Genomic DNA, 57,671 nt, shown 5'->3' with positions numbered 1-57,671 from the left:
GGGGAGTAAAATGAAAAGGATTCAAAGTAACATAAAGCACGGTTAATAAATAGATAAAGAAAATATTTATTAAAATTTCTCTTTTAGCATAAACTATATTTTTCTTTCTACTTCGATCTATTCGATAATATATCCATAAAGGAATAAGGATAATAAGGATAATGGGGAAATTAAGATATAGTTCAATGTCGGTTATCTTCCAAAGTATAAAGACAAATAGAAGTGGAAGTGGATAAATCAATACTTTTTTGAGTACATTCACTTTATCGAAAATCCTTTCTTTAGATATCTTTATTATATAGTATATGAGTGCTTGTTTTAAAGTAGTAATACTTCTTCTTTGAGCGTTTTTCTTTACTCTCCCTTTCTTCCTATTCATACTAAAGGGGAAGTCCTAAACATTACTAAAGGGAGTTTTCGTATTACTAAGCCTTTTTGCTTAATGAGAGAGTGGACATACTCTTGTAGCTAAGCAATAAGTACATAGGAGAAATAACCTTACCTAAAGGAGATGAAGCTTTTTGAGTAGTAAAGTTCAAATTGGTCAAACAGCAATGAAGGTTACGAAATTAGGATATGGAGCTAATTCTGTAGGCGGACATAATTTATTTCCAAATTTAAGTGATGAAACTGGCAAAGAAGTAGTTAAAAGTGCTTTAGATGCAGGTGTAGATTTCTTAGATACTGCATACGTATATGGCCTCGGTAGATCCGAAGAATTGATTGGAGAAGTGTTAAAAGAACGAGGGAATCGTCATGAAATTGCAATTGCTAGTAAAGCTGCACATAAATTAGTAGATGGAAAAATAGTGCTGGATAATAGTAGAGATTTTATGCGATCTTCTGTAGAACAAAGCTTAAAGAGGTTGCAAACAGATTATATTGACTTATTTTATGTACACTTTCCAGATGGTGTAACTCCCCCTGAAGAAGTAGCAGGTACTTTAAAGGAGTTAAAAGACGAAGGAAAGATCAAAGCAATTGGGGCTTCAAACTTAGATATAGAACAATTAAAAGCATTTAACCAGGATGGCTACTTAGAAGTATTCCAAGCAGAGTATTCTCTATTAAAAAGAGGGGCAGAAGATTTCTATTTACCGTATTGTGTAGAAAATAACATTAGCTTTGTTCCCTATTTTCCATTAGCATCTGGATTGCTTACGGGAAAATATTCTAAAGACTCTAACCTTGAAGGGAAAGAAGGAAACCCACTATTTCAAGGAGAAACATATATAAAAAATATCGAGAAAATTGCTCAATTGAAACAGTTAGCAACGGAAAAAGGATTTGATGCTACTCATTTGGCATTAGCTTGGCTACTAAAACAGCCAGCTATTGATGTTATCATTCCTGGTGCCAAAACAATTGCTCAATTACAAAATAATCTAAAGACATTAGATGTACATTTAACAGATGACGAAGTACAAAAGATAAGTGTTATCTTTTCATAAGAGATAAATAGTTAAACATTTCAGTTCATGGGAGACTCAAGCTATCAGTTTGGGTCTTTATTGGTGTTTTCCATACAATTAATCAAGCATTGGAAGGTAGAATAACTTTAAGATGATCTATTGTAATATCTCAACATTTTATATTTAAATAAAGTATTCTAGTATATTATTTAAAGTATTCTTCTAACAAAAAATCAGCTTTAAATAATCAGGGATAATTGTAGATGTTGTCAGAAGTTCTTACAAGTTTTACAGGTTAAAGGTTGATAGAATAATCTTTTTTATAAGAATAGTAAATGTAAAGAAAATTCTCTTTTTTCAAATTTCGTCAAGAAGAAATTATATCATTTTTCTAATCATAGTGTTACAATAGGTAAAAGTTAAATATACAGAAATTTCGTTTTAATCGGACAATTGGAGGGGTAGAAAGTGGCAGAGTTAAGAAGCAACATGATCAAGAAAGGATTTGATCGAGCACCGCATAGAAGTTTGCTACGTGCAGCAGGGGTAAAGGAAGAAGATTTTAATAAACCATTTATTGCTGTTGTCAATTCATATATTGATATTGTTCCAGGACATGTACACTTACAGGAGTTCGGTAAAATTGTAAAAGATGCAATTAGAGAGGCAGGCGGAGTGCCTTTTGAAATGAACACAATTGGTGTAGATGATGGGATTGCTATGGGCCATATTGGAATGCGTTATTCTTTACCAAGTCGTGAAATAATTGCAGACTCTATTGAAACAGTTGTAGCGGCACACTGGTTTGATGGAATGGTATGTATCCCAAACTGCGATAAAATCACACCAGGTATGATGATGGCCGCTATGCGCTTAAACATTCCAACTATCTTCGTGAGTGGTGGACCAATGAAAGCTGGAGTAACAAGCGATGGAAGAAAGATTTCTCTCTCCTCTGTATTTGAAGGAGTTGGAGCTTTCCAATCAGGTAAAATAGATGAAAGTGGATTACTAGAATTAGAACAATTCGGTTGCCCAACATGTGGTTCATGTTCGGGAATGTTTACAGCTAACTCCATGAATTGTCTTGCTGAAGCTTTAGGGCTAGCACTTCCTGGTAATGGAACAATACTTGCAGTTGCACCTGAGCGTAAGGAATTCGTCAAAAAATCGGCTAAACAACTAATGAACTTAATAAAAGATGATATTAAACCGAGAGATATAGTTACAGAGAAGGCAATTGATAATGCCTTTGCTTTGGATATGGCACTTGGTGGTTCGACTAATACAGTGCTTCATACAATAGCAATTGCACATGAAGCGGGGATTGATTATCCACTTCAAAGAATTAATGAAGTAGCTAGTAGGGTACCGCATTTATCTAAATTAGCTCCATCCTCAGATGTACATATTGAGGATCTTCACGAAGCGGGAGGAGTTTCAGCTGCACTTTATGAGCTTTCTAAGAAAGAAGGAGCACTTCACCTTGATACATTGACTGTTAGTGGAAAAACATTAGGAGAAAATATTGAAGGTTGTGAAGTAAAAGATCGACATGTTATTCGCGCAATTGATGACCCTCATACAGAGACAGGTGGGCTTGCTGTATTATTCGGAAATCTTGCTCCTCAAGGTGCCATCATTAAAACAGGTGGCGTTCAAAATGGAATAACAAGACATGAAGGTCCAGCAATTGTTTTTGAATCTCAAGATGAAGTTTTAGAAGGATTAGTAAAAGGACTAGTGAAACCTGGACATGTCGTTATTATTCGCTATGAAGGTCCAAAAGGTGGTCCAGGTATGCCAGAAATGTTAGCACCAACCTCTCAAATCGTAGGTATGGGGCTTGGTCCTAAGGTTGCACTTGTAACAGACGGCAGATTTTCAGGAGCTTCTCGTGGAATTTCTATTGGTCATGCTTCTCCTGAAGCTGCAGAAGGCGGCCCGCTTGCCTTCGTAAAAGATGGAGACAACATTGTTATTGATATTGAAAAAAGAACAATGGATGTAGAAGTACCTGAAGAAGAATGGGAGCAAAGAAAATCCGAATGGAAAGGCTTTGAGACAAAAGTAAAAAGCGGATATCTAGCTCGTTATTCTAAACTAGTTACATCAGCAAGTACTGGAGCTGTTTTAAAATACTAGTTTATCCTGTTTAATTGTCCAAAGGTAATAAAAAAAAGACAATGGAAACTTATCCATTGTCTTTTTTTGCTAATTCATGATCTGGTTCCATGCTTTGAACCTGTAGAATATCTAACAGGAATACAAATACAGGGATTCCTATAATTAGTCCCCATACTCCAAAAAAGTGCTCGGAGAATATTAGGACAATGAAAGTAAAGAAAACAGGTAAGTCTGTTTTAGAAGACATTAATTTAGGATTAAGAATATAAGCTTCAATTGCATGAATAACGCAAATGAAGATGATTAATATAATAATATATGGATATCCACCAATGGTATAACCTATAGTTAATAAAGGAATTAGGGAAATAATGACACCAGCTACAGGAATTAACCCGAACACAAATACCATTAATGATAATCCTAGTAATTGAGGGAAATCAAGAATCCATAATCCAATGGTTGTTAGAATACAGTTTACTAGAGCAATAATCACTTGAGCTTCTAACACTTTCCCAAATGTTAATACAAATTTCTTACCGAAAAATTCGATTTCATTGTAAATAGGTGCAATCTTACTTTTCTTAAACTTATCCTTATACTTAATAAGCCTTGGCTTTTCCAATAAGAAGAAAAAGCTTAAGATGATAGCTAGTAAAAATTGAATACTAAGGGAACTAATGCTAGAAAAATACTTCACTACAAATCCAAGACCTTGTTCTACATAACTATATATATTTCTTTCTTGAATAACAGAGACAATATAATTTAGTACAACGTTATCATGTGGTCTTGTATAAAATTCATATAATTGTCTGACAAGAGTACTAATTTCTTCGACTAACATAGGTAAATATTTTATAGAGCTATAGGAAAGGATTCCAATAGTTATTAAATAAAGAATACTTACTATGAGATTTCGTTTTACATGAATGACTTTAGAAATTAATCTTTCCATCCTATCCATTAAAAAAGAAAGGATAAAGGTAAAAAGCATTAAATTGACCATACTTCTTAATAGATAGATACCCGATAAAATTAATACAAAAATAAGAAATCTTTTTATACTTTTATTAGTAAGTATTTTATTAACTGTTTCCACTCCGTTTCCCCTTTTTCAGTTTTTCTATATGTCTTATTCTATTTTAACCTAAAAGTGAGTGTAATAATATCAGTATATGTAACAAAATGAAGAACCTTTTCAAATTTAATGATATAAAGTCAGTTTCTTTTGAATTTTAGAAGAAAATAACCATGATATCTGATTATAGGGTTTAATTTCTTGTATAAAAGCTCTGTAAACTTATATAATGAAGTATAAAACTAAAACGTTATGGTTAGGAGGAGAAAATATGGGGATGTGAAATTACTAAAGCAAGAACTTTTAGAAATGCTAAATAGAGCAAAAGAAAGAATAGTTATTACATATTCCTCAGCCTTCTTCCAGCTAAAATAGGATAAAGTTGAAAGTTCTTTTGGATTTGATTATAGAGCGGGATAATTTTATTGTTGTTTTATAACTAAGTCTATTTGTAGGAAGCTTTAGATAGTATTTAAACAACATAATATAAGGCGAGTAAGAAATACTATTCATAATGGTACATTTTAAATTAACTGTATAAGATAATCAGTCATTCTATAGCCATATCACCTGTTCTAATAAAGGAACAAAAGGGTGAATGCTTTTATTTATCAGGAGGTGTAAGTCCTTAAGGGGCTACATATTGGAAATTTTTAATTTGGTTTTATTTGTTATATTAATTGCTTTAACTGCTTTTTTCGTATCAACAGAATTTGCTATTGTAAAGGTAAGAACATCCAGAATCGATCAGCTGGTTGCAGAAAATATTAAAGGTGCCGTTGCTGCTAAAAGAGTAACAAGCCACTTAGATGAATATTTATCTGCATGCCAACTGGGTATTACAGTAACTGCATTAGGTCTAGGTTGGATTGGAGAGTCAACTTTTGCAGAAATACTAGAACCTTTATTTATCACATTTTCGATTGGCGAAGCATTATCACATGCAATAGCATTTATTGTTTCCTTCTTGCTGGTTACCTTCCTTCATGTGGTTGTAGGGGAATTAGCTCCAAAAACAGTTGCAATCCAAAAGGCTGAAAAAATCACCTTGCTTTTTTCACCTCCAATTATTTGGTTTTATCGTTTGTTGTATCCTTTTATTTGGGTGTTAAATGGATCTGCACGCTTACTTACTAGTATTTTTGGATTAAAACCTGCATCAGAGCATGATTTGGCTCATTCAGAAGAAGAATTAAGAATTTTAATGTCTGAAAGCTATAAAAGCGGAGAAATTAATAAAAATGAATTGGCCTATGTAAATAATATTTTTGAATTTGACGAGAGAATTGCGAAAGAAATTATGGTTCCACGTACAGAAATGATCACAATTAGTGTAGATAACACCTTTGATGAAATTATGACGATTTTAAAAGAAGAGAACTATACTCGCTATCCTTTAGTAAATGGTGACAAAGATAATGTGATCGGATTAATTAACATTAGAGAGTTCCTGACAGCAACAATAGAGAATAAAGAATATATACAATTAGAGCAATTTATGAAGCCAATTATTCGAGTGATTGAAAGTATACCAATCCGTGAATTATTAATAAAAATGCAGAAAGAACGTACACATATGGCAGTTTTATTAGATGAATATGGAGGTACCTCTGGGATTGTTACTGTTGAAGATATACTGGAGGAAATTGTTGGAGATATTAGAGATGAATTCGACGAAGATGAAATATCAGATATAAGAAAAGTAAAAGAAGATCACTATATTTTAAGCGGAAGAGTTTTAATTAGTGAAGTAAATGACCTTTTAGGTATACACTTAGCAGATGACGAAGTAGATACGATTGGTGGCTGGTTCTTAACAAATAACTTTGAAGCTATAGAAGGTGATGTTTTAGAAGAAGAAGGCTGTATCTTCAAGATTAAGAATATAGAAGAACATCATATACATTATATCGAAGTGATGAAGAATAAAGATTGGAATAAAGATGAAGTAGTACAGGATATAGTATAAGCATAATAAAAGGAAGCAGACTAGTTTTAAAAGTCTGCTTCCTTTTTTATTTGAATAAATACTGCTTCAAAGAATGCTCATTTATATAAGGTTAGATCTACACTTTTATCCGTCTTATCATTCTATTGATTCGACATTTTATCTTATATCTCGAATAATTTCGACTTTCATGCGAAAAATAAAATGGATTATTCGACAAAGATATAATTGTTAGCTTATTTAATTGTGTCAACTTTGTGTATGTCAAAAGTGCTCTTAGTTAGGATTGTTTTGACACTGTAAACGCTTTATCATAAGGATATGAAAGACAAAGGAGGAAAAACACATGGCAAACGAAAACAAAAATGATTTTCGTGTTAAAATACAACGTTTTGGTAGTCACTTAAGTGGAATGATTATGCCGAATATTGGTGCATTCATTGCTTGGGGATTGATTACTGCATTATTCATTCCAACGGGTTGGTTCCCAAATGAGGAACTAAACAAATTAGTTTCACCAATGATCACTTACTTGTTACCATTATTAATTGGTTACACAGGTGGTAAAATGGTATACGCTGAGCGTGGTGGGGTAGTCGGTGCAATTGCTACTATCGGGGTAATCGTTGGTACTGACATTCCAATGTTCCTTGGAGCAATGGTAATGGGACCAGTTGGTGGATATTTAATTAAATTAGTTGATGGACTATTCAAAGGTAAAGTTAAAGCTGGATTTGAAATGCTAGTAAATAACTTCTCAGCTGGTATTCTTGGAGCTATTATTGCAATCATCGGATTTAAATATATAGGACCAGTTGTAGAAGGATTAAGTAGCTTTTTATCAGGTGGAGTAGAGTGGATTGTTGAACATAACCTACTTCCATTAGCAAGTATCTTTATTGAACCAGGTAAGGTTTTATTCCTAAATAACGCAATTAACCAAGGAATCTTAGGACCTATTGGGGTTGAACAAGCAAAAGAAGTTGGAAAATCAATTCTATTCTTATTAGAAGCTAACCCTGGACCAGGTTTAGGTATTCTACTTGCTTACTGTATATTTGGAAGAGGAACGTCAAAACAAACAGCACCTGGTGCCGTTATTATCCAATTCTTAGGTGGAATTCATGAGATCTACTTCCCGTACATCTTAATGAAACCTATGATGTTATTAGCTGTAATCGCTGGTGGTATGGGTGGAGTGTTCACTTTCACACTATTTGATACAGGTTTAGTAGCAACACCATCACCGGGAAGTATCTTTGCTCTTATGGCAATGGCTCCAAAAGGTGAACATTTAGGAGTACTTGCAGGTGTATTCGTTGCAGCAATTATCTCATTCGTAATCGGTGCAATTATTCTAAAAACAAGCAAAGAAGAGGAAGATATTAACTCTGCAACAGAAAAAATGGAAGCTTTAAAAGGGAAAAAGAGCTCAGTAGCAAGTGCTATTACAGAAACAACAACTACTTCTAATGAAGTTACTGATTTTGATTACGGTAATGTAAAGAAAATCATCTTTGCATGTGATGCAGGTATGGGTTCAAGTGCAATGGGTGCGTCTATTATGCGTAATAAAGTGAAGAAAGCAGATATCGAAGGGGTAGATGTATCTAATACATCGATTGCTAACCTTCCAAGTGATGCTGACTTAGTAATTACACATAAAGACTTAACAGATCGCGCTGTAGCTAAATTACCAGGAGCACAACATGTTTCGGTTGAAAACTTCTTAAATAGCCCGAAATATGATGAGATTATTAATAAATTAAAATAATGTAAAGAAGAAACATTGCTTATATGAGTGATGTTTCTTTTTTCCGATTCACGGGAAATATAAGGTTAATGGTGAAGCTAGGATAAGGTGGTTTTTGGTGCTTTTTGATAGGCTGTATAGTGAAGATGATTGCTTACGGAATATATTATTAAAAGTAATAGTTTGGAATACACTATTGTCTTACTGCTTGATAATAATAAAATAACGAGAATTAAAGACTATATCTTAGATGAGATAAATGTCATCTTTAGAGTAGTGTTATTAAAATTTGGCAACAATAGGTTTGAAAAAAGTGAGTTTTTGACTGTTTGTGAGAGAATTTACACAGTTCTATAATTAAACTATGGCAGGTAGATAAGGAGATAAGCTATGATTATTTCCGCTCGAGAAAGAATAATCTTACAGTTTTTAGTAAGTAACATCGATAAAGATGTAACAATTAAGGAATTGGCAGATACTATTCATGTTAGTGAACGAACCGTTCATCGTGACCTGAAAAACGTGGAAGAAATTTTAGATAGCTTTCATATTAAGTTAAATAAAAAGATTGGTGTCGGCGTTAGAATTTTAGGAAGTCTTAATGATATTCATTTATTAAAGATTTCTTTGTTGAAACAGGACTATACAGAATATACACCTGAAGAAAGAATATTGGTGGCTTTATGTACATTACTAGACAATAAGGAGCCAATTAAGTTATTCTCATTAGCAAAGGAGTTAGGAGTTACAACAGCTACTGTAAGCAACGACTTAGATAAATTAGAACCTATTATAGATAAGTATAACCTGACCTTATTAAGAAAAAGAGGGTATGGTGTAGAACTGGTAGGATCTGAAGAAGATAAGAGAAAAGCTATACGTAGTTTACTATCAGATCGATTTGATGTACCTGAGTTTTTACAAATGGTAAAAGAAAACATTCAGAAGAAATCAACCAATAAGATAGATTCTATCTCTGAACGACTTTTAGGCCTTGTGCAAAAAGAAAAGCTTATAAAAATAGAGAATATTATAGAAGATATTAATGAACAGCTACCATATCCACTTGCAGATAGCTCTTATGTTGGGTTAGTCGTACATATCGCATTAGCTCTAGAGCGTATTCAACGAGGGGAGAATATTATCCTTCAAAAAGATTATATGGAAGAGCTATCTCAAACAAGAGAATTTGAGTTTGCAAAAACGATAGCGTGGAGATTGGAAAGGACTTTTTCTATACCGATTCCTGAACAGGAAATTGGCTATATTACGATGCATCTTAGAGGAGCTAAAATTCGTTTTGACAATAGTGTAGGAATCAAAGATGAGAATTTAGAAATTGCCCTACTCGTTAAACAACTTATTGATAGAGTAGAAATACTGCTAAATACAAAATTCCTAGATGATAGTTTGTTTAAAGGATTACTCGCACATCTTCAGCCAACTTTATATAGGCTAGAGAAAAAAATGCGTATATCCAATCCTTTATTGCCAGAAATTAAAAAGGACTATCCTGAGTTGTTTGAAATTGTGAAAAAGGCTGCTGAGCAAACCCTTACGAATATAGATATTCCTGATGAAGAAGTCGGATATTTGGTACTTCATTTTGGATCTTCTATTAATAACACAGAGATTTCGAAAGATTTAAGTGTGTTAATCATTTGTTCAAGTGGCATTGGTACATCCAAAATGCTTGCCGCCAAAATAGTTAGCCAAATACCTAGCTTAAAAGAGGTAAAAACAGCTTCTGTTTTTGAATTGAAAAATATTTCTATAGAGGGTTATGATGTCATATTTTCGACCATACCACTCGAGGACATCAAGCAAGAATACTTATTGGTGAATCCTATTTTATCTGACCAAGATTTAGAAGAAGTTAAGTCTTATTTAAAAAAGAAAAGTGGTAAAAAACCTAAAAATGTTCAACCTGAATATTTCCAGGAAAATAGCAATGTTGTAAGAGACTTTAGAGACTTGGAAAAGATAGCAAAACGGACTCAGTCTTTGACAGATATTTTAGGTAATCTTTCTGTATGGTCCTTCCATGAAGAAAATGGAGATATGGAAAAGAGTCTAAAACTTGCATTGAAAGAACTGCAGCATGAAGGAAAGATAGTTAGTGAAAAAGATGTATATAATGCACTTATTGAGCGTGCAGACTTAGGTGGCCTTGCTATCCCTGAAACATCTTTAGCATTATTTCATACAACTCATGGGACTGTGCATGATCCATCATTTAATATTATTGAATTAAATGAAATGGTAAGTTTAAAAGCAATGAATGGGGATAATGAAGTTGTAAAGCGTATTTTACTACTACTAGCTCCAATGAATGCAGACAGACAAGTAATGGAGGTACTAAGCTTTATTAGTGCGTTGATTATTCAGTCTCCTAAAAGTATTGAATTGTTTAAGTATGGCAGTAAAGAGGAACTAATGAATTTTATTAGTAATGAGTTTTTTAAAAATATGGTTTAAAGATATTAGGAGGAATAACTGTGAGTATATTAAAAAAAGAGAACATTGTGTTAAATAGTGAAATCTCAAACAAAGAGGAAGTTATTAAGAAGGCTGGTCAAATCTTAGCTAGCCAAGGTTATGTTTCAGAAGATTATATCCCAGCAATGCTACAAAGAGAAGAAATCTCTTCCACTTATATGGGGAACTTCCTTGCGATTCCACACGGAACAGATGAGGCTAAGACTGCTGTTCTAAACTCAGGTTTATCTGTAGTTCAAGTTCCAAATGGCATTGATTTTGGCGATGGAAATATTGTTAAATTAGTAATTGGAATTGCTGGGAAAGACGGAGAGCATTTAGAATTATTATCTCAAATTGCTATTGTATGTTCAGAAATAGAAAATGTTGAAAAGTTAGTTGCTGCTAAATCAGAAGAGGAAATCATTCAAATTCTAAGTGAGGTTAACTAATATGCATGCTATTCATTTTGGAGCAGGTAATATAGGTAGAGGTTTTATTGGATTATTATTACATCAGTCAAGCTATGATATTACATTTGTAGATGTTAATGAGCAAGTAATTGATGAAATTAATTCTGTTGGAGAATATAATGTTTTCCTAGCAAACGAAGCAAAGGATAGCTTTACTGTTAAGAACATTCAAGGAATTAACAGTAAAAACACCCCTGAGAAAGTTGTGGAGCAATTTGTAACAACAGATATGGTAACTACAGCTATTGGACCAAATATCCTAAAATTTATTGCACCATTAATTGCAGATGGAATTAAAGCACGTATGAAGAGTAACCAATCGCCCTTAAATATTATTGCATGTGAAAATATGATTGGTGGAAGTACTGCTTTAAAACAGTTTGTATTAGAGCATCTAAATACAGAAGAACAAGCTTGGGTAGAGGAATATGTAGGATTCCCTGATTCAGCTGTAGACAGAATTGTACCAAATCAAAAGAACGAAAAAATCTTAGATGTGTTAGTTGAGCCATTCCATGAATGGGTAATTAATGAGACAGCAATTAAAGGTACAAAGCCAGTAATAGAAGAAGCTCACTTTGTGGAAAATTTAGAAGCGTATATTGAAAGAAAATTATTTACAGTAAATACTGGCCATGCTGCTACAGCATATTTAGGTAACATGAAAAATTATGAGACTATCTCTGAAACAATTGGTCATGATGAAGTGAAAACAAAAGTACTTCATGTTTTACAAGAAACAGGAGAAGTACTTATTAACAAATACCAATTCAACAGAGAAGATCATCAGAAATATATAGAGAAAATAATTGGTAGGTTTGCTAACTCATACATTGTTGATGATGTAAAGAGAGTAGGAAGATCACCTTTACGTAAATTAGGTGCAAAAGACCGTTTAGTTGCTCCAAGTCTAGAGTACTATAATGCATTCGGTAAATTACCAACTAATTTAATTGATGTAATAGCGTCAGCTCTTCATTTCTATACTCCTGATGATCAAGAGTCTGTGGATTTGAAAAAATTGATTGATGAAAAAGGTGTAGAAGCTGCATTTGTTCAAGTTTCTGGACTTAGTCAAGATCATGAAATAGTAAAAGCAGCCGTTCAAGCATATAATAGTACAAATTAAATCATAAAACCGGTGCAGTGGTGCTGCATCGGTTTTATTTTATTTATTGATTGGTGTAATTGGAGCGAGTTGTACGAGAAGATGTTTGTTTCTTTTTATTCCAGATTTTTTTAGCAATAGGGTAAAGGACAGGTCCCCAAGTGATAATTCTTTTAAACAACCTTTTCATCGTATTCATCCTCCTTTTTTATACTTCTTTACCCTGGCATATACTTATTGAAACAAAAGCTAAAGAGTAAGAATAATAGATACTTGGTAGAAGTATCATCTTGTAATTTGCTAAAAAACAACATATAGTTTTCATAGGAAGTTTGCAACAAAATCTAATTCATTTACGTCCATTTATATAGAGAAAGAGAGAATATCTATTACAGGTAAAGGAAAGGTCGCAAAATGGAAAGAATAAAACCTTATTGGGATGGCTTCCGTCGTTTTTGGAAGAAGAGACATTTAACCCAAATAATTTTATTAGCATTATTACTTGTTATCTTAGTATCCATATTATACTTTACTTATTTAGCTTCTCAAGCAAATGTAAGTACTTTAAAAGCAGGTTTAAGCCAAGCTACCGTTATATATGATAAAGACGGAGACGAAGCAACTAAAATTAGAACGGAAAGAACAGAGGGAATGGAGTTAGAGAATATCCCAGACTATGTTCCAGCAGCAGTCGTTTCCATTGAAGATGAACGCTTTTATGAACATAATGGATTTGATGTAAAGGGGATTACTCGAGCCTTCTTCAAGAATTTAATGGCTGGTAGAATTACTGGCGGTGGTAGTACGATTACACAACAGTTAACAAAAAATGCCTTATTATCTCCTGAACAAACCTACAAAAGAAAAATAGAAGAATTATTTTTAGCTGTAGAGTTAGAAAAGGTCTATAAAAAAGATGAAATACTACAAATGTATTTAAATCATGTCTACTTTGGAAGTGGTGCATGGGGAATAAGTCAGGCTTCACTGACTTACTATAACAAGGATATTAAAGACGTGACTATTAGTGAAGCAGCTTTGCTGGCAGGTTTATTACAAGCACCATCAGCTCTAGATCCATATAATAATTATGATGGAGCAATTGCAAGACGGAATGTGGTCTTAAAAAAGATGTATGACTTAAAGCAAATTACAAAAGAAGAATATGAACAAGCGATAATGGAGGAAATAAAACTAGAAGATGGTGGAGGTTCTTTCATTGAAAGAGAGTATTCTTATTTTGTAGATGCTGTTATAGATGAAGCTATTAATAAGTATGGCTTAACTCAAGAAGAAATTTTAAAAAGAGGGTATAAGATTTATACAGAAATGGATCAAAATCTTCAATCATCACTTGAAAAAACATTTGCAAAGGATTCCTTATTCCCATCAAGTAGAGATAACACAATAGTACAAGGTGGAGCTGTATTACTTGATCCAGAGACAGGTGGAGTTAGAGGACTTGTTGGTGGAAGGGGAGAGCAGGTATTCAGAGGATACAATAGGGCTACACAAATAAGAGTTCAACCTGGTTCTACTATGAAGCCTTTAGTAGTATATACACCTGCTTTAGAAGAAGGGTATAAAATTGATTCCATGCTAGAAGATAAGCCATTTGAGAAAAATGGATATCAACCACAAAACTTTTCAAAGACATACAAAGGAGAAGTTCCAATGTATGAAGCACTTCAAGATTCATTGAATGTGCCAGCGGTTTGGTTACTTGATCAGATTGGAATAGATAAGGGATTAAATGCTCTTGATCGGTTCGGTATACCATATGATGAAGTAGAAGATAATTATTTAGGCGTAGCGTTAGGAGGAATGCGGACAGGTGTTTCCCCATTACAAATGGCTAGTGCCTACTCTACTTTCCCAAATGATGGAGTTCGTATGGAAAGTCATTTAATAACGAAGATTGTAGGACCAACAGGCAATGTCTTAGCAGAATATAGCTCAAATGCTACGAAAGTAACTTCTAAATCGGTAACAGATAAAATGACCTCCATGTTATTAGATGTTGTAACAGAAGGCACGGGTCAAGGAGCGAAAATAACAGGCTTTCAGCTTGCTGGAAAAACTGGATCAACTCAACTAGACAATAGTAATATAAATGGCACCAAGGATCAGTGGATGGTAGGTTATACTCCAAATCTAGTTGGTGCAATGTGGTTAGGATATGACAAAACAGACGATAAACATTATCTTCCAAGTACAAGTTCTAAAGATGTAGTGCCGATCTTTAAAGCAATCATGGATCAAGCAGTCCAATATGTAGAGCCTGAGAATTTTGAAGTATCATCGGTGAGTGACATTCTAGCTAACAAAGAGACAAATACGCAAAAAGTAGAGGAAACCAAAAAAGTAATACAAGAGAAAGCAGAACAAATTGAGACTACGATTAAAGAAAACTCCTCTAAGTGGAGCCAAGTAGCAGAAGAAATGAAAGAAGATTTGAAAAATGTCTCCGATAAGGTAAAAAATAAGATTAATGAAGTACTAGGAAATTAACTAGAATAAAGCTTAGCCAGAGATATTACCTTTTAGTATAAGGTTTACGTCTCTGGCTATATTTATATGTAGCTTATAGAGGAAATGAGCATGTAATAATGTTGTGGGGTGATAAATGTAATAGCGAACTAATATCTAGAAAGTAGATTGAAATGATTAAATAGTAGTTATTGATAGAAAAGATAATAATAGTCATTTATAATAGGAGTGTAACCGTTTAAATTGGGAAGTAGAGGGAGAATTGGATATAAAATATGCCTCTAAAAATGTCCAAGGTGTGACGGAGAACATAGATTTTAATAGGAGCATCTGCTATAATAATCAAGTTGATACAATATCAATACATTTTATGCAGAAATGTGACATTTGGAAAAAATATCCTTACGTTTTTTGTCACATTTAAAATGTTACGGATATGATATCATCATACAGGTAGTAATAATATATATTTTACCTATTTAATATGAATGTTTTATGACAAAACATTGAACATTCTGTGAATAATTTAACATTTAAAAAGAAAACGGAAGGAGCTGTACTAATGAAAAAGGGATTTTTAGTATCACTTTTGGCAATTGTTCCTGCATTCATCTTAAGTGGATGTGAATCATTGGTGGTTTTTGACCCACAAGGCCCTGTAGCAAGAAATATTATGCACTTAATTAATTGGTCTATTGTTTTAATGGCTATTGTATGTCTTGTAGTGTTTGCACTCTTTGGAACAATCGTTTGGAAATACCGTGCTTCAAGAAAAAATGCAAAATATGATCCAGAAGAACATGGAAGTACAAAGTTAGAAATTGTATGGACTGTTATTCCTTTCTTAATTATTATCGCACTTACAATTCCAACGGTAAAAACAATCTATGCACTAGAGGAAATACCAGAGGATTATAAGGATATGGAACCAGTTGTTATTAATGTTACTTCAGCTGACTGGAAATGGATTTTCAGTTATCCAGAAGAGGGAATTGAAACAGTTAACTATGTTAACATTCCAGCAGGAGTTCCTGTTGAATTTAAAATGACATCTGCAGGTACTATGCAGTCTATGTGGATTCCAGCTTTAGCGGGACAAAAATACACTATGTATGGTGCTGAAACAGATTTATATGTAGTAGCTGATAACGAAGGTTCGTATGAAGGACAAAATACAAACTTTAACGGAAAAGGCTACTCAGAGATGAAATTTGAAGTAGAAGCTAAATCAGTAGAAGACTATAATGAGTGGGTTGAAGAAGTTAAAGATTCTGCTCCGAAGTTAACAGAAGAAAAATATAAAGAAATTTTAACACCTACACATTTAGGTCGTATGACTTTCTCTAATACTCACTTAGAATGGATTGACCACAGTAAAGGTGGAGACGATAACTACTATTTAAATCCAGAGTTATATCGTGTTCATGGTTACCCAGGTAGAACATTTGAAGATGAATTAAACAATGGTGAAACAGACGGAGGTGAAAGCGATGAACATTAAGTGGGAAGATATAGTTATCACTGGCGATCCATTAATACTTGGAGCACAAATAGGAATTATCTTAACGATGATTGCAGTTGTGGTCGGTGTTACTTATTTTAAAAAGTGGAAATATCTATGGACTGAATGGTTAACAACAGTCGATCATAAGAAAATAGGTATTATGTATATAATTGTAGCTGTATTAATGTTCTTCCGTGGAGGAATAGATGGTTTGATGATGAAATATCAAACAGCTGCTCCAGAAATGGACTTTTTAGATGCTCAGCATTATAACGAAGTATTTACAACACATGGTGTAATCATGATTTTATTCATGGCGATGCCAGCACTAATCGGTTTAATGAACGTTGTTATTCCTTTACAAATTGGAGCAAGAGATGTTGCTTTCCCACAATTAAATGCACTAAGCTTTTGGTTAACATTTAGTGGAGCAATGTTGTTTAACATTTCTTTCGTTATTGGTGGTTCTCCAGATGCAGGTTGGACATCTTACTTCCCGCTTGCAGGTAAGGAATTTACACCAGGTGTAGGTAATAACTTCTACGCTATCGCTTTACAGATAGCTGGTATTGGTACACTTATGACAGGTATTAACTTTATTGTAACTATCTTAAAAATGCGTGCAAAAGGCATGACATTATTGAAAATGCCAATGTTCACATGGACAGCATTAGTTACAAACATCATTATTGTTTTTGCTTTCCCAATTCTTACAGTAGCTTTAGCATTAATGACTTTTGATCGTTTATTCGGAACTCATTTCTTCACGATTTCTGGTGGAGGAAATGCGATGCTTTGGAATAACTTATTCTGGTTATGGGGACATCCAGAGGTTTATATCGTTATCCTACCAGCATTCGGTATGTTCTCTGAAATTATTTCTACTTTCTCTAGAAAACGTTTATTTGGATATGGTTCAATGGTGGTTTCTATTGTAGGTATTGCTATTTTAAGTATGGTAGTTTGGGTTCACCATTTCTACACAATGGGTTCAGGTCCAGTTGTAAACTCTGTTTTCTCTATCACAACTATGTTAATTGCGATTCCAACAGGGGTTAAAATCTTTAACTGGCTATTTACAATGAGAAAAGGCCGTATCGAATTTACGAATGCAATGCTGTGGTCTTTAGCATTTATTCCAACCTTCACTATTGGGGGAGTAACAGGGGTAATGCTTGCAATGGCAGCTGCTGACTATCAATACCATAATACTTTATTCTTAGTTGCCCACTTCCATTATGTGTTGATTCCTGGTGTAGTATACGCAGTATTTGCTGGATTCTACTACTGGTGGCCAAAAATGTTCGGTTATACATTAAACGAACGTATTGGTAAATGGCACTTCTGGTTATTTAATATTGGTTTTAACGTAACATTTATGCCTATGTTCTTCTTAGGACTAAAAGGTGCAGTTAGACGTTCATATACATTCTCAGCTGAGTCTGGATTTGGACCATTATTCTTAGTATCTGCTATCGGTTCATTAATCTTAGCAGCAGGTTTCGCTGTGTTCGTATATAACATTTACTACAGCACTCGTTATGCAAGCAGAAAGAACTCAACAGATCCATGGAATGCTCGTACTTTAGAATGGCATACTGCTTCTCCAGTACAGCCATATAACTTTGCAATCACTCCAGAAGTAAAAGAACTTGATGCTTTCTGGCACATGAAAAAACGTAATGAAGGCTTAACATTAGATGAAAAAGAATTAAAAGAGATACACATGCCAAGTAATTCTGGTCTTCCAATCATTATGGGTGGTGTATTCTTAGTAGTAGGATTCTTTATGGTATTTGAGTGGTTTATTCCGACAATTATCTTTACTTTAGGAATCTTCGCTTGTTTAATTATTCGTTCCTTTGACTATGATGATGGCTTCCATATTAAATTGGATGTTATTAAGAAAACGGAACGTGCATGGAGAGGTGAGAAATAATGGCAAAAGTCGATACATCCTTACCGTTAGAATACCAAACAGAACAAAACCGTTTAAATATTCTAGGCTTCTGGATCTTTTTAGGAGCGGAAGTAGTGCTTTTCGCTACTTTATTCGCAGCTTACGGTTCTCTTAAGGATAACTTCGCAGGCGGACCTACTCCAGCAGAATTGTTTAAATTAAAAGATGTAATGATTGAGACATTATTACTATTAACTAGTAGTTTCACATGTGGTGTAGCGATATGGTACATGCGTAAACAAAACTTAAAAGGTTTATTAACATGGTTAATCATTACACTTTTATTAGGTGCAGGTTTCGTATTTGTGGAAGTAAATGAATTCGTTCATTATGTTCATGAAGGTGCTACAATGCAAACAAGTGCATTCCTTTCTGCATTCTTTGTATTGCTAGGAACACACGGATTGCACGTTTCTATGGGTATTGGTTGGGCAATACTAATTATTATCCAATTAGTTAAACACGGCTTAACACCAACTACTGCTCGTAAAACATTTATTATCAGTTTATATTGGCATTTCCTAGACGTTGTGTGGATCTTTATCTTTACATTCGTTTATCTTGCTAGGATACAATAAGGGGGGTAATAACAAATGGCGAAAAATCATGAAAATGAAAAGTTCCCTGTAGGACATCTTGCAGGATTCATCGTATCTTTATTACTCACCTTTGCAGCAGTAGCAGCAAAATTGTACACTGATCTTCCTATCGTAACTGTAATGTGGATTATCGGAGCATTAGCAGTGATTCAAGCGATTCTTCAGTTATTTATGTTTATGCATTTAACAGAAGGTGAAGGAAAAGTACAAACTATTAATATTATTTACGCATTCTTCTGTGCAATTGTAGTTGCTGGAGGAACAATCTGGGTAATGACATCAGGTCACGTACATTATTAAGATTTAGTAATAGATAACTAATGAGAGCTTCCACTATGTGGAGGCTCTCAGCTTGTAGAAAAAGTATAATAGAAAGATCAAATAGAATTTTTATCAAGATGACTGGAGTGGAAGGGGTGAGACTCCTGTGGGATCTGTGAGACAGCTGAGACCCTGCAGGCCAAAGGCAGACCGCGGCTCAGCGCGAGCCCCACGGAAAGCGAACCCCTGTAACGTAAATCATCCCCTTATTCAGTGGCTTGATTAAATATACTACTTTATATTCTCCCTCTATTACATTGAGGGGTTTCTCGACAGCCTGAGAGCTTCCACTATGTGGGGGCTCTTTGTTTATATTAAACTTATAAGTAGCATATGAATGATTCTCTATAAAATAATTGATAAGCATGAGAGAAGAGGAATCAAAGCCCATTACTCCAGTATTCCATTTGAAAACAAAGAAACAAGGTTTAACAACCCATTTCTCAAAGCGCACTCCGTAATAACACTTTATATGAGGTCCCCTCGTAAAACCCTAATAGGCTATCTATTAATTCTTCATGTAACCATATTTTCAAAAGATAAAAATACCTATTCAATATTGCTTTTTTTGTGTATTACATAGAAAATAAAGACACTGGTATACAATAATTCTACATAATGATAGGAGGATCCTTATGAGCGTTCGTTTTGGAATAGTAGGAACTAATTGGATCACAGAAGCATTTATTCAGGCTGCAACTAGTATCGAGGACTTTCAATTAACGGCAGTATACTCTAGAACATTGGATAAAGCGAAAGCGTTTGCGGATAAATATAATGCTACATATACATATACAGATTTAGAGAAAATGGCAAAAAGTGATACATTTGATGCGGTGTACATTGCGAGCCCTAATGCTTTTCATGCAGAGCAAGCTATTACCTTCTTAAAGAATAAGAAACATGTCTTAACAGAAAAAGCATTTGCATCTAATGCCACTGAAGCAAGAAAAATGATTGTAACTGCTAAGGAAAATAATACATTACTAATGGAAGCCTTAAAGACAACTTTTCTTCCAAATTTTCAAACCATCGAAGAGCATCTTGCGAACTTAGGTACTATTCGTCGGGCATTTATAAGCTATTGTCAATACTCATCACGTTACGACGCTTATAGAGAAGGAAATGTTCTCAATGCTTTTAAGCCAGAATTATCTAATGGAGCATTAATGGATATAGGTGTTTATTGTATTTATCCGATGGTTAGCCTTTTTGGAAAACCAAGAGCAATTAATGCTAATAGTTATCTATTAGAAACAGGCGTAGATGGGCAAGGCAGTATTATAATGAATTATGAAGATAAAGACATTGTGATTATGTATTCTAAAATTACCAATTCTTATGTCCCTTCTGAAATTCAAGGAGAAGATGGAAACATAATCATCAATCAAATGAATACACCAACAAAAGTCGAGCTGTTATATCGTAATGGGGAGAAAGTAGATATTACTCGACCGCAAAAAGAGGAATCTATGTATTATGAAGCAAAGGAATTTATTGATTTAATAAACAATGGGAAACAGGAATCTTCCATTAACTCTTATGAAGTGTCTCTACAAGTAATAGAAATTATGGATGAAGTAAGAAGGCAAACCGGAATTGTTTATCCTGCTGACTCGAAGTAATCCATGAATAAAGAACTGCAAATATAACTAGAAGATTACTAGTAAAGGGAGCGAGAGTAATGACTTTATTTGGTGCAATTGAAGCAGGTGGAACAAAATTTGTATGTGCAGTTGGGGATGTGACAGGAGCAATAAAAGAAAGAGTCTCTATTCCAACAACTACTCCAGATGAAACAATGCCAGAAGTGATTTCCTTTTTTAAAAAACACTCTGTAGAAGCAATTGGAATTGGTTCTTTTGGTCCGATTGATGTGGATAAAGATAGCCCTACCTATGGAAACATTACTACAACCCCAAAAACAGCTTGGAAGGACTTCCCTCTCCTACAAGCCGTTCAGAAGGAGTTCCAAATACCAATTGGATTTAATACAGATGTTAATATAGCAGCAATGGGAGAGGCAGTACTAGGAGCAGCTAAAGGGGTAGATAGTTGTCTCTATATTACGGTAGGAACAGGAATTGGCGCAGGTGCTTATATAAATGGAGAATTACTTCAAGGACTAACACATCCTGAAATGGGTCATATATTGGTTAGGAGACATCCAAAAGATGCTTATAAAGGAAGATGCCCCTATCATGGAGATTGTCTAGAAGGACTAGCAGCAGGACCAGCTATTGAAGAAAGATGGGGCGATAAGGCTTTTAACCTAGGAGACCAGGAAGAGGTCTGGGAAATGGAAGGGTATTATATGGCACAGGCATTGATGCAATACATATTAATTCTCTCTCCAAAGAAAATTATCCTTGGTGGTGGTGTCATGAACCAGGAGCATGTACTAAAGCACGTATACCAACACCTTCAGGACCTATTAAATGGTTATGTCCCTTATCCACAGGTTACTACTCATTTACATGAGTACATTATTAGACCAGGACTAGGTGATAATGCTGGAATTACAGGTGGCATATTGCTAGCAGAAAAAGTATATAAAGAGCAACAAAAATAATGAATAACCATTAAAGCCATTAAAAGATAATAAGTCTTTGGTGGCTTTTTTTATAGGGAAGTCATTTCCTAGAGATTATGAACAAATTATTTCCTATCCATGAACAATCCATTAAACATCCGCCCTTCATATTGCTTCCATTAGAAAATACGGGTTTAATGAGAGTATGATTCTTTAATAGAAGGGGAACAAATCTATGAACATTTTAGTGATAGAAGATAATGAGAGTGTTTGTTCCATGCTTTCCATGTTTTTCTTAAAGGAAGATTTTCAGTCTACCTTTATTCATAATGGAACAGAAGGTTACAATCATTTGATGGAAAATAAATATGATATGATTATATTAGATTGGATGCTTCCAGGTTTAGATGGAATCACCATATGCCGTAAAATAAGAGAAAATGACAATTCTACACCTATTATTATGTTGACTGCAAAGGATACAGAATCTGATCAAGTGCTTGGGCTCGAGATGGGAGCAGATGATTTTGTTTCCAAGCCATTTAGTCCCTTAGCATTAATTGCGAGAATAAAGGCAGTTTTCAGAAGAAAAGGTAATCCTATTGAATCAGAAACAATAATAGATAGCAGTATAGTAAAAGTAGATAAGAACACAAGAGAAGTAGTTGTAGACAATTTGCCTGTAACTGGCTTAACACCAAAGGAGTTTGACTTATTGGCATTCTTTGTGCAGTACCCTAAACAGGTATTCTCACGCGATCAAATACTACAGCAGGTTTGGGGCTTTCAATTTTATGGAGATGATCGAACAGTGGATGTCCATATTAAAAGGCTCAGAAGAAAAATAGCTAGAGAAAATCAACCATTTCTTCACACAGTATGGGGAGTGGGGTATAAATTTGATGAAACGGTGGTTGTAAATGAGGATTAAATATATCTATCAACAACTAATAAGTCACTTAAGTGTCATTTTAGTTGCCTTATTAGTATTAAGTATTATCTTCTCCCATTATGTAGAAAAACTTGTTTTTTCCATGAAAACGGATGAACTACAAGGATATGGAGCTAATATTGTTCAGGAGGTGAAAGGCGAAGATTTATGGTCACCAAGTACCTATGCTACGCTGCTTCGATATTCTGAAGAACTAAAAGGTACTGGAATAACGATTGGAATCTTTAATTCACAGCAAAATCTAATCTGGTCATTCGGAAGAGATCTTGATATAACTATTACGCAGTCTGAGTGGAATGAAATGAAAGATGGCAGAAGCACAGTAATTAAACCAAGTACTAGAAGAGGAGATCAAGATGTTGCTCTTGTTGCTATTCCTTATTCTGTAAATGGTAAGGTAGCGGGAGGAATCATATTAACATCTCCTCTTGTAGAATCAAAGGAAATGATCAATGAAATTAATCACTATTTAATCTATATATTAATTATTGCTTTTGCAATTGCACTGTTGCTCAGCTTTGTATTATCCAGAATTCATGTAAAGAGGATTAAGAAGCTTCAAGAAGCAACCAGTCATGTTGCAGAAGGGGATTACAATATTAAAGTATTTTCTTCTAACTTTGATGAAATTGGAGAGTTAGGTCAGGATTTCAATCAAATGGTAGATAGGTTACGAGAATCAAAAGAGGCCATAGATGCATTAGAGCATAGAAGAAGACAGTTTATGTCAGATGTGTCTCATGAATTGAAGACACCTTTAACTACTATAAGTGGAGTTATAGAGGGCTTGAATAATAATATGATCCCAGAAGCTGAGAAAGAGAAGGGTTTACATCTTATTAGACAAGAATCTAAAAGACTAATAAGACTTGTAAATGAAAATTTAGATTATGATAAAATTCGCTCTAATCAGATCGTCTTAATGAAAGAAAATATTTTAGTTAGCGAAGTGTTAGAAATTATCTATGAGCAATTATATATTCAGGCCGAAGAGAAGAGTGTAAAAATACATGTAGAAGTAGATGAAGAAGCAATTATTTTTGCTGACTACGATCGTTTAATCCAAATAATTATTAATACTACCAAAAATAGCATTCAATTCACAGATAATGGTGAAATTTGGTTAAGAGGATTTATGGATGGAAACAAAACGATTATCCAAGTAGAAGACACTGGTATTGGGATTGAAGCGAGTGAGATCGAGAGTATTTGGAAAAGGTTTTATAAAGCAGATATTTCGAGAACCAATAATCCGTATGGAGAATTTGGTCTAGGTTTATCCATTGTAAAGCAATTAGTTCAATTTCATAATGGGGAAATAAAAGTAGAAAGCGAAAAAGGAAAAGGCACTATATTTACTATCTCCTTCCCGACAGAAGAAAAATAATCTAATTAACACCATTTCTCTAAAAGAAGTATACATTGCTATATATTCCTTCAAATTTCATAAATTTTTCTTGGTCTTTTCAAATTTTGTTCATAATTTATTCATATATGATGGCTATTATGTATGTATAAAGTAACTAACAACAAACGAACTAGAACCTACAGACAATAGATGAAAAAACAAAGTGAAAATATAAATAAGTGATGAATTAGGAGGAAACGTAAATGAGTGACTTTGAAAAAAGAAATGATTGGAATAGTGATTCTAAAGGAGAAGAGAAAGAAAACCACTTTGATCCAAACGATAGTAAGGACATTTATGCGAACAACGAAATGGAACAGGATAATCTAGATTCAGAGGAAAGCTATAAAGAGGCAATTCCTAGCAGCAATGATACAGAAGACATAGTTTTTTCAAGTGAAGCAGAAAAAGCTAACAGCTCAGTAGAAGAAACAAGAACAGATGCACAAGCAGCAGAGAGCAGAGTGGCAGTGGCACAAGAGCCAGAGGCAAGAACAGAGAGAGTAAAAGCTAAGAATGGAAGAGCATCTAAAACAAAAGGCTTTATCTCTTTATTAGCTGCAGGTGTTGTTGGCTCAGCTCTTACTTTTGTAGCCATCCCACACACCGATCTCTATAATGATTCCTATTCTAAACTAGAGCAACAAGTCGCAGATCTTACTAGTAAGGTGAATGGTACTAGTTCAAGTGCAATAACAGCAAATACTACAGCTTCCACTTCTACAAGTGATGGAACAAGTACAACAATTGCTGATATGGTGGAAGCATCATCTAAAGCAATTGTTGGAATTGAAAATATGCAAGCACAAAGTGATCCTTTTTCCGAAGAATCAAGTGATGTAGAATCAGGCTCAGGTTCTGGTATTATCTTCAAAAAAGATGATCAATATGCTTATATCGTAACAAATAACCATGTTATTGAAGATGCAAATACCTTACAAATCTCCCTTTATAATGGAGATCAAACAGAAGGGAAATTAATTGGTGCAGATGCTCTAACCGATTTAGCAGTTGTTAGAATTGATGCTAAATATGCTTCCAATGTGATAAACTTCGGAGATTCATCTACTTTAAGACCAGGAGATCAGGTCTGGGCAATCGGTAACCCACTCGGATTAGAGTTATCTAGAACGGTTACACAAGGAATAGTGAGTGCAGTAGATAGAAGTATTACGGTGAACACATCTGCTGGCGATTGGGAATTCAATGTTATTCAAACAGATGCTGCCATTAATCCAGGGAATAGTGGTGGAGCTCTAATCAATAGCTCTGGCCAAGTAATTGGAATTAATAGCTTGAAAATATCAGATGATGGAGTAGAAGGACTAGGGTTTGCCATCCCAAGCAATGATTTAATTCCTATCGTCAATGAAATTATTGAGAATGGTAAAGTGGAGAGACCTTATCTTGGTGTAGGATTAGCAAGTCTAGAGGAAGTACCACGTATGTATCTTCAAGACCTTCCAAATGATGTAACTCAAGGGGTTATGATTACAAATGTAGATGCTAGTTCAAATGCTGCTAAAGCAGGTTTACAAGTACAGGATGTTATCGTAGCTATTGATGGTAACAAACTTACTAATTCAACAGATTTAAGAAAATACTTGTATTCTGATGTAGAAATTGGAGATAAAGTAGAGCTACAGATTTATAGAGATGGTAAATCTCAAAATGTTGAATTAACATTAACAAGCAACACAAGTACTAATTAACGACACGTTTCATGTGAAACATAGTAGATTTTGTCGAAAGAATTCCATCTTATACCGATTAAAAGGTGGAATTTTTTAAATCTGTTAATAATTTGGTCATAATTATATGATACTATAGTATAAGAGTAATAATGGAAGCATGTCCATTATACTTAAAAAAATACTTGCAGAGAGGATTTTAACATAGTATGAAGAATAAGAAAGTACTTATTCCTGTTTTAGCGGTAATTCTTGTGGCGTTAATAATAGGAGCAGTTTATCTAACACAACGCAGCGAGACAGTAGCAACAATTGATGATGAGAAAATATCTCAAGCAGAGCTTAATGAAGAGTTAAATAAACAATATGGCTCAACCGTACTTAGTACTATGATTACAAATAAAGTAGTCGATTTAGAAGCTGACAAAGCTAAAGTGGAAATAACAGATAAAGAAATTGACGCTGAAATGGACAAAGTTTATGAGCAGTATGGTGGAGAAGAGACTTTCAATACTTTATTAGCTCAAAACGGACTTACATTAGATACGTATAAAGAAAGTGTTATTCAAAACCTTAAAGTAACGAAGATTCTTGAACCATCTATTGAAATTACAGATGAAGAAATTCAAACATACTTTGATGATAATAAAGCAAGTTTAGACACAGCAGCACAAGTACAAGCTAGTCACATTTTAGTAGAAGATGAAGCAACTGCTAAAGAAGTGAAGCAAAAGTTAGATGAAGGTGGAGACTTTGCAGAATTAGCAAAAGAATATTCTACTGACACTGCTACAAAAGACAATGGTGGAGACTTAGGTTTCTTCTCTTCTGGACAAATGGTAGAAGCATTTGAAACAGCTGCTTTTGGTATGGAAGTTGGAGCAGTTAGTGATCCTGTTCAAACAGACTACGGCTACCACATTATCAAAGTAACTGATAAGAAGGAAGCAAAAGAAGCGACCTTAGAAGATTCTAAAGAAGAGATTAAAGACACATTATTACAACAAAAAATTCAAGAACAAGCAAGTACTTGGTTATCAGAAGCTACTGCTAAATACAAAATTGATAACAAATTAGCTACAACTACAACAGAAGAATAAGAAAAAGGAGAGCGATTAAAAAAATCGTTCTCCTTTTTTTCTTATATGAAAGGCTCTATATCTAAGTTAGCAGGTAATTCAAAAGGATTGTTTTTATTAATGTGATCGTAAAATAATACTCCATTAAGATGGTCTATTTCATGTTGAAAAACAATTGCTTCATAGTCTTTTAACTTTAGTTTTATTTCTTCCCCATGAATCGTATAGCCGCGTACGGTTATTCGCTTATACCGTGGAACATAACCTGTTATTTGTCTGTCAATAGACAGGCAGCCTTCGCTCTCTGGAATATAAATCATACTAGCAGAGTGGCTAATAATTTTAGGATTAATCAACATATACTCCAATGGAGCACTGTTTTGTTGCGGAATATAGCAGGCAAACATTCGCTTATTAAGACCAATTTGATTGGCAGATAAGCCAACACCAGCACGTAGTTGATATTTCTGTGAAAGAATAGGATCCTGACTATTCTTTAAAAACTGTAGCATACATAAAAGCTCCTGAATATCTTCGGAAGAAGGAGGAAGAGAAACCTCTTGGACTTTTTCTCGCAGAATAGGGTCACCTTCTCTAATGATATCACTCATCGTTATTATATAATTCTCCGTAAATTTACTCATATAGTGGTTCAACTCCAACAATATAATATTATTTAAAATCTATGATAGATCGTACAGGAATGAAAAAAAGCTGTGTTCTTATAATAGTAAAAAAAAATACATATAAAACCACATTAAGGACAACCTAACAAAGATAAAAAGTACAAAAATTTAATAGATGGAAAGGAAGATAGAAAGTGAAAAAAATAAGTACATTACTAGTACTAGCTTTAGTACTATCTGCATTAAGCTTTGCGCCAATCACTAAAGCAGCTCCCGAGGAAGGTAAGATAACAGAAGAAGATCAGCAATTTATATCAGAAATGGCTAAAAGCTTAGGCATTGAAACAGACGGTAAAGATAATTTTACAATAAAAAAAGAAATTCATGAAGTTCTAATAAAGAAAGAAGCTGAAAAACTAGGTATTAAAACAGAAGGTAAAGATATACAGAAAATTGCCATGGAAGTACATACCGCTCACTTAAAAGAAGAGGCGAAAACACTTGGAATTAAAACAGAAGGTAAAGATACAAAAGCTTTAATGAAGGAAGTATTTGAAACAAAGATTAAACAAAAAGCTAAAGAACTGGGAGTTTCTACAGATGGTAAGACAATGGAGCAATTGGGAAAAGAAGTCCATGAAAAAATGATAATGGCAGAAGCAAAGAAATTAAATATCCAAACAGAAGGAAAAGAATTTAAAGATCTTGCAGAAGAAATTAGAGATACACAAATTATGAATAAAGCAAAAGAATTAGGATTAGAGACAAAAGACAAAGATTCAAAAGAGTTATTAAAGGAACTAATGATTAAGCATCCAGAGGCTGCAAAGGAATTGAAACTATTCCCAAACTATGGCGGACAAATCATGTTTGGAAAACACCATCATAAAAAGAGAGACCAGGAATAATTAAAAAGGTTAACTATCCTACTGTTGTCGGATAGTTTTTTGCTTATTAAGGTATTCATTCTGGTAAGAACACACTTGATAATATCAATATAGCAATCCCATATCATATATTTTCCAAGGTGTACCCACCTCCTTGAACCATGATAATTAAGAGATAAGAGTATAATGATGCTAAATAATTAAAATTGTTCAATATAACAAACAGTTAAGAATGTTGTAAAGATAATGTTTTCTTATGTTTGAACCTGTAAATGATGCCCAAAAAATTAGAACTTTAGAAACTTAATTCTATATATCGAAATGAGTCTAATGTCCTATTAACAAATAGGATTTTCAACCTAATTATCTATTTTTGATAGAAATAGAGACAAAAACATGTAATTTTCTAGAATGATTAGTATTCTTAAATAAGCAGGCTTAGACAGTAGTGTGAAAATGAAATCCATAAAGGTTATACTATATAACCGTAAAATGGGGAAACAATCAATGCATTCCTCGCTTAATATCTGTTAAGTTGCTGCAGTAAAAAGGGATAATAGGAGGAAGAAGGTTTGAAGGAATATTCCAAACTACGAATTACGGAAAAAGATGAAAATATATTTAAGGCATTATGTGATTTGTATAAGGAAAAGGATAAGCAAACAGGTGTGGGTCCTACTGAGATAGGAATCAGAGTTGGTAGAGATGCATATGATGCATCTGCGTATTGTAATGCCTCTCTTAAGAAATTAATACATTTTAATAAGATTGAAAAAATAGATAATGGAAAGTATGTTCCATTAGAACAATCTTGCCAATAATAGTATAGTTCAAAAAGAAATAAGCGGAAGCACATATATCTAGATTTGGAAAAGGATAATACTATCCTTACTAAGTAGATATAGTTGTGGTTCCGCTTATTTTATTTCCTTAATAAATAACTATAATAATTGGAAAAAAATATTGCATCTTAAGCAAATTTATGTATAATAAACGAAGTGAAAGTAAACTTTAAGTTTAGATATACAAAACAACTATCATTGAAAGTTTACTATATCTAAACAAAAAAAGTAGGTTAGTACATGGAAATTGGAAAAAAAATAAAAAATTTACGATTGAAAAAAGGTCTTACTCAAGAAGAACTTGGAGAGAGAACAGATCTGAGTAAAGGGTATATCTCTCAGCTTGAAAGAGATTTGAGTTCTCCTTCCATAGAGACTTTCTTTGATATCTTAGAAGTATTAGGTTGCACTCCAAGGGACTTCTTTGATGATGATGATCGCAAAAGGAAAGTTGTCTATTCAAAAGAGGATATCACTGATTATTTAGATGAAGAAAAAGGATACCGAATTCAGTGGCTTGTTCCAGAATCAAATGAAAAGGAAATGGAGCCTATTCGTCTCTTTTTTGAAAGTAATGGAGAGTTCAAACGTTTTGAACCATCTTTATCTGAAACATTCGCTTATGTAATGGAAGGAGAAATTCTTCTAAAGTTAGGCGGTCAAGAGTATAAAGCCAAAAAAGGGGAATCTATTTACTATCATGCAACCGAGGAACACCAAATTATTAATTGTCATGATGGTTCAACAGAGATTCTTCTAGTAGCAACAAATTCTTATTTATAAAATGGGACACAAAGGAGGATATCATGGCAGAACAATCTATTATTCGTTTTGAAAATGTATCAAAGAGTTATGGCCAGGATACAACTGTTTTAGACAATGTAAGCTTTGAGATAGAAAGAGGACGATTTTATACCTTGCTTGGCCCGTCAGGATGCGGAAAGACAACTATTCTACGTTTAATTGCTGGTTTTATGGAGCCAACAGAAGGAGAAATTTTCTTTAATGGAAAACTAATTAATAAAGTTCCAGCTAATAAAAGACAAGTTAACACCGTATTTCAAGACTATGCTTTATTTCCACATTTAAATGTATTTGAGAATGTAGCGTTTGGTTTAAGAATTAAGAAATGGAAAAAACAAGTTATAGAAGAAAAGGTCAAAGAGGCTCTTCGTTTTGTTAATTTAGAAGGATATGAGAGTAGAGAGATAAGTGAAATGTCAGGTGGGCAAAGACAGCGTGTTGCTATCGCAAGAGCAATTGTAAATGAACCTGAAATTATTCTATTGGATGAGCCATTATCTGCATTGGATTTAAAGCTAAGAACAGAAATGCAGTATGAATTAAGAGAGTTACAAACTAGATTAGGAATTACCTTTATTTTCGTAACACATGATCAGGAAGAAGCGCTAGCAATGTCAGATGAAATCTTTGTGTTGAACAAGGGGAAAATTGAGCAAAGTGGAACACCTACCGATATTTATGATGAGCCGATTAACCGCTTTGTGGCAGACTTTATTGGAGAATCTAATATTGTACCTGGAAAGATGGAAAGAGATTTTGTTGTGCACTTTGGCAATAAAACATTTGATTGTGTAGATGGTGGATTTCATGATAATGAGCTTGTAGAGGTAGTTATCCGACCTGAAGATTTAGAAATAACCTCGATTGATGCAGGGAAATTAAAAGTGAAAGTAGATACCCAATTATTTAGAGGGGTTCATTATGAAATCTCTTGTTATGATGCAGATGGAAATGAATGGCTTGTTCACTCAACAAGAAAAGCAATAGTAGGAGAAGAGATTGGATTGGATTTTGATCCAGAAGCTATTCACGTTATGCGCTTAGGAGAGACAGAAGAAGAATTTGACAAGCGACTAGAGGCATATGAAGGTGTGGCCAATGAAAAATAGTACTAGATGGTTCACTATTCCTTACTACCTATGGATTGCTCTCTTTGTTATTGCACCAGTTGCACTTATTGTTTATTATTCATTCTTTGATATAGAAGGATCATTGAGCCTTGCTAATTATCAGAAGTTCTTTACACCAGTGTATTTATTGATGACATTAAATTCATTTTGGTATGCTTTCTTAATTACCCTTATTACTTTAATGATTGCATATCCTACAGCATATATACTAACAAAAACAAAGCATAAACAACTTTGGCTATTATTAATTATATTACCATCTTGGATTAATCTATTATTAAAAGCATATGCATTTCTTGGTATTTTCGGGACATATGGAATAGCAAATGAAACATTGGACTTTTTGGGAATTGGAAAACAACAAATCTTATTTACCGATTTTAGTTTTCTATTTGTAAGTGTTTATATTTTTATTCCATTTATGATATTGCCGATCTTTAACTCTCTAGAGAAGTTAAATCCTAGTTTGCTTGATGCATCACAAGATTTAGGGGCATCATCTTTTACAACGTTTCGTAAGATTGTCTTTCCATTAACGGTAGATGGAGTAAAATCAGGCTGCCAGGCTGTATTTATTCCAGCTCTATCTTTATTTATGATAACTAGATTAATCGCAGGAAACCGTGTAATCACTCTTGGAACTGCCATTGAACAGCATTTCTTAATTACTCAAGATTGGGGTATGGGTTCAACAATTGCCGTGTTCTTAGTTATTATTATGATTATTATTATGGTTCTTACTGGAAGTAGAAAGAAAGAGAGGAGCGTAAAATGAAGAAACTATCTAAATGGTCTGTTTTCTATTTAAGCCTAATTTTTATCATTCTCTATGCTCCTATCCTCTATCTGGTTTTCTACTCTTTTAATAGTGGGGGGACCATGCATGGTTTTGAAGGGTTTACCTTAGAATGGTATAAAGAATTATTTCAAGATTCAAGATTACTAGTCATCGTACTCAATACGATTATCATTGCACTATTATCAGCAGCAATTTCGACCATTATTGGGGTTCTAGGAGCAATCAGTATCTCCATGATAAGAAAAAGAACCTTGCGGGATTCCATTTTATCTTTAAACAATGTGCTTATTGTTAGCCCAGACGTAATCATAGGAGCTTCCTTTTTAATATTCTTTACCATATTAGGAATTAAGCTAGGATTTACATCTGTCCTACTATCACATGTGGCATTTTCTATTCCTATTGTAGTAATTATGGTTTTACCAAAATTAGAAGAAATGAGTCCCACGTTGATAGATGCTGCCTTAGATTTAGGAGCTAGTTGGAAGGAAGTATTAACAAAGGTTATCATTCCATATATTTCTCCTGGAATACTTGCAGGGTTTTTTATGGCTCTAACCTATTCATTAGATGATTTTGCTGTAACATTCTTTGTAACAGGAAACGGATTTACCACTCTTTCTGTAGAGATTTATTCATTAGCCAGAAGAGGAATTTCCTTAAATATTAATGCTTTATCTACCCTGTTATTCTTGTTTACTTTAATCCTTGTTATTGGCTATTACTTCATTACGAAGCGAGTTAATAAAAGTCAACAAATGGGGGTGAAATAATGAAACCTCTAGTTCGTGGATTAATAGCTATTTTTGCTTTATCCTTTATTCTTTTATTTGTTGTTCATCAGTTAAATACTAGTAGAGGTTATACAAGTGGGAATACAATAACCGTTTTTAACTGGGGAGATTATATAGATGAAGATTTAATTACAAAGTTTGAGGATGAAACAGGAATAAAGGTAATATATGAAACCTTTGATTCGAATGAAGCCATGATGACTAAAATTGAGCAAGGTGGGACTAACTACGATATTGCCATTCCTTCTGAATATACAATAGAAAAAATGAAGGAAGAAGATTTATTGATTCCCATTGATCATGCTAAACTTTCTAATCTGAAATATATAGATACTCGATTCATGGATTTATCCTTTGATCCAGGAAACGAATATTCTATTCCATACTTTTGGGGAACAGTTGGGATCGCTTATAATACCAAGATGTTGGAAGGAAGAGAGATTACTTCTTGGAATGATCTATGGGATACAGATTTGAAAAACAAAATCTTATTAGTGGATGGTGCAAGGGAAATTATGGGGATGAGCTTAAATAGCTTAAACTATTCCTTAAATGATAAAAATCATCAACATTTAAAAGAAGCAAAAGAAAAGTTAGATACACTTACTCCTAATGTAAAGGCTATTGTAGGGGATGAAATTAAGTTATTACTTGGAAATGAAGAAGCTGCTATAGGAGTATTATGGTCAGGAGATGCTTCTGAAGCAATGGCGGAGAATGAGGATATTGAATATGTAGTGCCTGAAGAAGGATCCAACTTGTGGTTTGATAACATGGTTATTCCAAAAACAGCTAAGAATATTGATGCTGCACATCAGTTCATTAACTTTATGCTAGATCCTCAAAATGCAGCTCAAAATACGGAATACGTAGGATACTCTACTCCTAATAAAGGAGCAATGAAGTATTTACCTGAAGAAATTACAAGTGATAAACGTTTCTACTTAGATGAAGAATTAACATCCAAATTGGAAGTGTATGAAAACCTAGGTAAACAATCACTATCTGAATACAATGATCTTTTCTTACAGTTTAAGATGCATCGGAAGTAGAAATGAAATCGAAAGCTGAAATGTAACTTGCAAGCTTATGATGGTTGTTTTTCTGATAATGAAGTAGGTTGATTTTCCCTATTCTGTGGGTCGTTTAGATACACAACATTACCCTTTGTGGGGGTTCTCTATAGACTGGTGCCTTATTTTATAAAGGCATCATTTTCTTTTTCATACCCTTGTATGTAAAGGCATTCTAAAGAAGATACTAATGATAAAAAAGGGGAGTTAGTATGAAGATTGTGCTGTGCTTGCTCGTATTTTTATTATCTCATCAATGGAATGTTTTTGCTAAAGAAGATGGATCAATGAAGCAGCATGAAAGAAATGAATTAGCCATTGTTATTGATGATTTCGGTAACAACATGAAAGGAACAGAGGATATGCTGAACCTACCTGTCCCCATTACAGTTGCTATTATGCCCTTCCTCCCAACAAGTAAAGAGGACGCTATTGCAGCACATAAAAAGGGTCATGAAGTTATCATTCATATGCCGATGGAGCCTAAAAAAGGAAAGAAGAGCTGGCTTGGTCCAGGGGCCATTACAACAGACTTATCTGATAAGGAAATCAGAGATAGAGTACAAAATGCTATTAAAAGTATACCTTATGCAGTAGGAATGAATCATCATATGGGCTCTAAAGCAACTGAAGATGAACGAGTGATGAGGATTATACTAGAAGAATGTCAAAAGAATAATCTCTTTTATTTAGATAGCAAAACAACAAGTAAAAGTGTAATAAAAGATATCGCAGAAGAACTACAAGTTCCATATCTAGAAAATGATTTGTTCTTTGACCATATTTATACTTCGCAACATATTTCTAAACAGGCAAATAGACTAGCAAAGAGCTTAGATAAAAAAGAAGAATCTATTGCAATTGGGCATGTAGGAGTTTCGGGTCCTGCAGTTGTTAGTGTATTAAAAGAATACATTCCTGTTTATCAGAAAGAAGCTGATATTGTACCACTTTCAAAAATGGTGGATGGTCTAGAATTACTAGATACAGATTTGCCATAAAAAAGAGCATATCCATAACGCTATATCCAAAAGAAATATCACGCTGAATGATGCCCCTCTTATAGAGTAAACTATGAAATTGGTTTCATAACAACAGAGAACTTAAAAATAAAGCAAAAAACCTGATCAACGTATTGTTAATCAGGTTTTTTCGTTTAATTATTTGTATTATTAGGTTTTTGAACAGAAGTTTCTTCAATTTTCGTATCTAATTTTGCTAGACGTTTTTGAGCAAACTCTTTCCCACCAAGTCCGAATGCTAAACCAAACGCTAACGCGAGTCCACCAAGGATTAAGATAAATGCTGCATTTACAATAGAAGATGCAATATTTAATTGATCAAGAGCCATAAAGACACTTAGTGTGATAATAGCATATTTCGCAATGGAAGGAAGTAATTTAAAGTGAGCACCTTGTAGAATACCACTTAATAGCTTTTGAACCATATAACCAATCCAGATTCCTACACCAAGAATAAGGATAGCGGCAATAACCATTGGAATATAGGCAACAACAGCAGTTGATAACGTTACAAAGAACTGTAAGCCGACAAGATTTAAAGCTTGTACCGTTAATAAGAAGACGATTAGAATCTGAGCAATAGAACCAATAATATTGGAGATGCTATTGCTAACGTTAATCCCCATTTTCTGTACATAAGAATCTAAGCCTAGCTTCACTAACAAGGAGATAATTACGTTTTTAACCCATCTACCAAGCCATACTCCGACAACTATTAGGAAGATACCAACTGCAATATTAGGAATCATTGTAAGAACATCATTAAGCATCCCGATAGCAGGTGTTGATATTCCTTCTAAATCTAATTTCTCTAATGCAGAAATAATAGTAGGGATGAGAATGAAAATAAAGATAACGTTCCCTATTACAGAAGATAAAGTAATATTTTCTAGTAATTTCTTCATACCGATACGAGTAGCTAGTCTTTCTGTACCGATGCTTTCTAGGAAGCTTGTAACGATTGTACGAACAATCTTAGCTACTAACCAACCTACAAGTACGATTAAAGCTGCTGCTAAAAGCTTAGGTAAAAATGCTAGAATGCTTTGAATCATATTTGCGAAAGGCTCTGATACACCATATAAATTTAAAGCATCTAAAACAGCTGGTAAGAATAATAACAGTACTAGATAAAAAGCAATATTAGCTATACTATCCATTATTTTTGGTTGTTGTGCTGTATAATCAGCTAATTTCCATTTTGACAATTTCTCTTGTACTTTTAAAGTAGTACCAGTTTTTTTAATAAGATATTTTAATCCGGAAGCAACTAACCATGCACAAAGTAAGATAAGTGCTGCTTTTAAAATATTTGGTACAGCTCCAAAAATAGAAGAAAGCATAGCAACTAGTGGAGAGGTAATAACCGTTAAATTTAAAATATTAAAGAATAGAGTAAATACGAAAACAAGTAACAGGTAGTAAATGATCTTACTTATTACTTTCTCAGAAGAGTATTTCTTAGGTTTGTTTTCGTGAAAAATTTTGTTATCAAGGTTCGTTTTTTGCAGTCCCTTATAACTGGCTTTTTCGATAACCTTTGCAACTATCCAGCCTATTATTAAAACAACGACCGCTAGAAGAAAACTAGGGAGATTATCCCAAAATGAGTTCCAATTCCAATAATAATTCATATCCTTCACTCCTTGTTCGAATTTATACATCTAATACCCGTAAGTGAAAGGGTTAAACGTTTTAAATTCTAGTGAAAGAGAATTTAGATAGTAAGTTATTATCGAGAAAGTGGATGTTAACTAGATATTTTTTCCTCGAATTTAAATAAGCACTTATTGCTACCAATGACAATAAGCACATCTCCTTCATAGATTATTTCATTTGCAGAAGGAGAGACTATAGTATTTCCATTGCGCAAAATACCAATAATAGTACATCCAAAATTTGCGCGCACATCTAAATCTAAAATAGATCGATTGTTAATTTTAGGAGAAGCAATTATTTCTACAATTCCATGTTCCTTTGATAAATGAATATAGTCAATCATCGTTTTGGAGAAAACATGATGGGCAATTCTTTTTGCCATATCTTGCTCTGGATGAATAACACGATCTGCTCCAATTTTTTCAAGAACTCTTTTATGATAGATATCTGCTGCTTTCACCCAAACCTTTTTCATTCCCATTTCTTTTAGTAGCATGGTTGTTAGTATACTAGATTCCACATCTTCTCCCATAGAAACAAAGGCATGATCAAAATTTCTTATTCCCACTTGTGTTAATGCTGCTTCTGTAATAGGAGCCATTTGTATACTAAAGGTTGCTAATTTTTGATACCTATCTGCTCTTTCTTTATATTGATCTATTGCCAAGACATCTGCACCCATTTTATAGAATTCTTCTACCAAGCTACCACCAAAATTACCAAGCCCTATTACCACAAACTGCTTCTTCATGTTTATCCTCCTAGCTTTCATTTATTATTACTTTTTCCTTTTTTATACTTTTTATAAATCAAAGGATGTTTTCTTAAAGCTTATAGAGCAGGGGAGTAAAAGTTTCTGTAAATGGATTATTAAAAAGTAGTTCATGAACGTTTGATATACCCATACTATGTGGGTATATAGAGAAAAAAGGCTATTGGGGATGTTTATGAATGAAATATAATAGCGCATTATTTATTTATAATGGTAATGCAGGACAGAAGGAAAGTAGTCAGCTTCTAAGTATTTGCTTACCGGTATTAGCAGAAAGTATAGATACCATCATGGTTCAGAAATGTTTAAGACCAAAGCATGCAAAAGAGCTATGTGAAGAGTTAGGAGGAAGTTTCGAGATTGTTATTGTTTTGGGAGGAGATGGAACCATTCATGAATGTATAAATGGTCTTGCTAAGTTAGAAAAAAGACCAGTACTTGCTATCTTACCTGGAGGAACTTGCAATGATTTCACTCGAGTTCTCAACATATCTCAAAATATACAGCTAGCGGTTGAAGAGATCGTCAATGGAAAAGAAGAAATGGTTGATTTAGTTCAAGTAGGAGAAGATGTGTACTTTCTTAATTTCTGGGGAATTGGGTTGGTGGCAGAAGCAGCTACCAGCATGAGTACAGAAGAGAAAAATAAGCTTGGAAAAGCCAGTTACTTTTTAAATGCATTAAGAACTATTCAGAGTCAAAAACCGATAGAGATGACGATTACTACAGACGGGGAAAACTGGAGTGGAGAGGCTGTAATGGTGTTAATTTCAAATGGTAACTCTATTGCTTCTTATAATTTGCCGTTCTCAACCATACAGTGGAATGATGGGCTTTTAGATGTATTTATTATTAAAAACGCAAACTTCAAATTAATGAAGGGAATGATTGCATTGAAAAATGAGAATGCAGATGCAGCGATTAAAGAGGAAATACTGTATTTTCAAGGGAAAGATATTCAAATTGAAACAAAAGAGGAAGTTGCTGTGGATATGGACGGAGAGGTGTATACTCAAACACCAAGTACTTTAAAAGTCTTACCTCGCTATATAACAATGATTGTTCCAACACAAAATAGATGAGAACAAGGTAAACCCCCATAGCTTAAGCTATGGGGGTTTACCTTGTTCTTTATTCAGAAAGATACGCTGTTAGCATCCATAAATGTTTCTCGATTTTACCGATAAGCCCAACTGCTAAATCATTTGTAATAACATCGCCTTTTTCATCAGCATGATCAGCCAGCTCTTTTAATTGTGTATTAATATGACTGTAATCTTCTACTAAAGATTTAACCATTTCATTCGCAGTTAATTTTTCCGTGGTTTCTGTTAGGGTTGATGTTTCCATAAACTCTTTAAGAGTAGAAACCGGTTTTCCTCCAATAGCAAGCAAGCGCTCTGCAATCTCATCTACTGCTTCTGCTGCTTCATCATATAGTTCTTCAAATTTTTCATGTAATGTGAAGAAAAAAGGTCCTTTAACATACCAATGATGTTGGTGAAGCTTCGTGTATAGTACACTCCAGTTAGCAATTTGTACATTTAATTCCTGTTGTAATTCTACTTTAGTTTGTAATCCCATTATAACAAACTCCCTTCGACTGATTATATATTAATTATAACAAGTTTTAATTTAAAATCAATACTTATTTATAATTATTTTAATTTAAGTTTTATTTCAATTTTAAAAGGATGTCCAAAAATTGTGATCTACTACTTAACTATTTTTTGTAGCCTAATTAAATATATACCCTATTAAATATTGGAATGAAACACATAAAGAGGAGAATTCATAAAAATGACAAATATTAGAACCCTTCCTATATTTTTTAATGCTCCTTAAAAGGAAAAAGAATTAGATGAGAACATATAAGATTTATGATGATAGCGAATACTAAATATCAGCCCCATTGCCATCATATTGGTCATGAGTGAACTGCCACCATAGCTAATAAAAGGAAGCGGGATTCCTGTTATTGGCAAAAGTTGTATAGTCATACCTATGTTTTCAAAAACGTGGAAAGTAATCATGCTGATTACTCCTACTGATATATAGGTACTATAAGGGTCTGCCGTTTTAAAGGCTGTTCGTACAAGGTGGGAAATTAAAATAAAATATAAGACGATAACAATAGAACCACCGATAAAACCATATTCTTCTCCTATAATAGTAAAGATAAAGTCAGTATGTCTTTCTGGTATATAGACTTCTTCCTGACCAAAGCCTTTTCCTGAAACAAGTCCTGAACCAATTGCTCGCATGGATTTTAATAATTGAAGTCCCGAATCTCCTGCATCTTCTGGATTAAGCCATGAAGTTACACGGGCAAATTTATATGCTTCTATTCCAAAATACTTCTCCAAAAATTCTCTACCATAAACAGCTAAGTAAAGCATTAAGGAACCAAAGGCAGCTGCTATTCCATAGAGAGGAATGATAATCTTCCATGATATGCCGGAAACTAAGATTAATCCAACCAAAATAGCCATTAATACAAGGGTAGTACCAAAATCTTGAGCGATCACGAGCATAATGGGGATACCAGCTACAAGTCCTAGTTTACCTAATAGAATCCAATCTGTTTTTATTGTTTGATAAACAGTTTTTTCATGATGCTTTTGTATAATAATGGATAGTGCTAGGATATAGAACACCTTCATATATTCAGAAGGCTGGACGCTTCCGGCCATAGGAATAACATACCAGCTTTTAGCTCCATTTATTCTGGGAGTAAAATCACTTACTGGTAAAACAAGTAACCCGATAAGTAAGAAGAGAAAGAATCCATAAAATATCCAGGTTATTTTCTGAATTTGCTCTTTATCAAAATACATAATGATAGCTATAGCAATGGAGGCAATAACATACCATTGAATCTGTGATCCTAAATAGTTTGTTCCTTGTGGTTGTGTATTATAGATAGAAATACAGCTTATTAAACAAAAAAGGATGAGAAGTAAACAAAGTGTCCAATCAAACCTTTCTGAAAATCCATGTTTTAATCGCATTTTTCATTCCCCTATAAAAAAATATTCTTATCTATATAGACGAATGTTGATAGTATTTGGTTTCCTTTATTAGTAGCTTTATGTTACTTAGAGGCTGTGGGAAAGAGAGGTTATTATTACAAAGTGGGATTAAGAGCATGAAAAAAGAAGCGCGAATTAAATTTTTCTTTTGTTTAATGCGCGCTTCTATCGTATTACATTAGATGTGTAAGAAATGCTTGAGCTATACCAAAATAAATAAAGAGTGAAAAAATATCATTTAAAGTGGTAATAAGTGGCCCAGATGCTACAGCAGGGTCTATTTTTAACTTGTATAGAATGATAGGGATGATAGTACCAGATAGTGTTCCGATTACTAGGGTGCAGATTAAGGAGAGACCAACAACTAGGCCTAACATAATATCTCCTTGCCAGAAAAAGGCAATTAAAGTAATGAGTACTCCACAAGTAATACCAATGATTAATCCAACCATCAATTCTCGTATAATAAGATTTGTAACAACCTTTTTATCTATAGTATTAGAAATAAGTCCACGAACAACAACTGCTAGCGATTGGGTTCCTGTATTACCAGTCATTCCTGAAATCATAGGCATAAAGAAAGATAGCGCAACAACCTTTGTCAAGACATCTTCAAAGTTGCTAATAATACTTCCAGAGACTATACCGATAAATAATAATAAAATTAACCATGGCAATCTACGATAAGCAGCAACGGTTGCTTTTGTATCGAAGTCTATTGCCTTTCCCGTAGCTGATAATTTTTGAATATCTTCATCTGCTTCTTGAAGGACAACATCAATCATATCATCGATTGTTACAATCCCCAGTAGTACATGATTTTCATTTACTACGGGAATGGCTAAGAAATCATATTTTTGAATCGTTTGTGCCACTTCTTCCTGGTCTTGATCAACCGTAACACTAATAACACGTTCATACATAATATCTCTGATTTTGTCTTGTGGTTCTGCAATAAGAAGGTCACGATAGGAAACAACGCCAACTAATTTTCTCTTCTGATCCACTACATATAGATAGCTTAATGTTTCTGCAAAATCAGCAAAAGACTTCAATTTATCCACAGCTTCTCTTGTTGTGTAGTAATCACGAATCCAAACAAATCGGTTCGTCATTAAGCGTCCAGCAGTTTCATCTGGGTAATTCATTAGATTTTGAACAATCAAGGATTCCTCTTTTTTCATCTCTCCTAGTAAATGTTCGATATGCTCAGGAGAAAGCTCATTTAGTAAAGAGGCAAGATCGTCATTGTCCATAAGGTCTAAAACTTTACCTGTATTCATACCAAGTTTGTTTAAGACTTCCAGTTGCTCCTCTTTCTCTAATTCCTCTAAAAGGTCTGCCAGTAAGTCTACCTTTAGTAAAAGTAAAAAGCCTGTCCTATGCTCTTCGGGGAGACTTTCATAAATTTGAGCTATGTCGTATGGTTGTAATTCATCGACAATTGTTTCAAATTCAGATTTGTTGTTCTCTGTAATTGTCTGAATGATATGATGTGTGATTTGATTTTCTGTCATTTGCTGTATCATACTTCTCACTCTCCCTTCCAAGATTTTAGGTATACGTAAATATCTGTCCTGTTTTATTATATGTAAATTATGAAAAGAATGAAATGACTAAATGAAAGAGCTCCTTTAAAATAGTGTGTCAAATATTCTGACAATTAACTTGAATGAAGCAGATAAAAGCGTAAAATAAGGATATGACATGCAAAACTGAATGAAGAAATACCAGCTTTTTCGTATATCCTTAATAATTGGTTTAAGGGTCTCTACTAGGAAACCGTAAATTTCTTGCTACGAAAAAATATGCTTAGGAAAGTAAAAGCATATTTTTTCGTAGCTTTTTTATTTTGCCTAATTATTTTGTCAGTAAACATAAGGGAATTAAAGGGGGAAGGGTTTTGAAAAGTTTATTAATAAAAAATGCTCAAATTGTTACGATGAATGGTACGGAGGATATTATTCAAGGAGACATATATATTGAAAACAATATAATCAAGAACATTGGTCTAAACTTACCTACTGATGGAGTAGATAAAATAGTAGATGCTACCAACCGAACGGTTATCCCTGGGTTTGTGCAAACACATATTCATTTATGCCAGACTCTCTTTCGTGGGAAAGGAGATGACCTAGAGTTAATGGATTGGCTAAGAAAAAGAATATGGCCATTAGAAGCAGCACATGATGAAGAGTCTATTTACTATTCCGCTATGCTTGGAATTGGAGAACTTCTTGAAAGTGGAACAACAACAATCGTGGATATGGAGACGGTACATCATACGGAATTTGCTTTTCGTGCCATTGCTGAAAGTGGAATCCGTGCAGTTTCAGGAAAAGTTATGATGGATAAAGGAAATGAAGTTCCACTAGCCTTACAAGAGAAAACGGGAGAATCTATTCAGAAAAGTGTGGATTTGCTGGAGAAGTGGGATGGTTTTGATGATAGGAGAATACAATATGCTTTTTCTCCGCGTTTTGTTGTTTCTTGTACTGAGGAGCTATTAAAGGAAGTAAAGGTGCTATCTGATTATTATGATGTGAAAGTCCATACACATGCTTCAGAGAATAAAGGGGAAATTCAAATTGTCCAAGAAGAGACTGGGATGAGGAATATCGTCTACTTGGATCACCTTGGATTAGCAAATGATCGCCTTATCTTAGCTCATTGTGTTTGGCTCGATGAAGAGGAAAAACGGATTATTCAAGAGAAGGGGGTACATGTTAGTCACTGCCCTGGCTCCAACTTAAAGCTTGCCTCAGGTATTGCTGATACCCACCACCTATTATGCAATCATGCCTCCGTTAGTTTAGGAGCAGACGGAGCACCTTGTAATAATAACTTAGATATGTTCAATGAAATGCGCTTAGCGGCCCTCATTCAAAAGCCAATACATGGTCCAACTGCAATGGATGCTAGAACTGTATTCAGAATGGCCACTATCGGAGGTGCAAGAGCAGTTGGCTTGGAGAGTGAGATAGGCAGCATAGAGGTTGGAAAGAGAGCAGATCTTGCCATTCTTAACTTGAACAATTTTCATACCTTTCCTTCTTATGATGTGGACCCAATCTCTCGCATTGTTTATTCCGCTACTAGAGCAGATGTCGAAACCACTATTGTAGATGGCCATATTGTCATGGAGAATAAAATAATGAAGACCGTGGATAAAACAGTCGTATTAAGAGAAGCCGATAATAGTATCAAGAGACTGTTGAAAAACACAAATATAGGGTAAGTTTAAGAGTTTGAAACAAGCGGAACCATGTTTTTGATCAAAAACATGGTTTTTTCCTTTTTTTTCAATTAGAAAGTTCATGTAAGAAATTTTTCTCATTATTTGTTACACTAAAGTGGTTACAATCTAGAAAACAAATTGTATGATGATAAAGATGATGGACAAGGATAAAGAATAGTAGAATTCTTTCACTGAATAAACAAAACAACATGTAAGACTTAAACTAAGTTTTTCCAGTCATAATGAATAGGATGATTCAAATAAATAGCAAGGCGAACGTAGATAGGGATTGGGGGTTTTACTTTTGAAAAAAGGTAATTTGGATATTCGAGACGTGATTTATGTGCATTTAAATGAGAAAGAACGCTTTGTTCTTACATATGGAATAGAATTTAGTGAGTTCTATAAGGTGTTGTTTAGTACACTTCCTTCTCTATTATTATTAAAACATCAATATGATGATGGGGAATTCCATAGCCATACACAATTCGAATACATTCCTAATCATAGTTTAGCAAAGTTTTCAAAGGACAATCATTATGGTTATGGAGACTTTGTATGGATAGATTTTGAAGAAGTAGAAGCACTAGATGTTCTAGAAGGACAACCTATAGCAGAGCTCCTCTATTTAGGACATAAAATGGAGCCACTTAAAACTCCATTCTGGCAATCATTAAATAATCAATATGTATACTTAGCACATGATGATGGTTGGTTTAATAAGACATATTATAAAAGAATGGACTCCTTCTTTACTTTGTTTTCAGAAGTAATTGCTAATAAATCCTCAGAATTAAAGGCAGAAAAGGCTCTTCTAGGCATTAAAAAGAAACGAGTATATCCAGTAATCCCACTAGAGATGGTTACAGAATTAAAACGATTTATGCGTGAAGGTATGGTCTTATCCCTACAAAAAGCTTCTCAAAATCGTTCTAAATTAGAAATACCGATTTGGGTGTTAGGAGATTTCGATAATATGGATGATATGTACGAGGAATATGAGAAAAATAGTAAACAAAAAATGGATGCAAAGCTGACTTTTGATAAAAAAACAAAGGAGTGGCAGATTACCATCCTATAAAAAATGATGACTGGTGATGAAATGAAACAAAACTTACTGCTGAATTTTCCTGATGAGCTAATAGAAATGACGTTCTTGGAAAGACCCAATCGCTTTATCCTTCATTGTTTCTCCAATGAAACGAAGGAAATAGAAAGAGTACATTTAGCGGATCCAGGAAGATTGATCGAACTATTGAGAGAGGGATCGACAATATATGTCCTTCCAAGTAAGAATCCTAATCGAAAGACAAAGTGGACAGCTGTATATGTAGAATGGAATGGGAAGTTTGTTTCAATAAATACTACTTACCCAAATAAGCTAGTCGAGCTCGTACTAAAGCAGAATAAGATCAAAGAACTAGCTTTCTATCATTGGGTTAAATCAGAGTATACGTATGGTCACTCTAGATGGGATTTTCTGTTGGAGAATGAGCTTGGTGAACAACTACTGCTAGAGGTTAAGAGTGTTACAATGGGAAAAGACGGGATAGGGCTATTCCCTGATGCGGTAACAAAAAGAGGAACAAAGCATGTTACTGAGCTAACCTCCATTGTAAAGGATGGAAGTATAAAAGGAGCTATTCTCTTTATTGTTCAACGAGAAGATGTAAGTATTGTCACAGGAGCTACTTCTATTGATCCTGATTTCTCCCAAAGCTTACAGGACGCAGAAAAGGCAGGAGTTTTATTACTGAGTTACACATGTGTTCTATCAGAAGAAGGCATAGCTTTAGGGAATAGTATTCCCGTAGACCCTTACTTAAGTTTGTCATAACAGTGTTTTTTTTCTAATAAAACAGTGTATAATCGAAAAGAAGAAAAATGAAATAGATAGAAAATGGTGAGACTTTTTTTAGTAAGGCTCTATGAACTAAAAAACAGTCTCTTAAAAGGGAAGTTGGTGCAAATCCAACGCGGTCCCGCCACTGTAAATGATTGCAGACAGAGAGTATACCACTGTACAAATGTATGGGAAGGTTCTGATTCTGCGCTAATCATGAGTCAGGAGACCTGCCACTTTCTATACACCTAATAACCTACGAGGATAGGGTGGTGTGGAGCGCGCTTTGAAAGCTATTTTTAAAGACATTCCCAACATCTCTATGCATAATTTAGAGATGTTTTTTATTTTTCACCTTATATGAAGCAATGAATTATTGCTATCAAATGACAGGAAGGAAGAATAAAAGAATGAAAAAGTTTTATTCTATTTTGCTAGCAAGCATGCTAGCAGTAGGAGTACTAGCAGCGTGTGGGGAGACGAAGACAGAAGAAAAACCAAGTAATGAGAATGAGTCTTCACAAACAGAACAGGCAAGCTATCCTTTAACCATCACAGATGCTGTTGGAGAGGAAGTAGTAATTGAGGATAAACCAGAGAAACTGGTATCTCTTATTCCTAGTAATACAGAAATCGTTTTTGCTCTTGGGTTAGGTGATGAACTAGTAGGTGTAACAGATAATGATACATATCCTGCTGAAGTTGCTGATATTGAAAAAGTAGGCGGTATGGAATTTAATGTAGAGAAAATTATTTCTCTAGATCCAGATGTGGTATTAGCACATGCCTCAAGTGCTAATACCTCAACAGATGGACTACAACAGTTACGCGACTCAGGGATAGATGTAGTGGTCGTTAATGATGCTAATAATTTTGATGATGTATATGAAAGTATTGATATGATTGGACAAGTTACTGGTGAAACACAGGAAGCATCAGAGCTAGTAACAAATATGAAGGATAGAATGGAAGATATTAAAGAAAAAGCAGCAGATATTCCTGCTGAAGATACAAAATCAGTATACATTGAAGTAAGTGGAGAACCGAGCATCTATACAACAGGTACGAATACCTTCATGCAAGAAATGTTAGATACGATTAATGCAAAGAACATAGTAACGGATGAGGGTTGGATTCAAGTTGATCCAGAAGCAATTATTTCTGCAAATCCGGATGTTGTCATTACAACTTATGGAAGCTATTCAGAGGCAAATCCAGCAGATGCCATTATTGCTCGTGAAGGCTGGGGAGAGGTAACAGCTGTAAAAGAGAATCAGATTATAGATGTAGATTCTGACACTGTTACGCGTTCAGGCCCTCGTTTAGTGGAAGGTGTCGAAGCAATTGCGGAAGCAGTTTACCCAGATGTATTTAAATAATAAAAGAAAAGCGGCTTATTTATATGCCGCTTTTTTTCTCCTTGTTTCTGTCGTTGTTGGGATATCAGTTGGAACTGTTTCTGTTCCAATTCTATCAGTGTTGAAAATTTTAATTAGTTATATAGGATTAGATTCTGTTCTAACTAATGTAGACACTATGCATATTAACATTGTGCAAAATATTCGTTTGCCAAGAGTCTTGCTAGCAGGATTAGTAGGTGCAAGTCTTTCCATCGCAGGAGCTGCTTTTCAAGGTCTACTTCGAAATCCTTTAGCAGACCCATACACACTTGGAGTATCCTCAGGTGCTTCGCTGGGAGCTGTCATTACCCTATTCTTTCATTTGCAAATACCTTTTTTAGGGAGCTTCACTCTACCATTGATGAGTGTTCTCTTTTCCTTTATGACTATTCTATTTGTTATTTTCTTTGCTCGTAAACTGGATCCTTCTATGAGAGTAGAAACCATTATATTAACAGGTATTATTATTAGTTCATTTCTAAGTGCCTTTATTTCTTTAATGATTGCATTAACAGAAAATGAATTACGTCAAATTATTGGCTGGTTATTAGGTAGTGTATCCATGAGAGGGTGGAGCTATATACAAATGATACTACCTTTCTTTCTAATAGGGTCTATGATTCTTTTATTACAAGGAAGAGAATTAAATGCATTTGCCTTTGGAGAAGAGCGCGCACAACATCTAGGTGTATCTGTGCGAAGAAGAAAATTAATAATTTTGCTAGCAGGTTCGATGATTACAGGTGCAGCAGTAGCTGTTTCTGGAACAATTGGGTTTGTTGGGTTGGTTATCCCACATTTTGTCAGAATTATGATAGGTCCAGATCATAAACATTTATTAGCTATATCTGTATTAACGGGTAGTGGCTTTTTAATATTAGCGGACCTGCTAGCACGTACGATTATTTCGCCAACAGAATTACCAATTGGAGTAATCACTGCACTAATTGGTGCACCTGTTTTTGCCTATTTATTACTAAAGAGAAGAAAAAGGAGCTGAAGGAATGCTTGAAGTCAGTCATTTATCTTTTCAATATGGAGAGAAAAAGGTATTGAAAGACATCTCTTTCTCTGTGAAAAAAGGAGAATTAATAGGGATACTTGGACCAAATGGAAGTGGAAAAACCACATTAATAAAATTGATTAGTGGCATTCTCGAAAAGAAAAGTGGAGAAATAGTAGTTAAAGGAAAGAACATACAAGATTATAAGCAAAAGGATCTAGCGAGTGTCATAGCTGTTTTATCTCAGCATGTACAGGAGTCTTTTTCTTATAGTGTAAAGGAAATTGTTTCTCTTGGGAGATATGCTCATCAAAAAGGACTTTTTCAAACCATTAGTTCAATAGATCATGAGGTAATGGAGAAGGTTATGAAGCAAACTGGAGTAGCGGATTTTCAAGATATGTCTATTCATGAGCTGTCGGGTGGAGAGAAGCAGCGAGTGTATCTTGCCCAAAGTCTAACACAGGAACCAGAGATTCTTCTCTTAGATGAGCCTACTAATCATCTTGACTTATCTTACCAAAAGGAATTATTAGATACGTTAAAAGAATGGACGATGGAGAAAGATTTGACTGTAATATGCATCTTTCATGATTTGAATTTAGCCGGTCTATATTGTGACAGACTATTATTGCTTCAAGAAGGCAGACTGGAGATAGACGCACCTCCAGTTGAAGTACTAGTAGAAGAAAGAATAAAGAGAGTCTATCAGACAAGTATGCAAAGGACCTTTCATCCGACTACATCTGCACCTCAAATAGCTCTACTCCCACAAAAGGGACAAGAAAAACTGCCAAGGGTGGATGTTAATCATCTTGAAATCAGTAAAGAACATGTGAAATTAATTGCTCCATTTCCTCTAAAGACGCTTTCTTCTGGAGTAACAGGTGCTGGAATGGGGTGGTATCAGCATTTTATTAATCGCCATATTGATTTAACGTATCAATGTGATGATTATAGAGCGGAAATGGATCAATATTTAGTACAAAGAGGACTGTTGACAAGTACTACAGTGGGAATGATGACAGCAGTTTTAACGGAAGATGCTTCATACCGTTTTATAGAAGAAGAGGGAGTATCTGCCCTTATTGTGGTGACAGCAGGCATTGGACATGCGGTGGATGCTGCAAAGGCAAGTGAGCATGATTCAGGATTAACTCCTGGAACAATTAATATTTGGGCATTTGTAAATGGAGAGCTATCAGATCAAGCTTTTGTTCAAAGTATCATAACCATTACAGAAGCAAAGGCTGCTTTTTTAAGAGATTATGAGATAAAAGATAAAGTAACAGTAACTGTTGCTACAGGAACATCTACTGACAGTGTCCTTATTGCAGCAACACAGCAAGGGAATTATGTAGAATTTGCAGGAACAATCACCTTGCTTGGGAAAATGTTATCAAGAGGTGTCTATAAGTGTTTATCTGAAGCAATATCGAAGACATGCAGGAGGGATTTCTCCTAGTATGATCTTTCTACATATGCGCAAAGAGTAGATGTCATATGGTGTGGACTACATTAGTAATTAAATGAGAAACGAGGAATCTGGATGCGAATATATACTAAAACTGGAGATAAAGGGCAAACAAGCATTATTGGTGGACGAGTTGATAAGGATGATATTCGTGTAGAAGCATATGGAACAGTAGATGAGTTAAATTCATTTGTTGGCATGGCTGTTGCTCAGTTAAAGGAAGAACTATTTCAAGATCTTGTGGAAGACCTTGAAAAAATTCAGCATGAATTGTTTGATTGTGGTGGAGACTTAGCGAGCATATCGGAAAGAAGGCCGTTAAAGCTAGTAGAAGAAGCTGTTTTTTACTTAGAGGAGCGAATTGATCTTTTTATGGAAGAAACTCCTGCCTTAGAGAAATTTATCTTACCTGGAGGAACGGAGGCAGCTTCAACTATTCATATAGCAAGAACGATAACTCGAAGAGCAGAACGATTAGTTGTTACTCTCATGAGAGCAAATGATCAAATACCCACACTACCATTGCGATATTTAAATCGATTATCTGATTATTTCTTTGCTCTTGCTCGAGTGATTAATTATCGAAGTAAAGTAGAAGATGTGGAGTATGTAAGAAGTGCAAAGGTATTTAAATCCAATAAAAAAGCGAGTAAGAATGAATAGTAATGAGAGATGATTAGATTATTTCTTGAAATAAAAAGAAGTATATTGTAGTAAGATTGGAGAGAAGAAAGGTGACTTTGTACAGGTTCATTATGAAAAAGCAATATATTTTTTTCTTTTGGACCAAAGAAATAGTACAATGCTCTTTGGATAAACATAAATCCTTAGGTCGATCTACTTGCTTTCCTCTTGAATATGACGCGAGTGAGAAAGAAAGGGTCATAGCTTATACAGAAGGCTATTGCCATGTGATATTAATTTGATAAAATAAGCTTCCATTCTTGGGCTTTTAACATAAGGTAATTAAGGTAAAATAACAGATGTAACAAAACTATTTGGTTTTTATTAAATCCATGCAGATCAGCAGAAATTTTCTTTTGAAAGCGATTAGGTAGTGGTAGAATAAACAAGTGTAAATGACACGATAAAAAGAGAAGAAGACCTTGTTGGTTTAACTTCTACAATCTCGATTGGTGACTAACAAGCAGTAAGGAAAACACCATCACTGATTAATCAAATGGAGGTACTTAAAATGAAAAAGAAACTTGGATTACTATATGGCGGTAAATCTGCTGAACATAATGTAAGCATGCAAACAGCAATGGCTGTGATAAAAGCATTAGATACAGATAAATATGATATTCACCCAATTTACATATCGGAGAATGGTGAATGGGTAAGAGGACCACAACTAACGGGACCAGTAGAAACTGTAAAAGAATTAGAATTCCAAGCATTACCTGAATTAGGATCTAATGCTCTATCTACTACTTTATTTCAAGCAAGTGAGGATGCTTCTTTAGATGTTATATTCCCATTATTGCATGGACCTAATGGCGAAGATGGTACAGTACAAGGATTGCTAGAGCTTCTAAACCTTCCTTATGTAGGAAATGGAGTTTTAGCTTCTTCTGCTGGAATGGATAAGGTTATTATGAAGAATATTTTTGAGGTAGCAGGTTTAAACCAAGTGAAATATACTTCTTTTATCAGAACAGATTGGCAAAGTGATAAAGAAGCTGCATATGACTTAGTGGAAAAAGAACTTGGCTATCCATGCTTTGTAAAGCCTGCTAATCTTGGCTCAAGCGTTGGTATTAGTAAGTGTACGAAGAGAGAAGAATTAGAAGAAGCTTTTGCGGAAGCATTCCAATTCGATCGTAAAGTAATTATCGAAGAAGGCGTAACAGCACGTGAAGTAGAAGTAGGAGTTCTTGGGAATGATAATCCTAAAGTATCTGTAGCAGGTGAAATTGTCCCAAAAACAGATTTCTATGATTATAAAGCGAAATATCAGGATGGAAATACAGCACTTATTATTCCTGCAGATATTACAGAAAGCGAATATGGTGCGATTGAAGCAGATGCAATCAAAGCATTTAAAGCACTAGATTGCTCAGGATTAGTTCGTGCAGATTTCTTCTTAACAAAAGAAGGAAAAGTTTATATCAATGAAGTAAACACAATGCCTGGTTTTACTCCTTTTAGCATGTTCCCGCTATTATGGAAACATACTGGTGTTGAATATGATGCTTTAATCAATAAGCTAGTTGACTTGGCATTAGAAAGACATGCTGAGAAGCAAAATATTAAATATTCTATTTAACTAAAGTAAGGAGAGGCAGTGTTTATAGCCTCTTCTTTTATCTAGGCTGTTATTTGTATGAGGTTCTTTAACAAACTATACAGATAGTTGGACTTCATAAGGAAGACGGCCTTATCTAAAGGGAGGGTCATAGATTGATTAAACGTACATATGCTGCTGTGGCAGAGATGGCTGGCAGTAAAGAAATAAATAAGGAATATAATGATGTATTAGTTAGAGGGGTAACGATTGATTCTAGAAAGATAGATGAAGGTCAATTGTTTGTTCCCTTTAAAGGAGAGAGAACAGACGGACATCAATATGTAGAAGATGCTATTAAACGCGGTGCATCAGCTGCCTTATGGCAAAAGGATGTTCCAAACCCACCAGAGGGACTTCCACTTATATTTGTGGAGGATTCACTAGAAGCAATTCAATCTCTTGCGAAAAGCTATTTAAAGGAATTAGATGTAAAGGTAGTTGGAATCACAGGAAGCAATGGAAAAACCTCCACAAAAGATATGACAACTAGTCTACTTTCTATAAAATATAAAGTGCAAAAAACAGAAGGAAATTATAATAATCATTTAGGCTTGCCCTTGACGGTTCTAGGTCTTGAGGAAGATACAGATATTGCTGTACTAGAGATGGGGATGAGTGGAAAAGGTGAAATAGACTTTTTAACAAGACTAGCGGAGCCAGATATTGTGGTGATCACGAATATTGGGGAATCTCATTTATTAGATTTAGGCTCAAGAGAAGGAATTGCAGAAGCGAAATTAGAAATCCTAAATGGCTTAAAAGAAAACGGTCGTTTTGTATATTTAGGCGATGAGCCCCTTTTAACGGAAGCGGTAGAAAATAGGGAACTAGATAAAAAAACATTTGGAATGAGTACATTTAACTATTTGTATCCTACTAAAATAACAGCGCGGGAACAGGGTAGTTCATTTTTCATCAATAAATCAGAAGAAACGTTTGAGCTCCCTGTTTTAGGAAATCATAATATCCTTAATGCATTAGCATCTATGCTAGTAGCGGAGTATTTTGGGATTTCCTTCTCAGAAATGAATAAAGGATTTCAAAATTTAAAGCTGACGAACATGAGAATGGAACTATTGATTGGAAAATCCGATGTGAAGATTATTAATGATGCCTACAATGCTAGCCCAACCTCTATGTTAGCAGCAATTAGCGTATTGAAAAACTTGCCTGGATTTAAGCAAAAAATCATGGTGCTAGGTGATATGCTTGAGCTTGGGGAAAAAGAAGAGGAATATCATGTTGAAATAGGCAAACAACTAGAAGGAATTGATGTTGTCTATACCTATGGTAAGCTTGGAGCTTCGATAGCAAAAGGGGCACAAACCGTTTTACCGAATGCAAATATTCATGCTTTCCTTGATAAAGAGGAATTAATAGCTTCTTTATTACCAACTATAAATGAGGAAACAATTGTTTTAGTAAAAGCTTCAAGAGGAATGAAATTAGAGGAAGTAGTTAAAGCGTTGCAATAATATATATGCTTGATATCAACCTTCTGAATGAGTAGAGAAAAGAGTGAGCTTCTTTTTTCTATTTATTTAGGAGGTTTTTTGTGTGTGAAGAGGTGGGAATTTTGTTTCCGTTTGTAGGAGTAAAAATAGGAGGGCGAATGGAAGGGAGCATCACCTTCCATTCCCTCAAATTCTCATTTAAGTTATTTATAAGAAAATATCCTCAATTAGACACAAACAAGCTGTAATTCGTCCCTTCATTTAATAGGAAATCTAATATACTAAAAAATAGTAGAAAAGTCTTATATTATAGGGAGTTGAGTAAAATGTCAGGTTGTCCATTTGAGTTTTTACATCGTAAAAAGGGGAATAGCAAGCATAGTCACGATTACCCTATGCATCATAATCAAGATACTAAGCTATCATTAGGCGCACAAGAGGTATTGCACACTCAATCAAAGTTTGTAGGATTAACAGAATCGGATTTGGCCAACTTAAAAGAATTAAGACCTATTATGGAAAGAAGTGCAAATCGAATTGTTACGGCTTTTTATGCTAGATTGAAGGAGATTCCCCATCTGTTGCAGATTATAGACAAGCATTCTACTATTGATCGATTAAAAGTCACACTTGAACAATATCTAATAGAAATGGTGCAAGGAAAAGTGGACGAGAAGTACATTCAAGGTAGAATTCGCATAGGTCAGGTACATAATCGAATAAAACTCTTTCCTGAATGGTATATTGGGGCTTATACACTTATTCAAAATGAATTGTATAGTGTATTAAAAGAGGAAGAATTACATCCAGATAAGATGGAAAGTCTTTTTTTATCTTTTCAAAAATTATGTTCCTTTGATATGCAAATAGGCATTAGTACGTATATTAAATCGTATACAGCTTCTATGATGAAGCTAAATGAAATTAAAAGTCTGCAAGAAAAGTTAGATGAATCAGCAGCAACTTTAGCAGCAGGAGCAGAGGAAACAACGTCCTCTATTTCCGATAAAGAAACACTTGTTAATCATATGATTTCAGAAATAAAGAATATTAATCATGTTTCAGCAGAAATGGTCAAGAAAGTAGAACTCGGAAAACAGGAGGTTTCCACATCATTAGTTCAAGTAGATGATTTAGCCAAGACTATTAAAGATACGAAAAACTTAACAAAAAAGTTGGCAGATAGTTCAGATGAAATAGGTATCATTGTTCAAACAATAAGATCTATTTCTAATCAAACAAATATCTTATCATTAAATGCTTCCATTGAAGCTCAAAGGGCAGGGGTTCATGGGAAAGGGTTTGCGGTAGTAGCAAGTGAGGTAAGAAAATTAGCTACACAAACTCAATTAGCATTAGATAATATACATCATCAAATTAGTATGGTGCAAGAAACGATAAGCGATTTTGAAAAACACTATGTGCGAATCTCTGAGGATGCTAGTTCTTTAAAATATGTAAATGAGAAGATTATGGGTGTTTTGGATAATACAGTAGAAAATGTAGAAGAAACTTCAGAGAGAATTGAGCGCTTTAATATGGTCATAAATGATTTTAAGAACACATTTGAAGAAATTTCCGCAGCCTCATTTCAAGTAGCTAGTATGGCTGAGCACCTTAACAATCTTAATTATCAAATTTCCTCCAAATTAGAAACTAGCATAAAGTAAAAGTAGATAACGTTATTCAAAAAAAAGTAAAAGCCAACAAAAAGGAGTAATCATTATGAATGCATACTTGTGTATTCATGGGTTCACTGAATCTCCTATGGAGATAAAGCTAATAGCGGAATATATTCAAGCATTTACAAATTGGAAATGTACCTACTTTACCTTGTCATGGAGATACCCATTGTTTAGCGGATATCACCTACCAGGAGTGGTTATATTACGCTGAAGAATTAAAGAAGTGGCACGAAACAATATATTTAATTGGCTTCTCCATGGGAGACTTAATAGCGAATTATCTCCCCACCCGTTATCTGGTGAGTAAATTGCGTTTCTGCATATTATATTAATACTTTATAGATAGGTAAAGAAGTCAAAATATAGTAGTTGATCTCTTTAGAGATAAGATGAAAGTAATACTCTCTAGATTCGCTCTAAGTATAAAAAATTCATCCTCCTATAGCCATTCAACAGATACTTGTTTATCATATAAGACCCAGTTTCCCCCAAATTCAATTCTCCCCCTGCTACTTAATAGTACTAGTTATCTTATACAACACCATTGAATTATCTATATAAAAGGTTCGAAACATCATATTTGTCATGGGGAAAACAATAAGCTTCTAACTGCAGAAGTATTAACTTTTTTAAAAGACTCATCATAAGCTGTATAGACCATGAAAAAAATTGTATTTTTATGGTTTATTACTCTACTGAATCTTAAAGCGTTTGCAATAAGGGAACTGTAATAAACACGCTTAAAATCAATGTTTTGGAATAACCAATTTATTGCAAACAGAAATTTTAAGTGATAAGATTATTTTTAAAAGCATGATGATAAAACACGTAAATTGGGTAGAATAGATGTGTGGAAAGCTTATAAAGAGTTCAACTTGGTCAAATAGAGAGAAATGAGTCTAGTAGGAATGACAGGAATTGCTAGCTCAGTATAAAGTCGTTTCTCTGTATTTGGCTAATTTTTTCTGTTAGCTAATTATCATAAAATAAATAGAAGTCATTTGAAATATTTCCTCTAAAAATTTACTCGAATAGTATCTCATATAAAAATAATTTTAAATTAAGCATATACCTCATCGATCTCCAAATAAGGGTTGCAAGTATATGGAACCAAGATAGCTTTCACTATTATATAAAATAATTTGGTCTTCTACATTTTTGGTTGGGGAAAGGGCGGGGAGGCAACAATTGCCCTTTTAATATGTTTCATTAAAAAAATGGGGTACATACATGATAGCGAGATGAATGTAGACTCTTGCTTGTAAATATTTTTAATGACTAGAAGGAGATTGGATATATTGGTAAAATTTCAAGATTTAGGAATTAGCGCTGCTACGATGAAATCTTTAAAAAGAATGGGGTTTGAAGAGGCGACACCTATTCAAGCAGAGACAATCCCTTTGAGCCTTCAAAATAAAGACTTAATTGGTCAAGCTCAAACAGGTACTGGTAAAACAGCGGCATTTGGAGTGCCTTTAGTAGATAAAGTTGATGTTACGAAAGAAGTAATACAAGGGATAATTATTGCACCAACAAGAGAACTTGCTATTCAAGTATCGGAAGAATTATATAAAATTGGATTTGGAAAGCGTACAAGAGTTCTATCCATTTTTGGTGGTCAGGATATTAATCGACAAATCCGTGCACTAAAGAAAAACCCACATATTATTGTTGGGACACCTGGTCGTATATTGGATCATATTAACCGTAAAACATTACATTTAGATAATGTTTCTACTGTGATTCTAGATGAAGCAGATGAAATGCTAAACATGGGATTCATTGATGATATTGAGTCTATTTTATCTAAGATTCCAACAGAGAGACAAACATTACTTTTCTCAGCGACTATGCCAGCACCAATTAGAAAAATGGCAGAGCGTTTCATGAAGGACCCTCAGGTTGTTAAAGTAAAAGCAAAAGAGATGACAGTTTCTCTAATTGATCAGTACTATATTGAAACACAAGAGAAAACGAAATTTGATATTCTTACAAGATTATTAGATAGTCAATCTCCTGAATTAGCTATTATCTTTGGTCGTACAAAACGCCGTGTTGATGAGCTTTCAGAAGCTTTAAACCTACGTGGTTATACAGCAGAAGGAATTCATGGAGATTTAAGTCAAGCAAAACGTATGTCAGTTTTACGTAAGTTTAAAGAAGGAACAATTGATGTGCTTGTAGCTACAGATGTGGCAGCTAGAGGACTGGATATTTCAGGAGTTACACATGTATATAATTTTGACATTCCACAAGACCCTGAAAGCTATGTACACCGTATCGGTCGTACAGGTCGTGCCGGAAAAGAAGGGGTAGCTATTACCTTCATTACTTACCGCGAGAGATCTTATCTGCAAGTAGTAGAGAAAACAACAAAACGTAAAATGGAAAAAATGATTCCACCTACTATTGATCAAGCAATGGAAAGTCAACAAAAGGCTGTTTTAGAGAAAATTAATCAAGTTATCGATGAAAATAACTTAGAATCCTATAGAAGTGCTGCAGATGAATTGTTAGAACAAAAAGATGCTTCCACTATCGTTGCAGCAGTCTTAAAAATGCTTACTAAGGAACCAGATACAACTCCAGTTAAATTAACGGAAGAAAAGTCTCTTCCAGGTAAAAGAGATCGTAAGCCGTATGATAGAAACAATAATAATGACCGTGGCAGAAGAAGTAATAATTCTTCTCCTTCTCAAAAAAGACAAGGATATAGCAACAACAAGCGTCAAGGACAAGGACAATCCAATAGCGGATACTCTAAGTCTAAATCATATCGTTAAACAAAAAGGCCTCAACAAAGTATAAAGTGTACCCTTTGTAAAGGACATTTTATAAAAAGCCTATGCTGCCATAAGAAGATGATTTCTGTATTGAACAGGAGTCATCTTTTTTAAGTTCCATTGGTATCTATAATTATTGTAATA

At 34.2% G+C, this 57,671-nt stretch carries 48 protein-coding genes and 2 riboswitches (1 of these 50 running past the window's edge); of the genes, 38 read left to right on the top strand and 10 right to left on the bottom strand.

Annotated elements, in window-relative coordinates; translation table 11 throughout:
- Positions 1 to 379: the 5' portion of a VanZ family protein gene (locus F9279_RS11520; protein WP_152113132.1), read on the bottom strand. Its footprint begins 368 nt before the window's first position; the window shows 379 of its 747 coding nt (coding positions 1–379); the start codon lies at positions 377 to 379; the stop codon falls past the left edge of the window.
- Positions 380 to 554: 175 nt separating this feature from the next.
- Here F9279_RS11520 and F9279_RS11515 point away from each other — a divergent pair, with 175 nt between their 5' ends.
- Both F9279_RS11515 and ilvD read left to right on the top strand, forming a co-directional pair.
- Positions 555 to 1,451, top strand: coding sequence for an aldo/keto reductase (locus F9279_RS11515; protein ID WP_152113381.1), 897 nt, complete (start codon positions 555 to 557; stop codon positions 1,449 to 1,451).
- Positions 1,452 to 1,880: 429 nt separating this feature from the next.
- Positions 1,881 to 3,557: a dihydroxy-acid dehydratase gene (ilvD, locus tag F9279_RS11510; protein ID WP_152113130.1), complete on the top strand. Its 1,677-nt coding sequence runs from the start codon at positions 1,881 to 1,883 to the stop codon at positions 3,555 to 3,557.
- A gap of 49 nt (positions 3,558 to 3,606) precedes the next feature.
- On the opposite strand, the gene F9279_RS11505 is transcribed toward ilvD, so the two are convergent.
- Positions 3,607 to 4,641 (bottom strand): AI-2E family transporter, encoded by a 1,035-nt coding sequence (locus F9279_RS11505; RefSeq protein ID WP_152113127.1) that lies wholly within the window; start codon positions 4,639 to 4,641, stop codon positions 3,607 to 3,609.
- 622 nt (positions 4,642 to 5,263) lie between these two features.
- On the opposite strand from F9279_RS11505, the gene F9279_RS11500 reads away from it, so the two are divergent.
- From F9279_RS11500 to F9279_RS11480, 5 genes are all read left to right on the top strand, one after another.
- Positions 5,264 to 6,589, top strand: coding sequence for a hemolysin family protein (locus tag F9279_RS11500; RefSeq protein WP_152113125.1), 1,326 nt, complete (start codon positions 5,264 to 5,266; stop codon positions 6,587 to 6,589).
- Between the two features lie 325 nt (positions 6,590 to 6,914).
- Positions 6,915 to 8,342 (top strand): PTS mannitol transporter subunit IICB, encoded by a 1,428-nt coding sequence (locus F9279_RS11495; protein WP_152113124.1) that lies wholly within the window; start codon positions 6,915 to 6,917, stop codon positions 8,340 to 8,342.
- 369 nt (positions 8,343 to 8,711) lie between these two features.
- Entirely contained in the window at positions 8,712 to 10,799 is a 2,088-nt protein-coding gene (locus F9279_RS11490) for a BglG family transcription antiterminator (protein ID WP_152113122.1), read from the top strand.
- 20 nt (positions 10,800 to 10,819) lie between these two features.
- Entirely contained in the window at positions 10,820 to 11,251 is a 432-nt protein-coding gene (locus tag F9279_RS11485) for a PTS sugar transporter subunit IIA (RefSeq protein ID WP_152113119.1), read from the top strand.
- Positions 11,238 to 12,401, top strand: a complete 1,164-nt coding sequence (locus tag F9279_RS11480) for a mannitol-1-phosphate 5-dehydrogenase (RefSeq protein WP_226793451.1) — start codon at positions 11,238 to 11,240, stop codon at positions 12,399 to 12,401. Before F9279_RS11485 ends, F9279_RS11480 begins: the two co-directional genes overlap by 14 nt.
- A gap of 43 nt (positions 12,402 to 12,444) precedes the next feature.
- Here F9279_RS11480 and F9279_RS25965 read toward each other — a convergent pair whose 3' ends face one another.
- On the bottom strand, positions 12,445 to 12,570 hold the full coding sequence (locus F9279_RS25965; protein ID WP_264298243.1) for a hypothetical protein: 126 nt from the start codon (positions 12,568 to 12,570) through the stop codon (positions 12,445 to 12,447).
- Between the two features lie 224 nt (positions 12,571 to 12,794).
- Between F9279_RS25965 and F9279_RS11475 the strand changes: the two genes are divergently transcribed.
- The 11 genes from F9279_RS11475 to F9279_RS11425 all read left to right on the top strand — a co-directional run bounded on the left by F9279_RS11475 (position 12,795) and on the right by F9279_RS11425 (position 26,938).
- The gene (locus tag F9279_RS11475; protein ID WP_152113115.1) at positions 12,795 to 14,891 is read left to right on the top strand and encodes a transglycosylase domain-containing protein; all 2,097 of its coding nucleotides are present in this window, start codon (positions 12,795 to 12,797) and stop codon (positions 14,889 to 14,891) included.
- 541 nt (positions 14,892 to 15,432) lie between these two features.
- On the top strand, positions 15,433 to 16,371 hold the full coding sequence (qoxA, locus tag F9279_RS11470) for a cytochrome aa3 quinol oxidase subunit II (RefSeq protein ID WP_152113113.1): 939 nt from the start codon (positions 15,433 to 15,435) through the stop codon (positions 16,369 to 16,371).
- Positions 16,361 to 18,313 carry a cytochrome aa3 quinol oxidase subunit I gene (gene qoxB / locus F9279_RS11465; protein WP_152113111.1) on the top strand — a complete coding sequence of 651 codons (1,953 nt, stop codon included), beginning with the start codon at positions 16,361 to 16,363 and terminating at the stop codon, positions 18,311 to 18,313. Before qoxA ends, qoxB begins: the two co-directional genes overlap by 11 nt.
- Entirely contained in the window at positions 18,313 to 18,912 is a 600-nt protein-coding gene (qoxC, locus tag F9279_RS11460) for a cytochrome aa3 quinol oxidase subunit III (RefSeq protein WP_413463206.1), read from the top strand. The genes qoxB and qoxC overlap by 1 nt, the downstream gene beginning before the upstream one ends.
- Before the next feature lie 15 nt (positions 18,913 to 18,927).
- The gene (qoxD, locus tag F9279_RS11455; protein WP_152113107.1) at positions 18,928 to 19,233 is read left to right on the top strand and encodes a cytochrome aa3 quinol oxidase subunit IV; all 306 of its coding nucleotides are present in this window, start codon (positions 18,928 to 18,930) and stop codon (positions 19,231 to 19,233) included.
- A gap of 656 nt (positions 19,234 to 19,889) precedes the next feature.
- Positions 19,890 to 20,879: a Gfo/Idh/MocA family protein gene (locus F9279_RS11450; protein ID WP_152113105.1), complete on the top strand. Its 990-nt coding sequence runs from the start codon at positions 19,890 to 19,892 to the stop codon at positions 20,877 to 20,879.
- A gap of 59 nt (positions 20,880 to 20,938) precedes the next feature.
- The gene (locus F9279_RS11445; protein ID WP_152113103.1) at positions 20,939 to 21,826 is read left to right on the top strand and encodes an ROK family protein; all 888 of its coding nucleotides are present in this window, start codon (positions 20,939 to 20,941) and stop codon (positions 21,824 to 21,826) included.
- Positions 21,827 to 22,022: 196 nt separating this feature from the next.
- Positions 22,023 to 22,718, top strand: coding sequence for a response regulator transcription factor (locus F9279_RS11440; protein WP_152113101.1), 696 nt, complete (start codon positions 22,023 to 22,025; stop codon positions 22,716 to 22,718).
- On the top strand, positions 22,708 to 24,126 hold the full coding sequence (locus F9279_RS11435; protein ID WP_152113099.1) for a sensor histidine kinase: 1,419 nt from the start codon (positions 22,708 to 22,710) through the stop codon (positions 24,124 to 24,126). Before F9279_RS11440 ends, F9279_RS11435 begins: the two co-directional genes overlap by 11 nt.
- Before the next feature lie 224 nt (positions 24,127 to 24,350).
- Positions 24,351 to 25,859: a S1C family serine protease gene (locus F9279_RS11430; protein ID WP_152113097.1), complete on the top strand. Its 1,509-nt coding sequence runs from the start codon at positions 24,351 to 24,353 to the stop codon at positions 25,857 to 25,859.
- Between the two features lie 188 nt (positions 25,860 to 26,047).
- On the top strand, positions 26,048 to 26,938 hold the full coding sequence (locus tag F9279_RS11425) for a peptidylprolyl isomerase (protein WP_152113095.1): 891 nt from the start codon (positions 26,048 to 26,050) through the stop codon (positions 26,936 to 26,938).
- A gap of 41 nt (positions 26,939 to 26,979) precedes the next feature.
- Here the strand turns inward: F9279_RS11425 and def are convergent, their stop codons facing one another.
- Entirely contained in the window at positions 26,980 to 27,561 is a 582-nt protein-coding gene (gene def / locus F9279_RS11420; protein ID WP_152113093.1) for a peptide deformylase, read from the bottom strand.
- A 176-nt stretch (positions 27,562 to 27,737) separates the two neighbouring features.
- On the opposite strand from def, the gene F9279_RS11415 reads away from it, so the two are divergent.
- The 8 genes from F9279_RS11415 to F9279_RS11380 all read left to right on the top strand — a co-directional run bounded on the left by F9279_RS11415 (position 27,738) and on the right by F9279_RS11380 (position 34,873).
- Positions 27,738 to 28,451, top strand: coding sequence for a hypothetical protein (locus F9279_RS11415; protein ID WP_152113091.1), 714 nt, complete (start codon positions 27,738 to 27,740; stop codon positions 28,449 to 28,451).
- Between the two features lie 551 nt (positions 28,452 to 29,002).
- Positions 29,003 to 29,251: a hypothetical protein gene (locus F9279_RS11410; protein ID WP_152113089.1), complete on the top strand. Its 249-nt coding sequence runs from the start codon at positions 29,003 to 29,005 to the stop codon at positions 29,249 to 29,251.
- Between the two features lie 261 nt (positions 29,252 to 29,512).
- Positions 29,513 to 30,055 (top strand): helix-turn-helix domain-containing protein, encoded by a 543-nt coding sequence (locus tag F9279_RS11405; protein WP_152113087.1) that lies wholly within the window; start codon positions 29,513 to 29,515, stop codon positions 30,053 to 30,055.
- Positions 30,056 to 30,078: 23 nt separating this feature from the next.
- Positions 30,079 to 31,185 (top strand): ABC transporter ATP-binding protein, encoded by a 1,107-nt coding sequence (locus tag F9279_RS11400; protein ID WP_152113085.1) that lies wholly within the window; start codon positions 30,079 to 30,081, stop codon positions 31,183 to 31,185.
- Positions 31,175 to 31,981 (top strand): ABC transporter permease, encoded by an 807-nt coding sequence (locus tag F9279_RS11395; RefSeq protein WP_413463205.1) that lies wholly within the window; start codon positions 31,175 to 31,177, stop codon positions 31,979 to 31,981. The genes F9279_RS11400 and F9279_RS11395 overlap by 11 nt, the downstream gene beginning before the upstream one ends.
- Complete coding sequence (locus F9279_RS11390) at positions 31,978 to 32,778, top strand: ABC transporter permease (protein ID WP_152113081.1); 801 nt, start codon at positions 31,978 to 31,980, stop codon at positions 32,776 to 32,778. The genes F9279_RS11395 and F9279_RS11390 overlap by 4 nt, the downstream gene beginning before the upstream one ends.
- Positions 32,778 to 33,851 (top strand): ABC transporter substrate-binding protein, encoded by a 1,074-nt coding sequence (locus F9279_RS11385; RefSeq protein WP_152113080.1) that lies wholly within the window; start codon positions 32,778 to 32,780, stop codon positions 33,849 to 33,851. The genes F9279_RS11390 and F9279_RS11385 overlap by 1 nt, the downstream gene beginning before the upstream one ends.
- A 233-nt stretch (positions 33,852 to 34,084) precedes the next feature.
- Positions 34,085 to 34,873, top strand: coding sequence for a divergent polysaccharide deacetylase family protein (locus tag F9279_RS11380; RefSeq protein WP_152113078.1), 789 nt, complete (start codon positions 34,085 to 34,087; stop codon positions 34,871 to 34,873).
- 155 nt (positions 34,874 to 35,028) lie between these two features.
- On the opposite strand, the gene F9279_RS11375 is transcribed toward F9279_RS11380, so the two are convergent.
- Positions 35,029 to 36,528 (bottom strand): mechanosensitive ion channel, encoded by a 1,500-nt coding sequence (locus F9279_RS11375; RefSeq protein ID WP_152113076.1) that lies wholly within the window; start codon positions 36,526 to 36,528, stop codon positions 35,029 to 35,031.
- A 116-nt stretch (positions 36,529 to 36,644) separates the two neighbouring features.
- Positions 36,645 to 37,304 carry a potassium channel family protein gene (locus tag F9279_RS11370; protein WP_152113074.1) on the bottom strand — a complete coding sequence of 220 codons (660 nt, stop codon included), beginning with the start codon at positions 37,302 to 37,304 and terminating at the stop codon, positions 36,645 to 36,647.
- A gap of 200 nt (positions 37,305 to 37,504) precedes the next feature.
- On the opposite strand from F9279_RS11370, the gene F9279_RS11365 reads away from it, so the two are divergent.
- Positions 37,505 to 38,407 carry a diacylglycerol/lipid kinase family protein gene (locus F9279_RS11365; protein ID WP_152113072.1) on the top strand — a complete coding sequence of 301 codons (903 nt, stop codon included), beginning with the start codon at positions 37,505 to 37,507 and terminating at the stop codon, positions 38,405 to 38,407.
- Between the two features lie 49 nt (positions 38,408 to 38,456).
- On the opposite strand, the gene F9279_RS11360 is transcribed toward F9279_RS11365, so the two are convergent.
- The 3 genes from F9279_RS11360 to mgtE form a co-directional block, all read right to left on the bottom strand.
- Entirely contained in the window at positions 38,457 to 38,909 is a 453-nt protein-coding gene (locus F9279_RS11360; protein WP_152113070.1) for a Dps family protein, read from the bottom strand.
- A gap of 257 nt (positions 38,910 to 39,166) precedes the next feature.
- Positions 39,167 to 40,336, bottom strand: a complete 1,170-nt coding sequence (locus F9279_RS11355) for an FtsW/RodA/SpoVE family cell cycle protein (protein WP_152113068.1) — start codon at positions 40,334 to 40,336, stop codon at positions 39,167 to 39,169.
- A gap of 194 nt (positions 40,337 to 40,530) precedes the next feature.
- Entirely contained in the window at positions 40,531 to 41,886 is a 1,356-nt protein-coding gene (gene mgtE / locus F9279_RS11350) for a magnesium transporter (RefSeq protein ID WP_152113066.1), read from the bottom strand.
- Positions 41,887 to 42,076: 190 nt separating this feature from the next.
- Positions 42,077 to 42,176: riboswitch (purine riboswitch) on the top strand.
- An 84-nt stretch (positions 42,177 to 42,260) separates the two neighbouring features.
- Between mgtE and F9279_RS11345 the strand changes: the two genes are divergently transcribed.
- The 11 genes from F9279_RS11345 to F9279_RS11295 all read left to right on the top strand — a co-directional run bounded on the left by F9279_RS11345 (position 42,261) and on the right by F9279_RS11295 (position 57,527).
- Entirely contained in the window at positions 42,261 to 43,595 is a 1,335-nt protein-coding gene (locus F9279_RS11345) for a 5'-deoxyadenosine deaminase (protein ID WP_152113064.1), read from the top strand.
- A 304-nt stretch (positions 43,596 to 43,899) separates the two neighbouring features.
- On the top strand, positions 43,900 to 44,676 hold the full coding sequence (locus tag F9279_RS11340) for a hypothetical protein (RefSeq protein WP_152113062.1): 777 nt from the start codon (positions 43,900 to 43,902) through the stop codon (positions 44,674 to 44,676).
- 3 nt (positions 44,677 to 44,679) lie between these two features.
- Positions 44,680 to 45,432, top strand: a complete 753-nt coding sequence (sfsA, locus tag F9279_RS11335; protein ID WP_226793448.1) for a DNA/RNA nuclease SfsA — start codon at positions 44,680 to 44,682, stop codon at positions 45,430 to 45,432.
- Positions 45,433 to 45,482: 50 nt separating this feature from the next.
- A riboswitch (cobalamin riboswitch) is annotated at positions 45,483 to 45,691 on the top strand.
- A 157-nt stretch (positions 45,692 to 45,848) separates the two neighbouring features.
- Positions 45,849 to 46,817 (top strand): ABC transporter substrate-binding protein, encoded by a 969-nt coding sequence (locus F9279_RS11330; RefSeq protein ID WP_152113058.1) that lies wholly within the window; start codon positions 45,849 to 45,851, stop codon positions 46,815 to 46,817.
- Positions 46,804 to 47,838 carry a FecCD family ABC transporter permease gene (locus F9279_RS11325; protein WP_193224546.1) on the top strand — a complete coding sequence of 345 codons (1,035 nt, stop codon included), beginning with the start codon at positions 46,804 to 46,806 and terminating at the stop codon, positions 47,836 to 47,838. Before F9279_RS11330 ends, F9279_RS11325 begins: the two co-directional genes overlap by 14 nt.
- Positions 47,839 to 47,842: 4 nt before the next feature.
- Entirely contained in the window at positions 47,843 to 49,306 is a 1,464-nt protein-coding gene (locus tag F9279_RS11320; protein WP_152113054.1) for a heme ABC transporter ATP-binding protein, read from the top strand.
- An 84-nt stretch (positions 49,307 to 49,390) separates the two neighbouring features.
- A complete protein-coding gene (locus tag F9279_RS11315) occupies positions 49,391 to 49,978 on the top strand; it encodes a cob(I)yrinic acid a,c-diamide adenosyltransferase (RefSeq protein WP_152113052.1) in 588 nt (195 codons plus the stop codon).
- A gap of 532 nt (positions 49,979 to 50,510) precedes the next feature.
- The gene (locus F9279_RS11310; protein ID WP_152113050.1) at positions 50,511 to 51,584 is read left to right on the top strand and encodes a D-alanine--D-alanine ligase; all 1,074 of its coding nucleotides are present in this window, start codon (positions 50,511 to 50,513) and stop codon (positions 51,582 to 51,584) included.
- Between the two features lie 134 nt (positions 51,585 to 51,718).
- Positions 51,719 to 53,080 carry a UDP-N-acetylmuramoyl-tripeptide--D-alanyl-D-alanine ligase gene (locus F9279_RS11305; protein ID WP_319020759.1) on the top strand — a complete coding sequence of 454 codons (1,362 nt, stop codon included), beginning with the start codon at positions 51,719 to 51,721 and terminating at the stop codon, positions 53,078 to 53,080.
- Positions 53,081 to 53,385: 305 nt separating this feature from the next.
- Complete coding sequence (locus F9279_RS11300) at positions 53,386 to 54,729, top strand: globin-coupled sensor protein (RefSeq protein ID WP_152113047.1); 1,344 nt, start codon at positions 53,386 to 53,388, stop codon at positions 54,727 to 54,729.
- A gap of 1,313 nt (positions 54,730 to 56,042) precedes the next feature.
- Positions 56,043 to 57,527, top strand: coding sequence for a DEAD/DEAH box helicase (locus F9279_RS11295; protein ID WP_152113045.1), 1,485 nt, complete (start codon positions 56,043 to 56,045; stop codon positions 57,525 to 57,527).
- A gap of 60 nt (positions 57,528 to 57,587) precedes the next feature.
- Here the strand turns inward: F9279_RS11295 and F9279_RS11290 are convergent.
- Positions 57,588 to 57,671: IS3 family transposase (locus tag F9279_RS11290; RefSeq protein WP_152113033.1), on the bottom strand; the 84-nt coding region annotated here is incomplete at its 5' end.

This window comes from Bacillus sp. B1-b2, from assembly GCF_009183415.1.
GTDB lineage: Bacteria > Bacillota > Bacilli > Bacillales > Cytobacillaceae > Niallia.
Note: the sequence above shows the minus strand (reverse complement) of the source record. Positions and strands in the feature narration are given on the sequence as shown.

Bases quoted from the DNA above. Each gene is read 5' to 3' on its own strand.
- F9279_RS11515 (WP_152113381.1), top strand. From the start codon at position 555: ATGAAGGTTACGAAATTAGGATATGGAGCTAATTCTGTAGGCGGACAT.
- F9279_RS11495 (WP_152113124.1), top strand. From the start codon at position 6,915: ATGGCAAACGAAAACAAAAATGATTTTCGTGTTAAAATACAACGTTTT.
- F9279_RS11490 (WP_152113122.1), top strand. From the start codon at position 8,712: ATGATTATTTCCGCTCGAGAAAGAATAATCTTACAGTTTTTAGTAAGT.
- F9279_RS25965 (WP_264298243.1), bottom strand. From the start codon at position 12,570: ATGAAAAGGTTGTTTAAAAGAATTATCACTTGGGGACCTGTCCTTTAC.
- F9279_RS11475 (WP_152113115.1), top strand. From the start codon at position 12,795: ATGGAAAGAATAAAACCTTATTGGGATGGCTTCCGTCGTTTTTGGAAG.
- qoxA (WP_152113113.1), top strand. From the start codon at position 15,433: ATGAAAAAGGGATTTTTAGTATCACTTTTGGCAATTGTTCCTGCATTC.
- qoxB (WP_152113111.1), top strand. From the start codon at position 16,361: ATGAACATTAAGTGGGAAGATATAGTTATCACTGGCGATCCATTAATA.
- qoxC (WP_413463206.1), top strand. From the start codon at position 18,313: ATGGCAAAAGTCGATACATCCTTACCGTTAGAATACCAAACAGAACAA.
- qoxD (WP_152113107.1), top strand. From the start codon at position 18,928: ATGGCGAAAAATCATGAAAATGAAAAGTTCCCTGTAGGACATCTTGCA.
- F9279_RS11450 (WP_152113105.1), top strand. From the start codon at position 19,890: ATGAGCGTTCGTTTTGGAATAGTAGGAACTAATTGGATCACAGAAGCA.
- F9279_RS11445 (WP_152113103.1), top strand. From the start codon at position 20,939: ATGACTTTATTTGGTGCAATTGAAGCAGGTGGAACAAAATTTGTATGT.
- F9279_RS11440 (WP_152113101.1), top strand. From the start codon at position 22,023: ATGAACATTTTAGTGATAGAAGATAATGAGAGTGTTTGTTCCATGCTT.
- F9279_RS11435 (WP_152113099.1), top strand. From the start codon at position 22,708: ATGAGGATTAAATATATCTATCAACAACTAATAAGTCACTTAAGTGTC.
- F9279_RS11430 (WP_152113097.1), top strand. From the start codon at position 24,351: ATGAGTGACTTTGAAAAAAGAAATGATTGGAATAGTGATTCTAAAGGA.
- F9279_RS11425 (WP_152113095.1), top strand. From the start codon at position 26,048: ATGAAGAATAAGAAAGTACTTATTCCTGTTTTAGCGGTAATTCTTGTG.
- def (WP_152113093.1), bottom strand. From the start codon at position 27,561: ATGAGTAAATTTACGGAGAATTATATAATAACGATGAGTGATATCATT.
- F9279_RS11405 (WP_152113087.1), top strand. From the start codon at position 29,513: ATGGAAATTGGAAAAAAAATAAAAAATTTACGATTGAAAAAAGGTCTT.
- F9279_RS11400 (WP_152113085.1), top strand. From the start codon at position 30,079: ATGGCAGAACAATCTATTATTCGTTTTGAAAATGTATCAAAGAGTTAT.
- F9279_RS11395 (WP_413463205.1), top strand. From the start codon at position 31,175: ATGAAAAATAGTACTAGATGGTTCACTATTCCTTACTACCTATGGATT.
- F9279_RS11390 (WP_152113081.1), top strand. From the start codon at position 31,978: ATGAAGAAACTATCTAAATGGTCTGTTTTCTATTTAAGCCTAATTTTT.
- F9279_RS11385 (WP_152113080.1), top strand. From the start codon at position 32,778: ATGAAACCTCTAGTTCGTGGATTAATAGCTATTTTTGCTTTATCCTTT.
- F9279_RS11380 (WP_152113078.1), top strand. From the start codon at position 34,085: ATGAAGATTGTGCTGTGCTTGCTCGTATTTTTATTATCTCATCAATGG.
- F9279_RS11375 (WP_152113076.1), bottom strand. From the start codon at position 36,528: ATGAATTATTATTGGAATTGGAACTCATTTTGGGATAATCTCCCTAGT.
- F9279_RS11370 (WP_152113074.1), bottom strand. From the start codon at position 37,304: ATGAAGAAGCAGTTTGTGGTAATAGGGCTTGGTAATTTTGGTGGTAGC.
- F9279_RS11365 (WP_152113072.1), top strand. From the start codon at position 37,505: ATGAAATATAATAGCGCATTATTTATTTATAATGGTAATGCAGGACAG.
- F9279_RS11360 (WP_152113070.1), bottom strand. From the start codon at position 38,909: ATGGGATTACAAACTAAAGTAGAATTACAACAGGAATTAAATGTACAA.
- F9279_RS11355 (WP_152113068.1), bottom strand. From the start codon at position 40,336: ATGCGATTAAAACATGGATTTTCAGAAAGGTTTGATTGGACACTTTGT.
- mgtE (WP_152113066.1), bottom strand. From the start codon at position 41,886: ATGATACAGCAAATGACAGAAAATCAAATCACACATCATATCATTCAG.
- sfsA (WP_226793448.1), top strand. From the start codon at position 44,680: ATGATGACTGGTGATGAAATGAAACAAAACTTACTGCTGAATTTTCCT.
- F9279_RS11330 (WP_152113058.1), top strand. From the start codon at position 45,849: ATGAAAAAGTTTTATTCTATTTTGCTAGCAAGCATGCTAGCAGTAGGA.
- F9279_RS11325 (WP_193224546.1), top strand. From the start codon at position 46,804: ATGTATTTAAATAATAAAAGAAAAGCGGCTTATTTATATGCCGCTTTT.
- F9279_RS11320 (WP_152113054.1), top strand. From the start codon at position 47,843: ATGCTTGAAGTCAGTCATTTATCTTTTCAATATGGAGAGAAAAAGGTA.
- F9279_RS11315 (WP_152113052.1), top strand. From the start codon at position 49,391: ATGCGAATATATACTAAAACTGGAGATAAAGGGCAAACAAGCATTATT.
- F9279_RS11310 (WP_152113050.1), top strand. From the start codon at position 50,511: ATGAAAAAGAAACTTGGATTACTATATGGCGGTAAATCTGCTGAACAT.
- F9279_RS11300 (WP_152113047.1), top strand. From the start codon at position 53,386: ATGTCAGGTTGTCCATTTGAGTTTTTACATCGTAAAAAGGGGAATAGC.